Here is a 57,671-nt window from a genome sequence, read left to right on the forward strand (position 1 = left end):
CGCATCTTTACCCGGATCGGCTCCTCCGACGATTTGGCCTCCGGCCGCTCCACCTTCATGGTGGAGATGACCGAGACCGCCAACATCCTGCACAACGCCACCCCCCGCAGCCTGGTGCTGATGGACGAGGTGGGCCGTGGCACCAGCACCTTCGACGGCCTCAGCCTGGCCTGGGCGGCGGCGGTGGCGCTGGCGCGGCAGGTGCAGGCCTTCACCCTGTTCGCCACCCACTACTTCGAGATGACCGCCCTGCCCGAGCAGTGTGAGACCATGGCCAACGTGCACCTGGACGCCACCGAGCACCAGGACCACGTGGTATTCCTGCACCATATCCAGGAGGGGCCGGCCAACCGCAGCTACGGCCTGCAGGTGGCCAAGCTGGCGGGCATTCCCGCCCCGGTGCTGCGGGCCGCCCAGGACAAGCTGGAAGAACTGGAGAGCGCCCGCCCGGTCAACGGCGCGGAGCCCGGCGCGCCGATGCCCGCCGCGACCACCTCGCCGTCGCCGGCCCAGGCGGAGTTGTTCGCCAGCCCCGCGCCGCACCCGGCGGTGACCGCGCTGGAAGCCCTGGAGGTGGACGATCTCAGCCCGCGACAGGCCCTCGAGAAGCTGTATCAACTGCGGGCGCTACTGGATTGAAAAGGCTTCATTTTCACGCACTATGCGGGTAAACTAGCCGCCCTTTTCAGCACAGCCCGGACCAAGAGGCAGTTTTGGCATGACCTTTGTTGTTGGTGAACAGTGTATCAAGTGCAAGCACACTGACTGCGTGGAAGTGTGTCCCGTGGATTGCTTCTACGAGGGCCCCAACTTTCTGGTGATTCACCCCGACGAGTGCATCGACTGCGCGCTGTGCGAGCCGGAGTGCCCGGTGGACGCCATTTACTCCGAGGACGAACTACCACAGGACCAGCAGGTGTTCATGGAGCTGAACGCGGAGCTGGCGGAAATCTGGCCCAACATCACCGAGATGAAGGACGCGCCGGCGGACGCCGAGGAGTGGGCCGGCAAGCCGAACAAGCTGGAGCTGCTGGAGCGGTAGACGCCCCCACACGCAGCCACAAAAAAACCCGCCATCGAGCGGGTTTTTTTGTGGGAAAACGGCGGCGGAAGGCGTGTAGGGCCGAACTCATTCGGCCGTGGCGCAATGAATTGCGCCCTACAGGGGGGAAGGGCCGCACCGTGTAGGGTCGAATTCATTCGACCGAAAAGCGGCGCAATGAATTGCGCCCTACAGGGCCAGGCCCACACCGTGTAGGGTCGAATTCATTCGACCGAAAAGCGGCGCAATGAATTGCGCCCTACAGGGCCAGGGCCGCGCCGTGTAGGGTCGAATTCATTCGACCGAAAAGCGGCGCAATGAATTGCGCCCTACAGGGCCAGGCCCACACCGTGTAGGGTCGAATTCATTCGACCGAAAAGCGGCGCAATAAATCGCGCCTTACAGGAACGGCTCGTCAGTTGAACAGCGAATCGCCCGACAACCCCTCGGTTTCCATGATCGCGCGCAGGCGCCGCAGGGCCTCCACCTGGATCTGCCGTACCCGCTCCCGGGTCAGACCGATCTCGCGCCCCACTTCCTCCAGGGTACTGCTCTCGTAGCCGCGCAGGCCGAAGCGCCGGGACACCACTTCCCGCTGCTTCTCGGTCAACTCCTCCAGCCACACCCCGATGCTGTCGCGGATATCGTTCTCCTGCAGCAGCTGGGAGGGGTCGGAAACCTGGGTGTCGGCGATGGTGTCGACCACGGACTTTTCCGAGTCCGGTCCCACCGGCAAATCCACCGAGGTGACGCGCTCGTTGAGCCCCAGCAGGCGCTTCACGTCCGCCGCGGGCTTGTCCAGCATGTCGGCGATTTCCTCCGCGCTGGGTTCGTGATCCAGCTTCTGGGTCAACTCCCGGGCCGCGCGCAGGTAGACGTTGAGCTCTTTCACCACGTGGATCGGCAGGCGGATGGTGCGGGTCTGGTTCATAATCGCCCGCTCGATGGTCTGGCGAATCCACCAGGTGGCATAGGTGGAAAAGCGGAAGCCCCGCTCCGGATCGAACTTTTCCACCGCGCGTATCAGGCCCAGGTTGCCCTCCTCGATAAGGTCGAGGAGGGTCAGGCCGCGATTGATATAGCGCCGCGAAATTTTTACCACCAGGCGCAGGTTGCTTTCGATCATTCGACGACGGCCATTCTCGTCGCCCTTGCGCGCCAGGCGGGCGAAATACTTCTCCTCCTCCGCGGTTAGCAGGGGGGAGTAGCCGATTTCATTGAGGTACAGCTGGGTTGCGTCGAGCGATTTTTCGATACTGCGGGCCGACTTGGCGCGATCGAATTCGGCCTCCTCGTCAAAGGCCTCGTCACTGCCGTTGCCTGGCGCCGAATTAGGCTTGCATTTGTTGGTAGTATTGGCTATCTTTTCTGGGTGGGTTCGCGACCTGAGTGGTGCGGATGTCGGAGCGCCCCTGTTTGTATTGCTCTTTGTAGAATTCCGTTTCGAGCTCTTCTTTGGCGTATCCACTTCCATGGCTATACCTCATTGTATTGTTTCGTTGCTGAGAGTATTCCCGCCGGTCGTTCAGGTTACCCCAGAGCCGACACCGGTTTCAAGATGCGTGACGCAGTTCTCATTTTGATCGCGAATCACTTCCCCGCCCTTTTCCCCAAACGACTTTCCCCAAGCGAAACACCTAGCCACACCGCGCCATCCGCTCCCCCATGCCAGGTGGTCCGAACGGCATAAAGAATAGTAAATGCTAGCGTTTAGGCAGTAATCGCAGCGGGTCCACGGGCTTGCCTTCCTTGCGAATCTCGAAATGCAGTTTCACGGTATCGGTTCCAGAACTCCCCTTAACGGCGATTTTTTCCCCCGCCCGGACGGCGGCGCCTTCGCGCACCAGCAGTCGGTCGTTGTGGCCATAGGCGCTGAGATAGGTGTCGTTGTGCTTGACGATCAACAGCTCACCCAGGCCGACGATGCCGGTACCCGCGTAGACCACCACGCCGTCGGCAACGGCCCTGACGGCCTCCCCGCGGTTGCCGCCGATGTCGATACCCTTGTGTACGGTCGCGGAAAAGCCGCGGATTACACGTCCATCGCTGGGCCACCGCCACCGGCTCACCGCCCCCTGTGGCGCCGGGGGTTTCGCCGCCGGAGCCGGCTGCTTGCGTGCCGGGGCGGGACTCCCAGTTTTACCGGAGCCGGATGACCCTTTCGTGACAGCGGAGGGCTTGCCGCCGGCGGCCGCCGACGCGGTTTTGGCGACGCCTGTAGAGGGTGCGGGGGAAGATGCCCGGACGGGCTTCGCCGGCGGAGCGGCCTCCCGCAACTTCAGGGTCTGGCCCGGGTAGATCGTATACGGGGCGGCGATCCGGTTGGCGGCGGCCAGGGCCCGGAAATCAAAGCCGTAGCGAAAGGCAATCGAGTATAGAGTATCGCCGCGCACCACCCGGTACTCGCCGGGAGCCGGCCCGCGCTGGGACTGGAGCACCGGTGGCCGCGCGCTGGAGGCGGGCCGGTTGCGGTCCTCCACCGGCGCCCGCGGATTGCCGCCGCAGCCGGCGAGACCGGCCACCAGCACAGGCACCAGCATCACGCAGAGTACCGTTCCCGGCAGTGACCGCCGCGCCTTCCCGGGCATGCGATAGCCGGCCACGGGCACTCAGGAGGGGCGCGCCCCGCCCCATCGCCAATGCACCAGCCACACCGCGAGCGCTCCAAACACGGCCAGTCCCAGGCACAACCAGGTCTGGGGGCTGTCGCCGGTCAGCTGCAGGTACTCGGCGGGCAGGATCGGAACCTGCTGCACCGGGCGCGGTTCACCCTGGCTGTCCACCACCCAATCCAGCGCGCGCTTCCAGGGCCACACCACGGCCAGGGAGCCGAACAGGAAGCCGGTGAGCAGGGCCATGGTGGCGGCGTGGAAGCGGTGCAGCAGCCAGTACAGCAGACGCGAAAAAACCATCAGGCCACAGGCCGCGCCGAGGGCGAACACCGCGATAAACAGCAGGTCCAGGGACTTGATGGCGGCGAGCACGGTGGCGTACATGCCCAGCAGCACCAGGATGAAACTGCCGGAGATCCCCGGCAGGATCATCGCGCAGATGGCCACGAAACCGGCCAGGAAAACGCCGGCCAGGCCGCCGCCGAGCCCCATCGCCGGCGACAGGGCCACCAGCAGCGCGGCGCCGGCGCCCAGTGCCAGGCAGGCCACGCGCCCGGGCGTCCAGCGCCCCACCTGCTGTAGCAACACCAGCGCCGAGGCCAGTATGAGGCCGAAGAAAAAAGCCCACAGCGGCACCGGGTGGTGCTCCAGGACCCAGGAAATCAGCCGCGCCAGGGACAGTATGCTGGTCGCGATGCCCGCCAGCAGCGCCAACAGGAAAGCGCCGTCGACGTGCCGCCAGAGCTCCCGCACGCGCCCCGCCAACAGCAAGCGCAAGGCCGCCAGGTCAAAGGACCGGATGCTGCCGAGCAGGCGGTCGTAGATGCCGGTGATGAAGGCCATCGTGCCCCCGGAAACCCCCGGCACGATATCCGCGGCGCCCATCAGCAGGCCGCGCAGGAATATCCCGACCGGACTCACTAACGCACCGTGCCGGAACGCAGTGGCACGAAACGGACCGCTTCGATGATCTCGGTGCTGAAACCGTCGACATCGCGGGTCACCACCTGCAATTGCTGGGACTCGCCGCCCACCGGGATAACCAGTCGGCCGCCGGGGGCCAGCTGCTCGAGTAAATCCGCGGGAATCTGTTCCGGGGCGGCGGCGCTGAGAATGCCGTCGAAGGGGCCCTTGTCGGCCCAGCCCAGGGCGCCGTCGCTGTGACGCAGCTGGGTATTGCGCAACTTTAACTGGCGCATGCGCGCGCGCGCCTTGTCCAACAGGGGTTTGATGCGCTCGACGCTGTACACCTGGTCCACCAGTTGCGCCAGAACCGCGGTCTGGTAGCCCGAGCCAGTGCCGATCTCCAGCACCTGCTGCCGCGGCCCCGCCGCCAACAGCAGCTCGGTCATCCGCGCCACGATATAGGGCTGGGAGAGGGTTTGCTGATAGCCGATGGGCAGCGCCGTGTCCTCGTAGGCACGGTGGGCCATGGCCTCGTCCAGGAACAGGTGGCGCGGCGTGGTGCGCATCACCTCGAGCACCCGCTGATCGCGTATGCCCTGCTCCACCAACCGCTGCACCAGGCGCTCCCGCGTGCGCAGCGACGTCATACCAATGCCCTTGAGGTCGACGCTAGTCACCGCCGTCACCACCCGCTGTATCCCCTTGTGTATATTGTGTTATTTGCGCCAGCACGGCAGTGGCGTAACTCCCGGCCCCGAGACTGAACTCCAGCCGCAGGCAGTCATCATCACAAAACCGCCAGCAAAAGTCATCCGCCAGGACCCGCGCCGGACGGTAGTCCAAGTCCAGGCCCGCGGCCTCCAGGAAGTCGCAGAGCCCCACCTCCGCGGCCAGCAACCGCGCCTGTTCCGCCAGCCGCTCGGCCCCCTGCTGGGGCTGGCCCCGCCCCCACAGCGGCAGCGCCGGATGCAGGTCGCCGTCGGCTGCGCGGCGTGCGATATCGGCATCGAGTTGCTCGCAGGCAAAGCGGCTGCGGGTCCCCTGGAGCACGCACACGTCCCCCGGCAATACCTGCCCCCAGGTCCCCGCCCGCACCCGCTCGGCCAGCAGGGTATTGAACAGATGGGCCCGCAGGGCGGAAAGGTAGAGGCCGCGCTTGTGCCGCGACAGCCGGCGCCCGCCGCGCCGCTCCGCCCACTGCCGGGCCTGGGCCAGGGTGGCGCCGTCACGGCCGAAGCGCTGTTCGCCAAAATAATTGGGTACGCCGCTCGCGCGCACCGCCTCCAGACGCGCGGTCAGCGCATCGCGATCGCCCCGCAGTTCGCGCAGGGTCAGACGGAAGCGGTTGCCCCGGTGCACCCCCCGGCGTAACTTGCGGGCGTGGCGGCCCGCCGCCAGCACGGAGACCTCGCCGGAGGCCTCCAGGCGCCGCCAGTCCGGCTCCGGTCGCCCCGCCAGGCCCACGCTGAACCATTGACTGGTGAGGGCGTTGCGGTCCTTCATGCCACTGTAGCCGATGTCCCGCAGGGGCACCCCGGACAGTTCCGACAGGCGCTGGGCGAGGTCGGCGGTGTTCAGGCCGCGTTTCTCCAGGTGCAGGAAGGCGTGCTCTCCCGTGCCGTCCGGATCGAAACCGAGCACCTCGCGCACCTCGAAGTCCTCCGCGCACTGGCGGATCAACGCGTCGCTGTCGGGGGCCGCGCCTGCGGTGGGCCTGTTGGGATTCATTGTCCGGCGGCCACCAACAGCACCACGGCGTGGGCGGCAATGCCCTCCTCCCGGCCGGTAAAGCCCAGCTTCTCGGTGGTGGTCGCCTTGACATTGACCTGCCCCGCGGCGGCATTTAAATCCGCGGCGAGATGGTTTTGCATCGCGGGAATATACGCGGCGAGCCGGGGGGCCTGGGCGATCACCGTGCAATCGAGATTGCCCAGCTGCCAGCCGGCCCCGTCCACCTGGGCCATTACCGCCCGCAACAACTCGCGGCTGTCGGCCCCGGCGAAAGCGGGGTCGGTATCGGGAAAGTGGCGGCCGATATCACCGCGGCCGATGGCGCCGAGCAGGGCATCGCACACCGCGTGCAACAGCACGTCGCCGTCGGAATGAGCCACCAGGCCCCGGCCGTGGGCGATGCGCACACCGCCGATGATCACGTGATCCCCCGGGCCGAAGCGGTGAACGTCGTAGCCGTGGCCTATTCGCATCGCTTTTGCCCCTGGAGTCGCGCGTCGAGGTAGAAAGCGGCCAGGGGCAGATCCCCCGGCACCGTCACCTTGAGGTTGGCGGCACTGCCCTCCACCAGCTGCACCGGGAAGCCGGCGCGCTCCATGGCCGAGGCCTCGTCGGTAACCGGCTCGCCCGCCGCCAGGGCCGCCTCCAATGCGCCGCGCAATTCACCCAGGCGGAACATTTGCGGGGTCTGGGCGCGCCAGTACTGCCGCCGGTCAACCGTCGCCAGCACGCGTCCGGCGCCGTCGGACTGCTTCAGGGTATCGACCACTGGCTGGGCCAGGATCGCGCCCTCCCCGCGCTCGAGCACCCGCGCCACCAAGCGCTCGAGATCGGCCTGGGGCAGGCAGGGCCGGGCGGCGTCGTGCACCAATACCCAGTCCTCATCCTGTGCAAATTCTTGCAGGGCATGCAAGCCGCTCAGCACCGAATCGGCGCGCTCGGCGCCCCCGCTCACCCGCAGCACCCGGGGGTCCTCCAGGATCGGCAGTTCCCCGGCCCGCTCGTCCGCCAGGTGCAGGGCGACCGCGACGCGCTCGATGCGCGGCGGGGTGAAGCTGAGCAGGGCCAACACGGCGTGGTGCAACAACGGCGCCCCCGCCAGGGACAGGTACTGCTTGGGGCACTCGCCGCCCATGCGCCGGCCGACGCCGGCGGCGGGAATCACCGCGAACAGGCGCGGGTGGCTCACGGCGTGCGCTCCGGTTTGGCGCTTGCGCCGGCACCGCTGCCCTTGCCGTCCTCGACAAACTGATAGAACACCTCGCCCTCGCGAATCAGGCCCAGCTGTTCCCGGGCGCGCTGCTCGACGCTTTCGTTACCGCTTTGCAATTCCAGCACCTCCCGCTCCAGCACCGCGTTGCGCTCGCGCAGGCTGGCGTTGACCTCGCCCTGCTCGCGCACCTGTTGTTCCAGGCGGTGTTTTTCCGCCAGGCTGCCCTCGGCGATCCACAGCCGGTACTGCAGCACCAGCAGCAGCGCGACCAATCCGGCGAGCAGCCAGCGCAATCCGGCGGCCTCCTAGCGCTTGAATTCGGCCATGCCGCGGTAGGGCGCCGCCGCGCCCAGCTCCGCCTCGATGCGCAGCAGGCGGTTGTACTTGGCGACCCGGTCGGAACGGCACAGGGAGCCGGTCTTGATCTGGCCGGCGGCGGTGGCCACCGCCAGGTCGGCGATGGTGGTGTCCTCGGTCTCGCCGGAGCGGTGGGAGATCACTGCGGTATAGCCCGCCTCCTTGGCCATCGCGATGGCGTCCAGGGTCTCGCTCAGGCTGCCGATCTGGTTGAACTTGATCAGGATCGAGTTGCCCACGCCGCGCTCAATGCCCTGCTTGAGGATGGCGGTGTTGGTGACAAACAGATCGTCGCCCACCAGCTGTACCTTGTCGCCGATCTTGTCGGTGAGCAGCTTCCAGCCGTCCCAGTCGGACTCGTCCAGCCCGTCCTCGATAGAGATGATCGGGTGGCTGTTCGCCAGGTCCGCCAGGTAGTCGGTGAACTCGGCGCTGGAGAAGCGCTTGCCCTCGCCGGCCAGGTCGTAAACGCCGTCGCGGTAGAATTCGGAAGCCGCGCAGTCCAGGGCCAGGGTGATGTCGCTGCCGAGGGTGTAGCCGGCCTTGCCCACCGCCTCGGCGATGGCTTCCAGGGCCGCCTCGTTGGAGGGCAGGTTGGGGGCGAAGCCGCCCTCGTCACCCACCGCGGTGCTCAGGCCGCGACCGGCGAGGACTTTCTTGAGCTGGTGGAAGATCTCGGCACCGGCGCGCAGGGCCTCGGCGAAGCTGGGTGCCGCCACCGGCTGCACCATGAACTCCTGGATGTCGACGTTGTTGTCGGCGTGCTCGCCGCCGTTGAGGATGTTCATCATCGGCACCGGCATGCTGAACGCACTGCTGCCGTTGATGTCGGCGATGTGCCGGTACAGGGGCACACCCTTGGCCTGGGCCGCCGCCTTGGCCGCCGCCAGGGACACCGCCAGGATGGCGTTGGCGCCAAAATTGGCCTTGTTGTCGGTACCGTCGGCCTCGATCATCGCCGCGTCCAGCTCGCGCTGGGCGGTGGCGTCGCGGCCCAGCAGCAGGTCGCGAATGGGGCCGTTGACGTTGGCCACCGCCTTGAGCACGCCCTTGCCGAGATAGCGCGCCGGGTCGCCATCGCGCAGCTCCAGGGCCTCGCGGGAGCCGGTGGAGGCGCCGGAGGGCGCGCAGGCGGTGCCGACCACGCCGGACTCCAGGCTCACCTCGGCCATCACCGTGGGGTTGCCGCGGGAATCCATGACCTCGAAGGCCTGAATGTTGGCGATTTTACTCATGTGGGTACTCCCTGTGTTCGGAAACTCTTGTGCGGAAATGCTTGTGTGAAAACACTAGTCGATTGTCAGTTCGGGCAGGCTCTTGACCAGATCGTCCACCGCCTTGACCTGGGCCAGGAAGGGCTCGAGCTTGTCCAGCGGCAGCGCGCTGGGGCCGTCGCAAAGGGCCTTGTCGGGGTCCGGGTGAGCCTCCAGGAACAGCCCCGCGAGGCCGGTGGCCATACCCGCCCGAGCCAGCTCCAGCACCTGGCCGCGGCGCCCGCCCGAGGCGGCGCCCATGGGGTCGCGGCACTGCAGGGCGTGGGTCACGTCGAACACCAGGGGCACGTTGCCGCAGGCCTGCTTCATGACACCGAAGCCCAGCATGTCCACCACCAGGTTGTCGTAGCCGAAGTTGCTGCCGCGCTCGCAGAGCATGAGCTGGTTATTGCCGCACTCGCGGAATTTTTCCGCCACGTTGGCCATCTGCGAGGGGGACAGGAACTGGGGTTTCTTGATGTTGACCGGCGCGCCGGTGACGGCCATCGCCTCCACCAGGTCGGTCTGGCGGGCCAGGAAGGCCGGCAACTGGATGATGTCGCAGACCTCGGCGGCGGGGGCCGCCTGCTCGGGGGTGTGCACATCGGTAATGACCGGCACCCCGAAGGTGGTTTTCACCGCCTCCATGATACGCAGCCCGTCCTCCAGGCCGGGGCCGCGGAAGGAGTGAATCGAGGAGCGGTTGGCCTTGTCGAAGGAGGCCTTGAACACGTAGGGGATGCCCAGGCGCCGGCAAACCTCCACATAGTGTTCCGCCGCGGTGAGAGCCAGATCGCGACTCTCCAGCACGTTGATGCCCCCCAACAGGACAAAGGGGGCATGATTGGCGATGGTGATATTCCCCACCGCAAGGGTCTGCATGGTCACGGCCGTGCTCCTCCCGTATCTGTGGCGACAGTCGCGCTTCAGGCGCCGTTGTCGGTGTGTGCCGCGGCGTGCTCGAGGGCCGCCTCGACAAAACTGGTAAACAGCGGGTGGCCGCCACGGGGTCGCGAGGTGAATTCCGGGTGGAACTGGCAGGCCACGAACCAGGGGTGGTCCGGCAGCTCGATCATCTCCACCAGGGAGCGGTCGGCGGACCAGCCGGCGATGCGCACGCCGGCCTGGACCAGCTGGTCGACGTAGTTGTTGTTGATCTCGTAGCGGTGGCGGTGGCGCTCCTTCACCGAGTCCTTGCCGTAGATGTCGCGCACCTTCGAGCCCGGCTCCAGGTGGCACTCCTGGGCGCCCAGGCGCATGGTGCCACCGAGATCGGAGTTTTCATCCCGGGTCTCCAGGGTGCCGTCCACGTTCTGCCACTCGGTAATCAGGCCGACGATGGGGTGCGGCGTGGTCGGCTCCATCTCGGTGGAGTGGGCGCCTTCGAGGTGGCACACGTTGCGCGCGTACTCGATCAGGGCCACGTGCATGCCCAGGCAGATGCCCAGGAAAGGCACCTTGTGCTCCCGGGCGTAGCGCACCGCGGTAATCTTGCCCTCCACCCCGCGATCGCCAAAGCCGCCCGGCACCAGGATGGCGTCCGCCGCCTCCAGCACGCCGGTGCCGTCGCGCTCGATGTCCTCGGCGTCGATGTAGTCCACTTCCACTTCCGCCAGGGTCTGCAAGCCGGCGTGCTGGAGGGCCTCGTTGAGCGACTTGTAGGCGTCCAGCAGGTCCATGTACTTGCCGACCATGGCGACGCGCACCTTGCCCCGGGTATCGGAAAACTCCCGGCGCAGCACCTCGTCCCACTCGGACAGGTCGGCGGGCTCGCACTTCAGGTTGAAGCGCTCCACCACGATATTGTCGAGCCCGGCCTGGTGCAGAATACCGGGAATACGGTAAATGGAATCGGCGTCGGGCAGGGAGATGACCGCCCGCTCCTCGACATTGGTGAACAGGGCGATTTTCTTGCGCGCGCTGTCGTCGATATCCACCGAGCTGCGGCACAGCAGGATGTCCGGTTGCAGGCCGATGGAGCGCAGCTCCTTCACCGAGTGCTGGGTGGGCTTGGTCTTCGTCTCGCCGGCGGTGGCGATGTAGGGCACCAGGGTGAGGTGCATCAGCAGGGCGCGGCTGGCGCCGACCTCGATGCGCAACTGGCGGATGGCTTCCAGGAAGGGCTGGCTCTCGATATCGCCCACGGTGCCGCCGATTTCCACCACCGCCACGTCGGCGTCGCCCGCCCCCAGGATCACCCGGCGCTTGATCTCGTCGGTGATGTGGGGAATCACCTGTACCGTACCGCCGAGGTAATCGCCGCGGCGCTCCTTGCGCAGCACCGCGTTGTACACCCGGCCGGTGGTGAAGTTGTTGCTGCGGCGCATGGTGGCGTGGGTGAAGCGCTCGTAGTGACCCAGGTCCAGGTCGGTCTCGGCGCCGTCCTCGGTGACGAACACCTCGCCGTGCTGGAAGGGACTCATGGTGCCGGGATCGACATTGATGTAGGGGTCGAGTTTGAGCAGGGTCACTTTCAGGCCGCGAGCCTCCAGTACCGCTGCCAGGGACGCGGCGGCGATCCCCTTGCCAAGAGACGAAACCACACCACCGGTGACGAAGACATATCGCGTCATGAAAAGCCTATCTGTACGCTGTAAATTCGGACACACAAAACCCGCGCTGGACGCTGCCAGGGGGCCGGCAAACGAAGCGCGAGTACTGCAAAAAGATGGGAAGCCAGATTAGCAGAAGACGCCCCCGCGCTCAATCGCGGGAGCCGGGAGTATTTCGCTGCCAGCGCACTTGCCAGGCGCCACCGCCGCGAACCAGGCGAGAAGACTCGCAGAGCCACAGGTCGCCCACCGCCAGCAATTCCCCGCCGAGGTAGAGCAGCGGCACGCGGTCGCGCCACCAGGGGGGCACCCCGGCCTCCTGCAACAGCTTCTTGAGGCCGCGGCTGCCGGTGCGGCCCAGCGGTCGACAGCGCTCGCCCCCGGCGCGCCAGCGCACGCTCAACGCCTCGCCCGGCCCCAGGTCGAGCCCGACGCCGGAGGACGGCACCAGGCCGAGGGCGCCCGCGCCGGCCACCGCCAGGGTCTCGCCGGGAACCAGGACCAGGCCCGCGGGCGGCGCCCGGTCCGCGAACTCCGGCAGCACATAGACCCCGTCGCGGTAGCGCTGCAGGGACAGCCCGCCGGCATCGAAACGGGGGCATCCGCCCTCCCCCGCCTGCGCCAGCTGGCGCAGGAACTCCATCAACGCCGCCTGGTCCGGCGCCATCGCCGCCCCCAGCTCCGCCAGCCAATCCCTGAGTACCCGGCCCGCCAGCGCCGGCGGCAGCGCCAGCAGTGTCGCGAGATCGAGGCCGCGATCGCCCATCGCGTTGCGACGGGCGGGCACCTCGGGAGTCAGCGCCCGCAGTTGCGCCGACGCTTCCCGCAGGTGCGCGGCGGCGCGGCTCACGGTATCGCGATAGCCGGGCCAGCGCCCGGCCAGCAGTGGCAGCACCTGGCTGCGAAGGAAGTTGCGATCGAGGTCGGTATCGGCGTTGGAGGGGTCCTCCACATGGCGCAGGCCGTGGCGGCGGGCGTAGTCTTCCAGGGCGTCCCGGGGCCACTCCAACAGGGGCCGGTACAGGCTTCCCGCCCCCAGGGGGCGGGTCGCGGCCATCGCGCCCAGGCCGTCCACGCCGGCACCGCGCAACAGGCGCAGGAAAAACGTTTCCACCTGGTCGTCGCGGTGATGGGCGGTGAACAGCACCTCGCCGGCGCCCAGCGCTCGCTCGAACGCCGCGTGGCGCGCGTCGCGCGCGGCCGCCTCCAGGCCCTTGCCGCCCGGTTCGACGGCCACCGTTTCGCAGTGCAGGGGGACCCCCAGCTCGCGGCACAACTGCCGGCAGTGTTGCTGCCAGTCGTCGGCCGCGTCCTGCAGCTGGTGGTTGATATGCAACGCCGCGAGGGGCGGCAGGCCGGGGTCAATCCCCCGCGCCGCGACCAGCAGGTGCAACAGTACTGTGGAGTCGAGGCCGCCGCTGAGGGCCACCCACCAGCGCGGCGCGGCGGCCAGCCCGGCCAGCGGCGGCAGCAGGGCACCGGCGGTGAGCAAGGAGCTGTTCATGGGCCGGGGCGCCCCGGGGAAGCTAGTTCCCGTAGGACATCAAGCGCTGGTAGCGCTTCTCGAGCATGTCCTCCAGGGGCAGCCCGTCGAGGCGGGCCAGTTCGGTGACCAGGTGCTGCCTGATGCGCTCGGCCATCTGGTCGACATCGCGGTGGGCGCCGCCGAGCGGCTCCTCGATGGTGGCGTCGACGATGCCCAGCTCCTGCAACACGCTGGAGGTAACCCCCATGGCCTGGGCGGCGTCCGGGGCGTGATCGGTGCTCTTCCAGATAATATTGGCGCAGCCCTCGGGCGAAATCACGAAGTAGGTGGCGTACTGGAGCATCGCCAGGTTGTCGCCGACGCCGATCCCCAACGCCCCGCCGGAGCTGCCCTCGCCGATCACCACGCACAGCACCGGCGTGGCGAGGCGGGACATCACCGCCAGGTTCTGGGCGATGGCCTCGCTGATGCCCCGCTCCTCCGAGTCGATCCCCGGGTAGGCCCCCGGGGTGTCAATCAGGGTAACAACGGGCATCTTGAAGCGCTCGGCCATCTCCATCAGGCGCAGCGCCTTGCGGTAGCCCTCGGGCTTGGGCATGCCGAAATTGCGCATGACCTTGTCCTTGACCGCGCGGCCCTTCTCCTGGCCGATCACCATCACCGGCCGCCCTTCCAGGCGCGCCACGCCACCGACGATGGCGCTGTCGTCGCCGAAGCGGCGGTCGCCGTGCAGCTCGTCGAACTCGGTGAAAATACGCGGGATGTAGTCGAGGGAATACGGCCGCAGGGGGTGGCGGGCCACCTTGACGATATCCCAGGCGCTGAGGTTGCTGTAGATTTTCTCGGTGAGCTTGGTGCTTTTCTCCCGCAGGCGCTCGATTTCCTCGCCGATGTTGATGTCGGCGTCGGAGCCTACATGCTGGAGCTCTTCGATCTTGACCTCAAGCTCGGCGATAGGCTGTTCAAAATCAAGGTAATTGGGGTTCATTCGCTACTGGGCCCGGCAGACTGGAAATGGGCGCACAGTGTACAAAATTAATTTTGCCGGCACCAATTCGCGTAGGCGGTAACGATGGGGTGAGGTGGGAATTGGTCGAATGAATTCGACCCTACAGGGGGGAGCCCCTCACCTGTAGGGCCGAATTCATTCGGCCACGCGAGCCACCCCCCCCTGTAGGGCCGAATTCATTCGGCCACGCGAGCCGCCCTCCCCTTTAGGACCGAATTCATTCGGCCACACGAGCCGCCCTCCCCTTTAGGACCGAATTCATTCGGCCACGCGGAACAGACTACCCCCCCACCAGGCTGATCATGACCCCGGCGGCCACCGCCGAGCCGATGACCCCGGCCACGTTAGGCCCCATGGCATGCATCAACAGGAAGTTGTGGGGGTTGGCTTCCAGGCCGACGCGGTTGGAGACCCGCGCCGCCATCGGCACCGCGGACACCCCGGCGGAGCCGATCAGCGGGTTCAGGGGCACGCTGCCCAGCTTGTTCATCAGTTTCGCCATCAGCACGCCGCAGGCGGTGCCAATGGCGAAGGCGACGATACCCAGGGCGAGGATACCCAGGGTGCTGGTGTCCAGGAACTTGTCGGCCACCAGCTTGGAGCCCACCGACAGGCCGAGGAAAATGGTGGTGATATTGATCAGCGAGTTCTGCACGGTGTCGGACAGTCGATCGACCACGCCGCACTCCTTCATCAGGTTGCCGAAGCAGAACATGCCCAGCAGCGGCGCGGCATCCGGTAGCAGCAGCGCCACCAGGATCAGCAGCACCAGGGGGAAGGTGATCTTTTCCCGGCGCGATACGTGGCGCAGCTGGGTCATCTCGATGGCCCGCTCGGCCTTGGTGGTCAGCGCGCGCATGATCGGCGGCTGGATCATCGGCACCAGCGCCATGTAGGAGTAGGCCGCCACCGCGATCGCCCCCAGCAAATCCGGCGCCAGCACACTGGATACATAGATGGCGGTGGGGCCGTCGGCGCCGCCGATGATGCCGATGGCGGCGGCGTCGGCGATACTGAAGTCCATCAATCCCACGGCGGTGAGCCCCACCGCCCCGAGGACGGTGGCGAAGATGCCGAACTGGGCGGCGGCCCCCAGGAACAGGGTCTTGGGGTTGGCCAGTAGCGGGCCGAAGTCGGTCATCGCCCCCACCCCCATGAAAATCACCAGTGGCGCCACGCCGCTGGCGATGGCCACGGTGTAGAAGTTGTACAGCATGCCGTCGCTGTAGCCCGCGCCGGCGGCCAGCCTGTCCACCACCAGCTGGGTGGTCGGGCCGGCCGATTCATAGGCCGCCATCAGCGCCTTGACGCCGCCGTCGGCGCCGACACCGAGCTGGGCGGCGATCTCGCCGAGCAGGGCCGGACCGCCCTGCAACAGGGCGTTTTCCACCGCCGGATAAGCCAGGCCGGCGCCGGGAATATTGGCCAGGATACCGCCGAAGCCGATGGGCACCAGCAGCAGCGGCTCGAACCCCTTGCGCACCGCCAGGAACAACAACAGCAATCCGACCAGAATCATGACGCCCTGCCCGGGCGCCATCTGCACCAGCCCGGAGGCGTGCCAGAGTGTTAGCAAGTTGTCCATGCGGGCCTATCCCAGTTTCACCAGGGTGTCGCCCGTCTTCACCGCGTCGCCCGTCTTCACCGACACCTCGGTCACCGCGCCGTCGCGCGGCGCACGCACCTCGGTCTCCATTTTCATCGCCTCGAGCACCAGCACCACGTCGCCCGCGGATACCCGGTCGCCCACGGCGACATTGACGCGCACGATATTGCCCGCCAGGGGCGACGACAAGGGCTCGCCGCCGCCGGTGGGCGCCGGCGCACTGGCCACGGGAGCCGGCGCCGCGGCCGCGCCCTGCACCGACGAGACCTCGCCACCCTCGGCCACCTCGACCACATAGCTCTGGCCATTGACGGTGACGGTGTAGACTTCCGGCCCGCCAGCACTTGCGGCGGCGGGCGCGGGAGCCGCCGGGGTTTCGGGCTCGGTGCCGGGGACCGGCTCGAAGGCCTCGGGGTTGCCGCGGTTTTCCAGGAACTTCAGCCCCACCTGGGGGAACAGGGCGTAGGTGAGCACATCGTCCACCTCGCCCTCGCCGTCGGTGAGGGCGACACTCTTCTCACGCGCCAGGCTGCGCAATTCCTCGGTCAGCTTGTCGAGTTCCGGGTCGAGCAGGTCCGCCGGGCGGCAGGTAATTGGCTCGGCCCCCTCCAGCACGCGCTGCTGGAGGGCGACATTCACCGCCGCGGGAGTGGCGCCGTATTCGCCCTTGAGGACACCCGCGGTCTCCCGGGAAATGGATTTGTAGCGCTCCCCGGTGAGTACATTGAGCACCGCCTGGGTGCCCACGATCTGGGAGGTGGGCGTAACCAGTGGAATGTAGCCCAGGTCCTCGCGCACCCGGGGAATCTCCTCCAGCACCTCGTCCAGGCGGTCCGCCGCGCCCTGTTCGCGCAGCTGGTTTTCCATGTTGGTGAGCATGCCCCCGGGCACCTGGGCCACCAGGATGCGCGAGTCCACGCCGCGCAGGGAGCCCTCGAATTTCGCGTACTTTTTGCGCACCTGGCGGAAATAGGCGGCGATGGATTCCAGCTTTTCGATGTCCAGGCCGGTGTCGCGCCCGGTGCCCTGCAACATGGCCACCACGCTCTCGGTGGGCGAGTGACCGTAGGTCATCGACATCGAGGAGATGGAAGTGTCGACATTGTCGATACCCGCCTCCACGCACTTGAGGATGGTGGCCGTGGACAGGCCGGTGGTGGCGTGGCACTGCATGTGAATGGGGATGTCGCAGCTCTGCTTGAGCCGCTTGACCAGCTCGTAGCCGGTGTAGGGCCGCAGCAGGCCCGCCATGTCCTTGATCGCAATGGAATCGGCGCCCATGTCCTCGATGCGCTTGCCCTGCTCCACCCAGCCGTCGATGTCGTGCACCGGGCTCAGGGTGTAGGAGATGGTGCCCTGGGCGTGCTTGCCCACCTGCCGGACCGCCTTCAGCGCCACCTCGATATTGCGCATGTCGTTCATGGCGTCGAACACGCGGAACACGTCGACGCCGTTGTGGGCCGCACGCTCCACGAATTTTTCCACCACGTCGTCGGCATAGTGGCGGTAGCCGAGGATATTCTGCCCCCGAAACAGCATCTGCTGGGGGGTGTTGGGCATGGCCTTCTTGAGCTCGCGGATGCGCTCCCAGGGGTCCTCCCCCAGGTAGCGGATACAGGCGTCGAAGGTGGCCCCGCCCCAGGACTCCAGGGACCAGAAGCCCACGGCGTCGAGCTCCGCGGCGATTGGCAGCATGTCGTCCAGGCGCATGCGGGTGGCGAACAGCGACTGGTGGGCGTCGCGCAGCACCACATCGGTAATACCCAGTGGACGGTTGGATTGTTCCATGGAGGTAGCCTCTATATTGGAGTCGCTGTACAGTCCCGGCGGCAGCCGGCCATCAGCGCCGGGAGCGATAGCGGTGGATTGCGGCGCCGATCACCGCCAACAACTGCGGATCGTCCGCACGCGCGGCGGGGGGCGGTGGCGCGGCCCGGGACGGCTCGGGCTCAGCCTCGGGGAAATAGCGGCCGACAAAGCGCGACATGAGCGTGGTAGCCAGCACCAGCAGGCCCAGGAATACCACCACCGTGCCCATGCCGTACAGCATGAGCTCGACGCCCTGATCAATGATTCCTGCCTGCATTGCGCCTCCCGGCGGTATAAATTCGAGTCGCGTATCTTAAACCGGGAAGCGCCCCCTGTGCCAATGAAGACACCGATGGGTACGCCCCGTGAAACGGTTCCCGGCCACAGCCGGGGCAACGTATAATCCCCGCCCCGATCCCATCACGGTCCCGAAACACGCCATGCGACTGATGCTCGCCCCCATGGAGGGGGTCGTCGACCACACCATGCGAGCGCTGCTCACCTCACTGGGCGGCCTGGACCGCTGCGTGACCGAATTCCTGCGGATCAATGACCGCCTGCTGCCACCGCGGGTCTTCCGCCGCCTGTGCCCGGAGCTGGACAACGGCGGGCGCACCGCCCACGGCGTACCCGTCTACCTCCAGCTACTGGGAGGCCAGCCAGCACCGATGGCGGACAACGCCGCCCGCGCGGCGGAGCTGGGCGCCCCCGGCATCGACCTCAACTTCGGCTGCCCGGCGAAGACCGTGAACCGCTCCGACGGCGGCTCGATCATCCTGCGCGAGCCGCAACGGGTCCACGGCATCGTCGCAGCGGTGCGCTCGGCGGTACCCGGCGCGATACCGGTGACGGTAAAAATCCGCCTGGGCTACGAGGACGCCTCCCTCTTTGAAGACAACGTGCAGGCCATCGCCGCGGCCGGCGCCAGCGAGCTGACCATCCACGCCCGCACCAAGCGCCAGGGCTATCGACCGCCGGCCTACTGGGAGGAGATCGCCAGGGCCCGGCAGAGCCTGTCCATTCCGGTGATCGCCAACGGTGAAATCTGGAGCCTGGAGGACGCCGCGCGCTGCCGCGCGATCAGCGGTTGCAGCGACCTGATGCTGGGGCGCGGCGCCCTGTGCCGGCCGGACCTGCCGCGCCTGGTGGCCGGCGGCGACGCGGCGCCGCAGCCCCTGGCCTGGACCGACATCGTGCCGCTACTGCTGGAATTTTTCGATCTCACCCTCGCGCACTACGACACTCACTGCGTCGGCAACCCCCTGAAACAGTGGCTGGTCTACCTGCGCTGCTACTATCCCCAGGGGGCGCTGCTGTTCGAGCGTATCAAGCGCCAGCGGGAGCCGGGCGCCCTGCGCGAAAGCCTGCTGGCGGAATTGTCGGCCGGGGCGGCGGCGGCCTGAGCGCGCGCCGCTGGCCGGCTCGACGGTTCAGATGGCGGTCTGGCCGCCGTCGATCACCAGCGCGGTGCCGGTGACGAAACGCGCGTCGCCAGAGGCGAGGTAGGCCACCGCGGTGGCGATTTCCTCCGGCTCCGCCATCGCTGGTGTCAACGGGAACATACGCTGGAACAACGCCATGTCGGCGCCCTCCGGCGCCTGCGCGTCCTGTACCAGCGGCGTGTTCACGCCGCCGGGACACACCGCGTTCACCCGCACCCCGCGGGCGGCGTATTCGGCGGCCATGGCCTTGGACAGTTGCAACACCGCCGCCTTGCTGGCGCAGTAGGCGGCGTTGTAGGGCAGGCCGGCAATGGCCGCGGTGGAGGCGATATTGACGATGTTGCCGCCGCTTTCCAGCAGGTGGGGAATGGCCGCGAGGCTGAGCACAAACACCGCGTTGGCATTGACATCCATTACCCGCCGCCAGCGCTCGGGCGTCAGCTCCGCGAAATGGGTGGTGCACACCATGCCGGCGACGTTGCACAGGATATCGAGCTGCCCGAAACGGGCCGCGCAGTCGGCGATGGCGGCCGCGCAGCCCTCGTCGTCGGTCACGTCCAGCACCCGGGTCGCGATGGTCGCCCCGCCAGCGGCCAGCGCGGCGGCCTCGCGCTCCAGGGCCTGCGCATTGATATCACAGGCGTAGATCCGGGCGCCCTCCTCGCTCAGGCGGCGGACGGTGGCCAGGCCGATGCCCGAGGCGGCGCCGGTCACGAAGGCCACCCTGTCTGTAAAGCGCTGCATAGCGTGCTCCTCTCTCGTGTCAGTGACGCCGGGCAGTCTAGCCCCGCCGCCGCCCTGCCGACACACCCGCGCCCGGGAAAAACCGCCACGGCGCTATTAGTTGTACCGGCTAGTTGTACCGGCCGTTGTCACCGCAAAGACCGCCGCGGGTGCTATGCTGGTCACCTTCGGCAAGGTCCGCGAACGGGTGGTACGACAGCAATGACAGATCTCAGGGACACCCTCGTCAGCATCGCGGCACTGGCGGTGATAATCGTGGGGGCGCGCTACGCCTCGCCCCTGTTGGTGCCTTTCCTGCTGTCGCTGTTCCTGGCCATCGTCTGCGGATCGTCCGTCAACCACCTATACGAACGCGGCTGGCCCCACTGGCTGGCGGTGTCGGGCGTGATCGCCCTGGTGGTGGCTCTGCTCGCCGCCCCCTTCCTGATGGTGGGCAGCTCCCTGGCGGAGTTTCGCGAGGCCCTGCCCCAGTATCAGCAGCAGTTCCTGTCGCTGCTCGACAGCGTCACCCAGTGGCTCGCCGCCCACGGCGTCGAGGTCAATGAAAACGCCCTGCAAACCGCGTTCAATCCCGGCCGGGCGGTGGCCTTCTTTGGCGGCTTCGTCGGCGGCGTCGGCGACACCTTCAGCAATGTTTTTATCATTCTGCTGACCGTCGCTTTCCTGCTGGTGGACGCCGGCAGTTTCCCGCGCAAACTCCAGCTCAGCCGACCGGGCCGGCACCAGGAGATTCTCGCCACCCTGCAGGAGCTGGTGCGACAAATGAACGAGTACTTCGTCGCCAAGGCCCTGGTGAGCCTGCTGACCGCGATGCTGATCGGCGCGGGCCTCTATCTGCTCGACGTGCGCTTCATCAGCTTGTGGACACTGCTCGCCTTTTTGCTGAACTTTATTCCGGTGATCGGCTCCATCATCGCGGCAATTCCGGTGGTCGCGCTGTCACTGCTGGAGCTCGACCCCACGCTCACCCTGTTACTGGTGCTGCTGTACGTCTCGGTCAACACCGTGGTCGGCAACATCATCGAGCCCGCCTGGATGGGGCACCGCATGGGGCTGTCCACGCTGGCGGTATTTCTGTCGCTGATTTTCTGGGGCTGGATGTTTGGCCCTGTCGGCACGCTGCTGTCGGTGCCCCTGACCATGGTGCTCCGGTTCATCGCCGAACGCAGCCCCGGCGCGACCTGGGTGGCCGTGCTGCTATCGGCGCCGCCACCCGCGAACACGGGCCAAGAAAGCCCCACCAAACCGGACACAAGCGGCGCCCCCCCCGAATAGGGGTCGGATACCTAAATTGGGGGAGGCACCAAACCAACACCCATAAATAGGTATCCGTCCCTGTTTGTTAAAAGCGATAGAGCGCTTGTAGAGCCAGGGTTCGCGGCCGGTCCAGGAAGCTGTAGTAGGCCATGCCGGTGCCGCCGGTCAGGGCGCCCGCCAGCGGCGCCTCGCCGCCGTAGGTCACCACGTCCTCGTCGCTCAGGTTCTTGCCCAGGAAGGCCACTTCCCAGTCGCCCGCGACGTTGCCCAGCGACACCCGCAGGTTCCACTCCGTGTAGGCGTCCTGCTCACTGCGCGGATCGAGGGTGGGGTTGAACAGGTAATCGTCGCTGAACACCAGATCCACGGTGGTGCGCAGCTCCAGGCTGTCGCCCAGGGGGAACACATAGTCGGCGGTCAGGCTGCCACTGTACTCCGGCGTATACTCCTTGCGCTTGCCGGTGGCGTCGCAGGTCACCCCGTTGGGCTGCACCGCACCCGGATCCAGCACCTGCTGGCCGAAATAGCACTGGTTATTGGGGAAGTCGGTGTACTCGAAATCCAGCCAGGCCACCGAACCCGAGAGGGTCAGGCCCTCCGCCGCGAGCCAGCGTCCATCGAGTTCGACCCCCTTGATCTCGGCCTCCCCCGCGTTGGTCACATTGAAGCCCAGAATGCCGTCGAACTGGCTGGTCTGCAGGTTGGTATACTCGGTGTAGAAGGCCGCCACGTTGAGTTCCGCCGCCGCGCTCAGGCCCATCTTGGCGCCGATCTCGATACTCTCGGCCTCCTCCTCGTCGAATTCGAAGACCCCGACAATATCCCGGGCGCAACTGGGCGGCGTGGCGCTGGTATCGAGGGTACAGGCGTTGACCAGCGCGGGATCCGGGTGGCCGTTGGAGCGGATATCGAAGCCCCCCGCCTTGAAGCCCTCGGTATAGGTGGCGTACACCATGGCCCAGTCGGTGGCGTCCCACTGCACCGTAAACAACGGGGTAAAGGCCTCCTCCTGCCGATCACCCTGGATCTCGTCGTAGGGCTCGATCGCAAAAGCACCGAACAGCGGGTTGAGGCCATAGAACACATTGGGCAGCGCGCCGCCGGGGTCCGTCGCCGGGAAGGCGGTGCCGCCGGCAAAGTGCACCTGCTGCTTGCTGGCTTCCTTGTCCTCCTCGGTGTAGCGGGCGCCGAACACCAGGCGCAACTGGTCGCTGACGTTCCACGTGGCCTGGGCGAACACCGCCCACATGTCGCTTTCCTGGTTGGCGAAGCGCCGGGTGCTGATGCCGCTGAAATTGGGATTCAACAGGCGCAACAGACTGTTGGTGGGCACATTGATGGAGTCCTCGAACTCCAGTTCACTGCTCTGGTAGAACACGCCGGCGATATAGTCCACGGTCTCTCCGCCCGGAGAGGTGATGCGCAGTTCCTGGCTGAACTGCTCGAAGGACTCGTCCTGCAAGGCGTTGAACACCGAGGCGCCGGTGAAATCACAGTCGCAGTCCTGGTCGAATTCATATTCGAGGTAACCGGTGGTGGAGGTCAGGGTATAGTCGCCCAGGGCGTAGTTGATGCCGAGCACGCCGACGTCGACCGTATTGTTGTGGAAGTCACCATTGCCACCACGCCTGCGATTCAAGCGCCCGTCCTCGCCCGCGTAATCCACCGGCGGATCGAGCATCAGCACGTTGTTGGCCAGGCCGACAAAGTTGTCCAGCGCGGTGACATAGTCGATACCGGCGCCGGTGCCGACCAGATCGTCGCGCACGATACTCTGGGTCAACTCCACATTGCGCCCCACATCGTCGAATTCGGCGTGTTCGTACTTGAGATCGATTTCCAGCAGGTCGGTGGGTGTCCAGCGCAACGCGCCGCGGAACACGGTCTCTTCCTCCTGTTTCTCGTCGTCGCCGGTATTGACGTTGGTGAAGGAACCGTCCTGGTCACGGTACATGATGGCAACCCGCCCGGAGAGCGTATCGGTCAGCGGCCCGGAGAGCACCACGCGGTAATCCTGCTGCTTTTCCTCGAACTCGTACAGCGCCGTGACCTGCCCCTCGAACTCATCGCTGGGCTTGGCGGTGATCATGCTCACCGCGCCGGCGATACTGTTCTTGCCAAACAGGATCGGCTGTGGGCCACGCAACACCTCGATACGCTCCATGTCGAACAGCGGCAGGCGCGAAAGCTGGCCCCTGCCGTAGTAGATACCGTCGACATACATGCCCGTGGATTGCTCGAAACCCGGGTTGATACCCGAACTCACCCCGCGAATGGTGATGTTGTTGGAGATGCCGCTCTGGTTCATGGAAAAGTTGGGCACGAAGGTGGTGAGACCCTCCAGGTTGGTGATCTGGGCGTCCTGCATTTTCTCGCCGCTGACGGCGCTCACCGAGATCGGTACGTCCTGTAGGCTTTCCACACGCTTTTGCGCGGTAACAATTACCTCCTCCAGCTGGAGTTGCTGGGCCTGGGCGGTAACGGCAAGCGATGCCACGGCCAGGGCCAATGCGGTCTTCATGGGACGATATGACATGAGATGGACTCCCTCATTTCGCGCTGGTCGCGCATTTTATTATCGGGCGCGGCACCGCAAACAACCCGCGCCCCTCGCATAACAACTGCTTTAGCGCCCCGCTCCGGCCGCGCCGGCATTCGCGGCGCTCTCCAACTTCGCCCGGTGGGCGCGTTCGATCACGTACTGCTGGATGGCATCCGACTGCCGCTTGTCCAGCTCATCGCCAAAGCCGACCATGCCGTTCTGCCAGTGCAGGCCGCCGAGCACGATCGCGTTCCACTGCTCGTGCCGCCGCGGCGTCAAGGCGCGCAGGTCCGGCGTGGCGCCGCCGCTCACCGCGGCATCCCCGTGGCAGTACACGCAATAGGTCAGGTACAGCTGTTTGCCGCGGGCCACCTGGGCCTCGTCGCCGGCAAGGGGCGGCGGATCGAACACCAGCGGCTTGTCGTCCACCGGCGGCAGCTGTTGCTCGCCATCGAGGCTGAACACCAGCAAGCGGCTGCGATTGGGGATGGGGCCCGCGGTGAGGGCGTCGCCGCCCACCAGGGCCAGGGCGCCGCCCCAGCCGGCCACCACCGCCACGTACTGCTTGCCATCCAGGCGATAGGTGACAGGTGGCGCGACGATCCCGGTCTGAGCGTCGAAGGACCACAACTGCCGCCCCGTATCCGCCCGGTAGGCCGCGAAACGGCCCTCCGCGTTGCCCTGGAACAGCAGGTTGCCGGCGGTGGATAGCATGCCGCCGTTCCAGGGGCCGGCGTGTTCGACCTGCCAGCGCGGCTCGGCGGCCACCGGGTCCCAGGCGACGATGGTCCCCTTGATCGTGCCCAATACCGCCGCAAAAACATTGGGGTCGTCCGGTTTGCTGGCGGGCATGTTATCGGTGCCGGTATTCCAGTAACCCTCGCGATAGACGAAGGCCTCGTCGCTGGCGTAGACCCAGGGCACATCCTGCTTGGGGATATAGACCAAGCCGGTTTGCGGGCTATAGCTCATCGGGTGCCAGTTGTGGCCGCCAATGGGTCCCGGCAGCTGCAGGCCGGAGAGGCCCTGCGTATAGCGCGCATCGGGGTTTTCCACTGGCCTGCCGGTGTCCATGTCGATATGGCTGGCCCAGGTTACCGCCGCGTAGGGCTCGGCCGACAGCAACTCGCCGGTGGCCCGGTCGAGTACATAGAAGAAACCGTTCTTGGGGGCCTGCATGATCACCCGGCGCCGCTCGCCATCGATATCGAGATCGGTGAGTATCATGTGCTGGGTGGCGGTGTAATCCCAGGTCTCCCCCGGGGTGGTCTGGTAGTGCCAGACGTAACTGCCGTCGTCGGGGTTCAGCGCCACGATAGAAGACAGATAGAGGTTGTCGCCGCCGTCCGGCGAACGGATCTGCCGGTTCCAGGGCGCGCCGTTGCCCACGCCGACGTACAGCAGGTTGAGCTCCGGGTCGTAGGCCATGGAATCCCACACGGTGCCCCCGCCACCGATCTTCCACCACTCGCCGCCGCCCCAGGTGTCGGCGGCGCGCTCCATCGCCGGTGATTCAAAGCCCTCGGCGGGATCGCCGGGAACCGTGTGAAAACGCCACACCAGCTCGCCACTGCCGGCGGCGTAGGCCGAGACATAGCCGCGCACCCCCAGCTCGCTGCCGCCATTGCCGATGATCACCTTGTCGTCGACGATACGCGGTGCGCCGGTAATGGAATAGGGGCGGTCGCGGTCGGTGGTTTGCACCTCCCAGACCTTTTTCCCGTCGGCGGCATCCAGGGCCAGCAGGCGCCCGTCGAGGGTGCCGAAGTACAGCCGGCCCTCGCGGTAGGCAACGCCCCGATTGACCACGTCGCAGCACAGGTGCACCGCCCAGTCCCGGGGTACCTCGGGGTCGTGGAACCACAGTAATTCACCCGTTTTGGCGTCGTGGGCGAACACCATGCTCCAGGAACCGGTGGTGTAGATCACCCCGTCGATGACCAGGGGCGTGGCTTCCAGGCCGCGACTGGTGGGGTAATCGAAATACCAGTCGAGCCCCAGGCCGGCGACGTTATCCGCGTCGATATCGGCCAGGCTGCTGAAACGACGTTCGGCGGCATCCTCGCCGTGGCGCCGCCATTCGACGTCGGGCGCGGTGGCGGCAACGGCCGCCGTTTCCGGCGACGCGTGCTCCTGCGCGGGGCCTCCGCGTTCGCAGGCAACCAGCAACAGTGAGCCAGCCAGCAAGGCGCCCAACAAAACCCGGTTGTGCATAAGTGAATCCTCGTTTTCTTATCGTTTGTCACGTGCCCGCCGGGTGCGGTCACGCCAGTCTAGCAGCTTAGCGCCACTGCATGTATTTCTCGACCACCTGATCGATGGTAAAACTGGCCGGCCGCTGCCGGGGAGGAAACTCCTCGAAGGTTTCCAGGAAGCGGGTCACGTCCACCACTCCCAGCTTGAGATAGGGCGAGGCCTTGCGCGCCCACCACTCGTTGTAGGTGTTGGAGTGACGGTCGGCCCGCTCGAAGGGGTCCCGGCGCAGGTTGAACAGTTTGGGAATGCGCAGGGGGACGAAGGGCTCCCGCCACACGCCCATCTCCCGGGCGCGCTGTTCGGCGAACACCAGTTTCCAGTCGCCGTGGCGCAGGGATACCAGCTCGCCATCGTCGCTGAAGTAGAAAAATTCATTGCGGGGACTTTGCTCGCTCTCGCCGAGTAAATAGGGCAGGAAATTGTAGCCATCCAGATGGACCTTGAATTCCTTGTCCGCGACCCGATGACCCTTCAGCAGTTTCTGCTTGATCTGTGGTTCTCCCGTGGCCGCCATCAATGTCGGCACCCAATCCAGGTGCGACATCACCGCGTTGGAAATCCGCCCGGCGGGAACCCGGCCCGGCCAGCGCACCATGGCGGGAACCCGGAAGCCGCCTTCCCAGTTGGTGTTCTTCTCGCTGCGGAAGGGAGTGATGCCGGCATCGGGCCAGGTGTTGAAGTGAACGCCGTTATCCGTGGAATAGATAACGATGGTGTTGTCGGCGATACCCAGCTGGTCCAGCCGGTCCAGCAACCGCCCCACCAGCTGGTCGTGGGCGACCATGGCGTCGTTGTAAAAACCCTGCCCCGACAGACCGTCCTCCTCGTCGGTGATATGCGTGTAAAAATGCATGCGCGTGGCGTTGAACCAGACAAAGAAGGGCCTGTCGTCGCCGTGCGCCTGATCCATGAACTTCAGGGCGGCGCCGGCGAACTCCTCGTCGATGGTTTCCATGCGTTTGCGGGTCAGCGGCCCGCTGTCCTCCACCCGGCCATCGGCGTAGCTGCGAATCACCCCCCGGGGGCCGAAACGCTCGTGAAAGCCGGGGCTGTCGGGGTAGTCCGGGTCCTCGGGCTCTTCCTCGGCATTGAGGTGGTAGAGATTGCCGAAGAATTCATCGAAACCGTGGTTGGTGGGCAGGAACTCGTCCTTGTCGCCGAGGTGATTCTTGCCGAACTGGCCAGTGGCGTAGCCCAGTGGCTTGAGCAGTTCCGCCAGGGTTGGGTCTTCCGCCTGCAGGCCGATATCGGCGCCGGGCATACCCACTTTGGTCAGGCCGGTGCGCACCGGATGCTGGCCGGTAATGAAGGCCGAGCGCCCCGCGGTACAGCTTTGCTCGCCGTAGTAGTCGGTGAACATGGTGCCCTCGGCCGCGATGCGATCGATATTGGGCGTGTGATAACCCATCATCCCGTGACTGTAGCGGCTGATGTTGGTGATGCCGATATCGTCGCCCCAGATCACCAGGATATTGGGACGGTCAGTGGCGCGGGCAAGGCCAGGCAGCGCCAGTAATGGCGCAAGCAGCAAGGCTGTCAGTAGGTTGCAAACTCTCATTCCACGTCTCCTTATTGTAATCAAGCCCCCAGGCTGCGGGACCACCACCACCGGGCCCGCCCGACAAGAACCGGCCCGCATCACCCGGCGGCCGCGGCGGGTGGCGAAGATCCCGCCGCCCCGGTATCGATCCTTATGGCGATTGCCATCGGGTCAGCGACGAGAATAGGCAAAACCACCGGCGCTGGAAAATGGTTTAATATCATCCAGCGATAACCAAAAGTAATCGGCAGCCATGAGTACAAGACAAACGATAGAAACGCGGCAATTGCAGCACGTCGCCACGCTGGCGCGCTGCGGCAACTTTCACCGCGCCGCGGAGGCCCTGTTCATCACCCAGCCCGCGCTCACCAAAAGCATCCGCAAGCTGGAGCAGCAACTGGGGGTCGCCCTGTTTGACCGCGACCCGGACCTGGTCAGGCCCACCGAGCACTGCCTGGTGCTGCTGGAACACGGGCGGCGGATCTTCGACGAGCTGGACCAGGTGGGCAACCGCCTGGCGGAATTGTCCGCGCAACCGCTGAGCCGGGTGATGGTGGGTTGCGGCCCGATCATCGGCGGCTGGGGCCTGCAGGAAGCGATTACCCAGATGCACGCCGCCTATCCCGCCGTGCGTTTCTCTATTCAATTTGGCAACGCAGCGGACCTGGCGCAACAATTACGGGCCCGACAGCTGCACGTCATGGTCGCCGATACCGAGGCGCTCGAAGGCGACCTGGACGTGGACATCGCGCCGCTGCCCACCGAGGAATTCGTGTTTACCTGCCGCACCGGACACCCCCTGGCGCGGGCTGGGGTCGTCGAGAGCCCGGACCTGCTGCACTACAAGATGGCCCTGCCCGGCCTGGTCCCCCGCGCCAAGCCCTGGCTGGGCCAGTTCATGCCGGAGGGCTGGCACATTGACGCCTTCGTCGATCAAATCGTGGGGGTGACCAGCGACAACTATCACCTGCTATTGGACTTGCTGGTGACAACGGACTACCTGTCCATCGGACCCCGGTCGGTGTTCCAGCGGCTATTCGACCAGGGGCGCCTGATGCCGCTGGCCAGCGAGGCGGCAGATGCAATCGCCTCGCGCCCGGGCATTGTGCGCCTGCGCGGACGCACCCTGCCGGAGGCGATCACCACCTTCTGTGATGCCCTGCAGGACACTGCCGAGCGACTGGTCACCGGCTCCTGAGCGCCGGCGCCGCGCCCGCGGTCAGACCGGCCCGGCAGACAACCGGCGCCGGTCTTGCAATCGCCAGCAAGCGAGACTTCCCCACAGCCCCACGAAAACACCGAAGACATTGATCGCAATGGCCACTGACCACGCCCACGAGGATAAATAGATACCCATATCACCCCGGAAGCAATTGAGCACGTGATAGGCAATGCCGGTATAGGCGATCAGTAACATGACCGGGGTGTTCAAGAGCAGGTATGCCCGGTGTTTTCCCCGGGCGCCCAGGGCAAGTACCGGCAGCAACAGGCAAAGGCTGGCGATACTGTATTGCGGAGGGCGCCCCTGGATCAGCCCCTCTCCCCCCGCGACGATCAACCAGAGACTGAACAGGTTGTAGCCCACGGCAAGCAGGAGGTAGAACCCCTGTAGCCACAATACCCGCGCCAATTTTGCCATATCCACATGCTCCTATTCGCTGGGCGGGAAGCGCTCTTGCCCTGCCCGGCCGCTTTCAAAAGCCTTGCGTTCGGATACCATGGTTTTGATTTGCGCCCGCAGGACGTCGGCGTCATAGACGATACCGTCCTTGATGGTATAGAGAACACCCCGGCTTGTTTCCCTCTCGCCCGTCTCCAGGTTCAGGCTTTCGTGGCCGCTCGCGTAAAGCACCTTCAGGTTGCTCAAGGGATTTTCATTGACGATAATCAGGTCCGCCTTCTTGCCAATCTGTATGGACCCGGTGTCGTCGGCCATGTCCAACAGTTCCGCACCGTTGAGCGTGGCGGCCTGAATCACCTCCAGCGGGTGAAAACCGGCTTCCTGCAGCAATTCCAGCTCGCGAACATAGCCGAAACCATACAGGCCGTGGATAAAGCCCGAATCGGAACCCGCGGTGACCCGGCCACCGGCGTTTTTGTAGTCATTGACAAAGCTCATCCACAGTTTGTAATTCTCCTTCCAGGCCACTTCGTCCGCCGTGGTCCAGTCGAAGTGAAACGAACCGTGCACATGCGGGTTGGGCAAAAACGCGCGATTGATATAGGGCATGGCGTAGTCATCGAGCCATACCGCCCTGCGGGCCCGCATCAGATCCCGGTTGCTCTCGTAGATCGTAAAGGTCGGGTCGAGGGTGAAATCCAGACCAAGCAATTCATCGATGACGGCCTTCCAGACCTCGGAACCCGGCTTTGCCGCCTGCTTCCACAGCCGTCCCGCCTGGGCGAAGCGGTCCTGTTCGTTGTTGTAGTTGTAGTCGTCGGGATAATCCTGCACCTGCCTGTCGGTGAACATCGCCTCTGGCAGGCCGTACCAGTGCTCCATGCTGTCCAGCCCCATGCGCGCGGAGTCCAGGACATTCATGCGGTTCACGGTGATCTGCGAATGATGGTACATGGTGTGCATTTTCAATTTACGGGATTCAGCGATGGCGGCCTCGATCGCCTCGGGGGCCGCGCCAATGAACTTGATTCCATCCGCGCCTTTTTTCCGCACCGCCCTGACCCACTGCCGCGCCTGCGCGGGTGAACTCATGGTTTCGGGAAACAGGGCATGCACCTTCATGCGCGGCGCGGAGATGACTCCCGCATCGCTGAGTTCCCTGTGTTTCAGCGTCCAATCCAGCCCCATCAGGGCACCCGGCTCGCGGATCGTGGTGATACCGTGGGCCAACCACAGTTTAGTGACATAGTCCGGGGCGGTTAGAGCCCCGTTTTTCACCAGCGCGTGACTCGGCGATCCCAGGTGTGCATGGGCATCGACAAACCCCGGCAATACATATTGGCCGGTGGCGTCGATGACCCGCGTGTCACCGTCATACTGCCCGTCTCCGGGATGAAACGAGCCGGTGCCGCCGCCACGCAGCTCCACGATGCGATCATTTTCGACCACTATAGTGACCGGCCCCTGGACGGGCGCCCCCGTGCCGTCGATCATATTGGCGTTTTTTATCACCAGGCGCCGGTAGGGGCCCGACCGCTCCGCGCCGCTGGGAGGCGCCACTTCCGGCGCCGGAATGCCAAGTTGCGCGACTTGATCAATTACCTCTTCGCCGGGTTCGGGCTGACCGGCTAACACCAGGTGCGGCAGCATCAGGGCGGCAAGAAACCCCTGTCTCAACGTTTTCATATTCATAGTAGACCTCGAAGTAAAAAATCCACGCACGGCGAAGGCGCGAAGCCCCTGCAATCAGCATTGATACCCTCCCGCTCACCGACCGCCATGCGGCGGCCGGAGGTTCCAAGGTGAATGGAGGAAAAAGCGCTACTGTCAGAGCTGGTAGACCAGTTCCGCGCCGTAGGTTCTGGGCTCGTTGCGATTGGCGCTGGTAAAGCCGAAGCCGGCGACCTGCTCCACATAATTGGAGAGATAGCTTTCGTCGGTCAGGTTATTGCCAAACAGGGCCAGCTCCCAGGCGCCATTCGAACTGTAGAGGGAGAAACGGGCATTGAGCATGCTGTAGCTCCCTTCCTCGTAGGTTTCGCTCAGCAGGTGATCGCCCTTGTAGGCGTAATTGACGAAGGTGCGCAGCTCCCCAATATCCGGCAGCTGGATGGAGTAATCCACGCCCAGGCTACCGGTCCACTTGGGCGAGAATCGAAGGGGGGTGCCCGCATAATCGACACCGCCCCGGAAAAACTCATCGTACTCGGTATCCATCCAGGCCGCGTTGAGCATCACTTTGAGGCCCGGCGCCAGCTGATAGTTTGCCTCGGCTTCCACCCCGCGCGATGTCGCCTTGCCGGCATTGGCCAGCTGCACCGTTTGCCCGGTAATCACTTCCACCTGTAATTCGTCATATTCCATGGCGTAGACAGAGGCGTTCAGCACCAGCCGCTCATCCAGCCAGCTCGATTTGACACCCAGTTCCAGGTTGAGAGTGGTTTCCGGGTCCACCGGCACCGTGGTTTCGGCAACCACCTTGAGGAAATCCGGGCTGGTGGCGTCCTGAACGACAGAGGGGTAGGTATTGAAACCGCCGGATTTATAGCCGCGCGCCAGGCTGGCGAACAGCATGATGTCGTTATTGACGAAGTAGTCGACCACCAGGCGCGGAGAAAAATCGGTCCAGCTTTCACTCAGCTCGGTGGCGTAGGGATTGCCATCGGCGTCCAGGAACTGCACGGGAATGGGCATAATGAAACCCAGGCCACCGAGGCCGGCCGCCCCGTCGACTTGCGGCGGGTTGCCGTAGTCGATCGACTTGTCGTCGTAGGAATACCGGCCACCGACGGTAACGTTCAAGTTGCTGCCCACATGCCAGGTATAGTCGCCGTACAGCGCATAGCTGTCGGTATCGGCCTGGACAAAACTGTCCTCGTAGAAAGGCTGGCCGCCATTGGCGCCGAGGATATCGGCGAGCCCGATCATAAAGCGCATATCCGCCGCCTCGCGGCTGGCGCTTGCGCCCACGAACCAGTCAGCGGTGTCGCTACCGCCATTGACGCGGAATTCCTGGCTGAAGGTGTCGTTGCCTTCGGTGCTGATTTCATTGTTGCCGATCAGATACTCCGTGCCGTCGTACTCGCGGGCCGCGGACGTCTCGTAGGTGCGGTACGCGGTCAGGGAGGTCAGCGTCAGCGCCTCGTTGATATCCCATGAGACCTCCAGCGCGTGCGCGCGCATGCTGCGTTCGAAAATCGGCACCAGGGGCCCCCGGTCGGAGGGCAGTCCCCAGGGATTCCGATTGCCGTTGAGAGCCTTTTCGTCGTCGTCGACTTGCGCCAGCTCACCCACGGGCAGGCCCCCGATCAGGCCGGGATCGGCAATCACGCCCTCGGCATAGGTAGCGACTTCATCGGTACGGTTCCAGCTGCTGGAAAATGCCACATCGACGCTGTCGCTGGGCAGCCAGGCGAGTTTCACTCGCGCATTGGCGCGATCCCGGCTGTCGCCGTCGGGCCCGCCGAGCACATTGTCCTGCCATCCGTCGCGTTTGCGGGCGCTGCCCGATGCGCGCAACAGGAGCGTGCCGTCGACGAGGGGCACATTGACCACCCCACTGATGGCCCGGCTGTTGTAGCTGCCCACTTCCACACCCACGCGACCGGCCAGCGCGTTTTCCGGTTTGGCGGTAATGATGTTGATCGCGCCGCCGATGGCATTGCGCCCAAACAGGGTACCCTGCGGCCCCTTCAGGACTTCCACCCGTTGAATATCCATCAGGTCTGACAGCGCGCCGCCCTTGCGGGAGGCATAGACACCATCGATATAGACGCCAACGCTGGGATCGGAGCCGACACTGGTCACATTGGACCCGATGCCACGAATATAGGGCGAGGGAAAGGCGGCCGAGGCCCCGGACACGCTGAAACCCGGCGTGACCGAGGTCAGGCCCGTGAAATCCGTGGCCCCCAGCTGTTTTATGGCATCACCGCCGAATGCGGACAGGGCGATGGGCACCTCCTGCAGGCTTTGCTCCCGTTTCTGGGCGGTGACAACCAGCTCCTCCAGGACGAAACCCGAACCACCAGGCTGCTCCTGGCCGTGGACGACCGCGGCCGCGGTGAGTGACAACAGGCCGGGTAGCATTTTTAAAAGGCGCTTATCATGTTGCATGGGACAGTCTCCGTTATTAGTGCCGCCATGCTAGCAATCGCCCTTGCCCGGAACGTATCATTTAACGACAATCGACATACCATTTTACGACACTTGAGCCGCCCCGATGCCAACGCCCTATCAAGCCAACAACCCGCTGCTGGTGAATGCGGAAATCCTGCTGGGCAGCCTCGAAGCGGCCGCTGAACTGGGCCTGGATCTCACCCCGTCCCTGGACAAATGCGGCATCCATCGGGAACAGCTGAAATCGCCCAAAGGCCAAATGGCCTTTCACAAAGTGGTGACGTTTCTCGAAGACGTGGCCTCGCGCTGCAATTGTCCCGCGTTCGGCTTTTTCGTGGGCAAGCATCAACCGCCGCTGCGCTTTGGCCCTCCCTCGCAACTGAGCAAACTGTCCCCCGACCTCGGTTCCGCCATCGAAAACGGCCGCCGCTACAGCCTGATGAACAGCCAGGAGTCGCTCTGGGAACTCCACTGCAATGATGGCTATGCCTTTCTCAAACGCCACAACCGCGTTGCCTACGAGGGGGCTCTAGTGCAATTGCACACCCTGGCCATCACCCTCGTGCGCAATGCCATGGTGAGTCTTACCGCGGGGCAGCTGCACCTTTCATACGTCACCTTTTCCCACCAAAGGCCCGACGTCGGCGGACTCTACGAGCGCTACTTCAACGCGCCAATCTACTTTGATCACGATTTCGACGGCCTGGTCTTTCCCGACAGCTATCTACGGCAGCCGCTGCCAACCGCCGACGCGGAGCTGTACGCCCTGGTCAAGGGCTACCTGGACTCCGTCCAGGAGGACTATTCCATACACGCGGACATGCCGACCCGGGTAAGCCAGCATATCCGCAGGTGCCTGGGGACCAGCGTATGCAACCTGGAGGGTGTCGCCCAACTGCTCGACCAGCACCCGCGCGCGATTCAACGGGAACTCGGCGCGGCGGGCACCACCTTCCGGCAGCAGTTGCTGGATGTACGCCAGGAGGTGGCCGAGCGCTACCTGCGCAGTTCCGGCATTGCGCTGGCCGACCTGGCGGACATGCTGGGTTACCGGAACGTCAGCGCCTTTTCCCGCGCGTTCAAGAACTACCGCGGAGTGTCGCCGGCGACCTGGCGGGGGGCAATTTGACCAATAGCCCGCATACCCGGTACGGCAAGGCGGCGCCACCGGCCTTGGACGTCGCGATCAATGGCGACAATACGCGCCGAGGCCTTACCCCCGGCCACGCGAAAAACGGCAAAATTCTCCGAATGGTCTATGTTTGATGGGGGCCCATGGGCACCCAAAAACCGACTGTGTATTCAAGGAGAGACCATGTACAGAGGAAGAGACAAGCGCGCCGGGTCCGGGCTTCGGAGCCCCGGCCTGGCGCAGTCAGTATGGGCGCTGCTGTTGTTGGCACTGGCGCCGCTGGCCAGCTGGGGCGCCGACAAGCCCAATATCCTGGTGATCTGGGGCGACGATGTCGGCCGCTCCAACATCAGCGCCTACACCATGGGCATGATGGGCTACCAGACACCCAACATCGACCGCATCGCCCGCGAGGGCATGATCTTCACCGATTACTACGGCGAACAGAGCTGCACCGCGGGCCGCTCCTCCTTCATCATGGGCCAGTCGGTGTTCCGCACCGGCCTGAGCAAGGTCGGCCTGCCTGGCGCGGCCCTGGGCATGCGCGAGGAAGACCCGAGCATCGCCGGCCTGCTGAAGAACCACGGCTACGTTACCGGCCAGTTTGGCAAGAATCACCTGGGCGATCGCGACGAGCACCTGCCCACCAATCACGGCTTCGACGAGTTCTTCGGCAACCTCTACCACCTCAACGCGGAGGAAGAGCCCGAGAACGCGGATTATCCCCAGGACCCCGCCTTCCGTGAAAAATACGGCCCCCGCGGGGTCATCCGCTCCAGCGCCGACGGCAGGATCGAGGACACCGGCCCGTTGACCAAAAAACGCATGGAAACCGTGGATGACGAGACGGTGGCGGCGGCGAAGAAATTCATCGAACAGGCCGCCAGGGACGACAAGCCCTTCTTCGTCTGGTGGAGCGGCACGCGGATGCACTTCCGCACCCACGTATCCGACCAGAAAATGGCGCGCTGCAAGGACCAGTACCCCCGCGCCGACGAGTACACCTGCGGCATGATCGAACACGACTGGCACATCGGAGAGTTTCTCGACCAGCTCGACGAACTGGGCATTGCCGACAACACCATCGTGTTCTATTCCACCGACAACGGCCCCCACATGAACACCTGGCCCGACGCGGCGATGACCCCCTTCCGCGGCGAGAAAAACACCAACTGGGAGGGCGGCTGGCGGGTGCCCGCCATGGTGCGCTGGCCGGGCAATATCGAGGCCGGCTCGGTCTCCAACGACATCATGCACCACATGGACTGGCTGCCGACCTTCCTGGCGGCCGCCGGCGAGCCCGATGTCAAACAGAAGCTGCTCAAGGGGCATCGCGCCATCGGCCGTCGCTACAAGGTCCACCTGGACGGCTATAATTTCCTGCCCTATCTTACCGGCGACAGCGATCGGGCGCCGCGCAAGGAGATTTTCTACTTTTCCGACGATGGCGACCTGACGGCGCTGCGCTACAACGACTGGAAGCTGATTTTCATGGAGCAGCGCGCCGAGGCCACGCTACAGGCCTGGATCGAGCCTTTCGTGCCCCTGCGCCTGCCCTATATCGTGAACCTGCGTCGCGACCCCTACGAGCGCGCACTGATCACGTCCAATACCTACTTTGACTGGATGCTGGACCGGGCCTACCTGCTGGTGCCCGCCCAGGATTACGTGGCTGAATTCCTCGCGACCTTCAAGGAATACCCGCCGCGCCAGAAAGCGGCCAGCTTCTCGCTGGACCAGGTGATGGAAACCCTCCAGCAACCCGGCGCGCACTAGCGGGCCACGCAATGGCCGGTGACCGGGGGCGTGACAGCCCCCGTCCCCGCGGTTTGACTCGATAGCAAGCCCACCGCGCGCCGATGCGCGCGGTGGGCGAGCGCGATCAGCCGTTATCGCTGGGCAGGAAGGAGTAGTGCTCGGCGTAGTACAGCATCTGCTCCTCGAAGGTCGCCGGGTAGCTGATGGTCACATCGACGATCTTGCCGTCCTTCACCACCGGCTCCAGGTAGGGGTTCACGAAGCCCTTGTAGGGGGCCACGTCCAGGGCGGCGAAGCGCTCCAGGACCTCGGCGTGCAGGCCGGGTTCGACCTGGGTGCCGTAGGTCTCCACCAGGTGCTGAATGGCCTCGAAATCGCCCTCGGACTTGATCCGCTGCAGCTCCCGCAACAACTCCCCGAACAGCCCGCGCAGGGCCTGGTAGTCGTTGATCACGAAATAGGTCTTGCCATCGCGCACGCGGCGCTCGATCACCTTGTCGGCCTCGCCCTGTTCATAGGCCCAGCGCGCCACCAGGGCGCGGTTGCGCATGTGAGCCTCCTCGATCAGCTCGCCGGGCTTGAGGCGATACAGCTGCACCATCATGCCGTTGCGGATGTAACCGTCGTATTCGGCCTTGCCCGCCTCCAGGTTGGGCATGACCCCCATCTCCACCAGCTTGGGATCGAGCATGTAGTACAGGGCCACCAGGTCGGCGCGCCCCTCCTCCAGCGTGGAGGAATACTGCTTGAGAGTCTCCTTGGGCGTGCCCACCCCCGGGTTGATCTTGCCGGAAGCGTGACCGATCACCTCGTGCATGTCGGTGTGCAGGGCGCCGGTGACCTCCTTGTACTGCTCGCCGCGCGCGATTTCCGCCTCGTCCCAGGCGAACTCGTGCAGGGCCTTGCTGGGCACCGCGTTGTAGGCGGCCACGACATTGGACAGGTTCACCGACTTGGAACCGTGATTGGCGCGGATCCAGTTGGCGTTGGGCAGGTTGATGCCAATCGGCGTGCTGGGTGAGGCGTCGCCGCTCTCGGCCACCACGGTGATGGCCTTGCCGAGGATGCCCTTGACGCTCTCGCGCTTGTGCTGGTCCATGATCGGCGAGTTGTCCTCGAACCACTGGGCCTCGGCGCCAATGGCGGCGATGCGCTTGGAGGTGATTTCATCGCGGAAGGAAACCACCGATTCGAAGGAACCGCGGTAGGCGATGGGGTCATTGTAGACCTCGATGAAACCATTGACCACGTCGATGCGCGAGTCGGCGTCCTCCACCCAGGCGATACTGTAGTCGTCGAAGGTCTTGAGGTCGCCGGTCTTGTAGTAGTCCACCAACAACTCCAGGGCGCGGCGCTGCTTGGCGTTTTCGGCCACGCCGATCGCCTTCTCCAGCCACACCACGACCTGTTCCAGGGCCGCGGAATACATGCCGCCCACTTTCCACACCCGCTCCTCGAGCTCGCCGTCGCCGTTCTTGACCAGCTGGGAATTCAGGCCGTGGGACACCGGCTCGTCGCCGTCGTCCTTCGATTGCTCGGCGTAGAAGTCGCGCACCTCCTGCTCGGTGAGGCCCTCGCCGTAAAAATTCACCGCCGAGGCGGCGACCTTGTCGACGTCGGCGGCGGTGTTGACTTTCTTCGGCGCCACGGCCGGGTCGAAGATCACCGGGGTGAGCTCGGCAATCAGGCCGGCGGCGTCCTGCTGCTCGCGCAGGGGCAGCTCCCCGGTTTCCGCCACGGCGTTCACGAAACCGGCGAAATCCGCCTCGCTGAACGCGGGCTGGAACTTCAGGGTCGAGTAGTGGTGGTGGATGCCGTTGGCGAACCACACCTGCTTGGCATAGACCATGAACTGGCGGAAGGCCTCGGTATCGCGGTCGCCGCCGTAGTTGCGCACCACGGCCTCGAGAGTGCGACGAATGCGCAGGTTGTGGCGGTAATTCTGGTCCCACATGATGTCCCGGCCGGCGTAGGCGGCCTGGTACAGATAGTAGAGCAACTCCTTCTGCTTGAGGTCGAGGTCCTCGAAGCCAGGCACCTGGTAGGCCAGCACCTGGATATCGGCGAAGCGGTCGATTACGTATTGGAACCCGTCCTGCTCGGCGGCCTGACTGGCCGCCGAGACCGCCGCCGGGAGGGGTGCCTTGGCGGTGGGGGCGCTGGATGTTGAATCGGTGGTGCCGGGGTCGTTACAGGCCACCAACAGGGCGGCCAGGGGAGCCAGAAGGAGTTTTTTCATGGAATCCTGCTTGTCTTCGCTATGACGCGGGGGGTGGTGCGCCGGGAAGGGCGCCGGCCGCGGGTAAACGGCGGGCACCCGGTTCTCGCCATCGCGGCGCTACTGCCGCCGGATCTGGCTCGCCGGTATCTTATCGGCTATCAAGGTGGGACGCACGGCGGGCGCAACCCCTCAATTGCGGCCCAAAAGTTGAGGGAAGCGGTCATTTTTTCGTCATACGGCGAATAATCCCTATAATGGGCCCATTGGTCGCCAGACCACCCCGAATCAGTATAAGGATCGCCATCGCATGAGTACCGCCTCCGCCAGCGCCGTGACCTCGCACACGGACACCGGCTTTTTCGGACACCCCAAGGGCCTGTCCACCCTGTTTTTCACTGAAATGTGGGAGCGCATGAGCTATTACGGCATGCGCGCCCTGCTGGTCCTGTTCATGACCGCCAGCCTGCAGCAGGAAGGGCTGGCTTTCACGGTGGCCACGGCCACCGCCATCTACGGCCTCTACACCGGCTCGGTCTACTTCCTGGGCCTGCCCGGCGGCTGGATCGCCGACCGCCTGCTCGGCGGCCAGCGCACGGTGTTCTGGGGCGGCGTGATCATCATGTGCGGCCACATCGTGCTCGCCATCCCCAATGACGGCACATTTTTTGTCGGCCTGATCCTGGTGGCCTCGGGCACCGGCCTGCTCAAGCCCAACATCAGTGCCCTCGTCGGCCAGCTCTACTCCGAGGACGACGTGCGCCGCGACGGCGGCTACGCCCTCTACTACATGGGCATCAACATGGGCTCGGTGCTGGGCTACACCATCTGCGGCTACTTCGGCGAGAACATCGGCTGGCACTGGGGCTTTGGCGCCGCCGCCGTCGGCATGGCCATCGGCCTCATCCAGTACCGCCGCACCATCGGCAACCTGGGCGACGCCAGTATCGCCCCGGAGAGCCCCATGACACCCGCCGGCGCGCGCCGGGCCTGGATCGCGATCGCGGCGGTCGTGGGCGTGGTGGCCCTGGTTACCGGCCTGGCCCTCAGCGGCGCCATCGCCATCAACGCCGTGGCCGTGGCGCAGTACACCGCCGCCGCCTTCACCCTGATCTTTGTCCTCTACTACGGCTACATCTACTTCCTGGGCGAACTCACCGACGCCGAAAAGAAACGTCTCTGGGCCCTGTTGCTGGTGTGCATCGCCTCCGCCTGTTTCTGGTCCGGCTTCGAACAGGCCGGCTCCTCCCTGAACCTGTTCGGCCGCGACTACACCGACCGCATGGTCGGTTCCTTCGAGCTGCCGGCCTCCTGGTTCCAGAACGTCAACCCGATGTTCATCGTCATCCTCTCGCCCTTTTTCGCCGCCCTGTGGATCAACCTGGGCAAGCGCATGATCTCGCCCTCCTACGGCATGAAATGCGCGGTGGGCCTGTTGATCATGGCCAGCGGCTTTATCGTCATGTTCTTCGCCGCGCAATATGCCGCCCAGGGCCTGAAGGTCGCCCCCTACTGGCTGGTCACCACCTACTTCCTGCACACCGTGGGCGAGCTGTGCCTGAGCCCGGTGGCGCTGTCGGCGGTGAGCAAACTTTCACCGAAGCGTTTCGCCGGCCAGATGATGGGCGTGTTCGTGCTGACCTACTCCATCGGCAACATCATCTCCGGCCTGCTGGCGGGCAACTTCGACCCCAACCGGGTCGAGGAGCTGCCGAACCTCTACCTGCAAATAAGCCTGTTCAGCATCGGCGTCGGCATTATCATTGCCCTGATCAGCCTCAAGGCCAAGCGCTGGGAGGGCCTGCACACTCCAAGCGCCCAGGCCGTGGCCACCGATACGCCCTGACCCGCCCCATGGAATCACCGGCGCGCTGCCCCCGTGACAGCGCGCCGGCCGCCCCCCTTCATCACACGAGGTGAACACCCAATGAAGCCGAGCCGCCTACTCAGCCGCGCGCTGCTGTCGCTTTGCTGTATTGCCCTGCTCCAGGCCTGCGGCCGGGAGCCGTCTCCCGCGTCGCAAGCCGAACCCGGCCGCGCCGCCGCGCCGCTGGCCGATGCCGCGCCCTACCCCGCAAAGCCGCCGTCGGCGCGGCTTCCCGAGGGCGTCACGCCACGGCACTACGCGCTGGAACTGAGCATCGATCCACGCCGGGAGCGCTTCCAGGGCACCGTTCGAATCGATGTCTCGCTCGGCGAGGTGGATTACCTGTGGATGCACGGCAACGGGCTCGAGGTCACCGCCGCCCGCGCGCTGCTGGCCGACGGCGAAAGCCTGGAGCTGCGCTGGGAGCAGGCGCTGCCGACCGGCACCGCCAGGGTATCCGGCCTGGAGTCCGCGGGCGCCACCGAGGCGACTCTCGAGTTCGAGTACAGCGCCCCCTTCAACACCAACCTGGAGGGCCTGTACAAGGTGGCAAGCGGCGGCGAGAGCTACGCCTTCACCCAGTTTGAGGCCACCTCCGCGCGCCTGGCCTTCCCCTCCTTCGACGAGCCCGCGTTCAAGGTGCCCTTCGATATCCAGCTCACGGTACCCGCCGGGCACAGCGCCATCACCAACACCCCCGAGACATCGGTAACGGACAACGGCGACGGCACCAAGACCATCACCTACGCCACCACCAAGCCCCTGCCCACCTACCTGATCGCCTTCGCGGTGGGGCCCTTTGACGTGGTGGAGTGGGACGCCATACCGGCGGGTGACTACCGCGACGCGCCGCTGCCGCTGCGCGGGATCACCACGCGCGGCAAGGGCGAGCAGATTCATTTCGCGCTGGACAACACCGCCGCCATCGTCGAGGAGATGGAGCGCTACTTCGACACCGCCTACCCCTACGCCAAGCTGGACATTATCGCGGTGCCGGACTTCTCCGCCGGCGCGATGGAAAACGCCGGCGCCATCACCTACCGCGAACAGCTCATCCTGCTGGACGAGAGCGCCCCGGTGAGCCAGAAGCGCGGCTTTTTCGTCACCCACGCCCACGAACTGGCACACCACTGGTTCGGCAACCTGGTCACCCCGGTGTGGTGGGACGACATCTGGCTGAACGAATCCTTCGCCACCTGGAATGCGTATATCATCCTCGACCGCCTGTACCCGAACGAGCACTACCGCGAGTCGCTGCTCAGCAGCGCCTCGAACGTGATGACCAATGACAGCCTGGCCAGCGCCCGGCAAATCCGCGAACCCATCACCCGCCACGAGGACATCGGCTCGGCCTTCAACGGCATCACCTACCAAAAGGGTGGCGGCGTGCTGTCCATGTTCGAGGCCTTCCTCGGCCAGGACAACTTCCGCGATGGCATTCGCCACTACATGAAGGCTTTCGCCTTCGGCAATACCACCGCCCACGACTTCATTGGCGCCATCGCCGCCGCCAATCCCCAGGTCGACAGCCAGGACCTGCAAGCCGCCTTTCGCAGCTTTATCGAGCAGCCGGGCCTGCCGGTACTCAAAACCGCGCTGTCCTGTACCGACCAGGGCCCGCAACTGGACATCAGCCAGCAGCGCTATCTGCCGGCGGGCTCCGCCGGTTCCACCGCCCAGCAGTGGATCGTGCCCGCCTGCGTCAGCGCAATGACGGACGGGGAAACCCAGAGCCAGTGCTTCCTGCTCAAGGAAGCCAGTGAAAAAGTGGCGCTGGTCGGCGAGCGCTGCCCCGACGCGGTGCTGCCCAACACCGGCGGCGCCAGCTACTACCGCTGGTCGCTGCCGCCGGAGCAATGGCAAGCCCTGCTGGAACGCTTCGACGAGCTGGATACCAACGAGCAGATCTCGGTGGCCAACAGCCTCAGCGCCGCCCTCAACGACGGCAGCCTGTCACTGGCCGACTACCTCGACGCGGTGGCGCCCGTCACCCGCTCCAGCTCCTGGCGCGTGGCCATCGCCCCCCGGGCCGACCTCTACAAACTCAAGAATCACGTCCTCGACGGCGCGGACCGCGAGGCCCTGCAGGCGCGTATGCGCGACTGGTACCGCCCGGTGCTGGCTGAGCTGGAGGCCTTGCCGGAGCCGAGTCCGGACCAGCGCCAGTTCCGCATGCTGATGATGTCCACGCTGGCCCTGGGGGCAGCGGACGAGGAGGTTCACGCGCGGCTGGCGGCCGATGGCGCGGCCCTCACCGGCTTCGGCGACGACGGCGAGTTGCACCTGGACGCGATCGACCCCAACCTGCGCTACATCGCCCTGCTGGCGGGCATCGAGGCCCACGGCAAACCTTTCGCCGACCTGTTGTGGCGGCACTTCCTCGCCTCCGACAACGCCCTGCTGCGCGAATACCTGCTGGGCGCCATGGCCTGGAGCACCGACCCCGAGGTCGCCGCCGCGATGCGCGGGCGTATCCTGTCGCCGGAATTGCGCGACAACGAAATCTTCGACATCTTCTCCAGCCAGATGGCCCACGCCGAGACCCGCGACGCGGTGTTCGCCTGGACCGCCGATAACCTGGAGGCGGTGCTGGGACGGGTCGACAGCTGGCGCAAGGGCCAGTTGCCCTCGAATTTCGACGATTTCTGCTCGGAGGAAGACGCGGCGAAAGTGGAGGCGACCTTCGCCCCGATCATCGACAGCCTGGAATCCGGCCCCCGCTACCTGGCCAACACCCTGGAGACCATACGCCTGTGCGCCGCCTTCGCGACGCTGCACGGGCGGTAATGCCGGTGAATTGTCCGGCGCGCTCTGGCAAAGGACACTGAAACCCCGTACATTTTCGCTACATCGATAACAACCGGGGCCCGACCACCCGAAGCGGGGGGCCCCGCCAGCGACCAGGGGTGATTGACGCGAGGTGCACAGGTTTAACCTCACGTTCAAGGGGAAGATTCAACCGGGCTACAGCCCGGACAAGGTCAAGCAGCGCTTCGCGGCGCTGCTGGGGATCGACAACCCGGCATTTCTCGCGCGCTGCTTCAGCGGCGAACCCCTGGTGCTGCGCAGTGACCTCGACCGCAAGACCGCCGCCGACCTTTTCCACCAGTTGAGCAAGCTGGGGGTGGTGGCCGAACTGGTGCGCGACGACACTGTCGCGCAACCCGCGCCCAACGCCGACGGCAGCGGCGCGCGCGCCGGCGCTGTACCCGAGCGCGAAAGCGATCACATCGACCAGAAATGGGCCGTGAGCAGCGCCAACCTCGAGCGCGACGCCGCCGAACGCGCCCGGGAAAGGGTCCGCGCCGAGCGCGAGGCGCTGGAGGAAAGCCGGCGACAAGCCGAGGCCGCGCGCCAGCGCGCCGCCGAAGACGCCGCGCGGCGGACCCGGGCCGAGGCGGAAGCCAGGGCGGAGGCCAGGCGCCAGGAAAAGGCGCAAGCCGCCCGGCGCAAGGCGCGGGCCAAGGCCGAGGCACGGCGCGCCCGCGCCGAGGCCAGGGCCCGGGCGGCGGTCCCGCCGCCGCCCCCCAACCCCTACGCACTTAGCCCTTTCCGCGCCACCTCGGCCCTGCGCGAACGCCCCCGCCGTGCCCGCGCGCAAAAGCGCCGCTACCTGCTGTTAACAACCTGCGCCCTGCTGGCCCTGGTGGCGGCACTGGCGGCCCGGGTACTGTTGCCGCAAGCGGAGCCGATCACCGGCGCGCGGGCCGTCGCCGCCCTGCACGGCGGCGGCCTGCTGCTACTCACCCCCGACGCGCTGTTGCTGCACGATCGGGCCGGCGTGGGCAGCGAATCACTGCCCCTCTCCACCCTGGGCCTGTCCACGGCCAGCGCTGTACTGGCGCTGCCGGAAAGTACCGATTACCTGCTCGTCGGCCGCCTCGAGAGCGCGGATGACGGCGAACCGCCAGGGGCCGAAAGCGTGTGGCGCTGCGCGCTGGCGCCCCCCGATTGCGCGCCCTTCGGGCCCCGCGGCGCGGCGCCGGCGGCACAGGTGGCGCATCCCTTTACCGGCATGGTGCTGCAGGCCTTCGGCGAACCGGGCCGTTTGCGCAAGCTCGGCGCCGGCGGCGAAGAGGTCGCGGTAGCGGACCGCGCCTTTGCGAGCCCGCCGAGCCTGTTGCCGCGCGACGGTCTGCTGTACAGCAACAGTCCCGACGGCCCCGCGCTGAGCGTACTGCGCTACGAGGACGAGGCCCTGGGCCAGCAACTGGACGAAATCCTGTTGCTGGCCCCACCGGCGCTGGCACTGGGGCGCGAGCGGGTCGGCGATTTCGGCTACCTCGGGGAGAAGTGGTGGGCCATCCTCTACCACCCTCAGACCGGCGATCGCGGCCTGTACCTGTTCGACGACCAGTGGGCCTTTCTGCGGCAACTGCCCCTGCCCGCCGGCTTCCGCCCGCAGCAAGTGCTCGCCTGGGGGCAAAAGCTGTTGGTGCTGGACCCGGAGCAGCCCGCCCTGCAACGCTTCAACGGCGACGGCCAGGCCGAGGCTCCCCTGCGCTCCGACCTGCTCGAGGCGCTGATCAGCGAGGGGGAACGGGCGCGTTGGCTGTGGGGATTGCTATGGCAGGCGCTGGTTACCGCGCTGTGCCTGCTGGCGGCCGGGGCCGCGGCGCTGTCCTACCTGCAGCACCTGCGGGGCATCGCCTTCAACCCCGGCCAGCTGCGCGGCGCGGAACCCATTGAGGGGGGCGGCGATCGCATTGTCTGGCTGGACCGGTCCCCGGCCCGCGACCCGCGATTGCGCCGCCTGACCCGTCTCTACCTGGCCTGCGCCTGCCTGGCGCTGGTGGCGGCCATTATCGCCCGGGTGGACGTCCACCACATGGCGGCGCTGCTGGTGCTGCTGGCCGGCCCGGCCGGCGCCCTGGGTCTGTACCTGCGCAGCCCCGCGGGACATATCGGCGTGCTCGGCGACAGCTTGCTGCTGGTGGATCACCGCAACACCTACCACCTGGGTGGCGGCGCCCGCATTCTCTACCACGGCTGGTTCCTGATGATCGACGACGTCCTGGTCCACGCCGGCCCGGCCTGGGCCCCGGCCTTTCCGGAGAGCCAGCTGGAGCAGTGGATCGTGCCCATGGCCCAGCGGGGGGTGCGGGTCGATCGCCGCGCGGTACTGGCGCGGCTGGTGGAGGGCCGGCACCCACTGGTGCTGGGTGCCGGGATGGTGCTGGCGGCGGCGGTGGCCGCCGCGTCTATCGCGCTGCTGGGCTAAGAAGCGCCCTGCCAGCCGCACTGGCGGCCGCGGTTCTGCTCGTCCAGCCAGGCCTTGAGCGGAGCGAAGTACTCCAGCATGGCCGAGGGGTCGACATCGCGTTGGCCGGTGAAGTCTTCCAGGGTATCCTGCCAGGGCTGGCTCTTGCCGGCGCCGAGCATGGCGTGCAGCGCCTCGCCGGCGCGCTCGCTGCCGTAGGCCGAGCAGGCGTGCAGGGGGCCGTCGAAACCGGCCTGCTCGCAGAGCTCGCGGTGGAACTGGAACTGCAGCAGGTGGGCCAGGAAGTAGCGGCTGTAGGAGACATTGGCGGGAATATGGAACTTGGCCCCGGGGTCGAAGTCCCCGGCCGCCCCCGGCGCGGGGCTGGACACGCCCTGGTACTCCCGGCGCAGGCGCCACCAGGCGTCGTTGTACTGATCCGCCCCGACCTCACCGGCGAACACCTGCCAGCGCCACTTGTCCATGATGTAGCCGAAGGGCAGGAAGGCCACCTTGTCCAGCGCCAGCTTCATCAGCTGGGCGATGGTGTTGTCGTCACTGGTTGCCGGACGCTCGTCCAGCAGGCCGATCCGCACCAGGTAGTCCGGCGTCACCGACAGCGCGATGGCGTCGCCCACCGCCTCGTGAAAACCCGGATTGGCGGAGCCGCGGTAGTAGAATGGCTGGTCGTTGTAGGCGCGCTGGTAGTAGTTGTGCCCCAGTTCATGGTGCACCACGCGCACTTCCTCGCCGGTGCGCTGGATGCACATCTTGATGCGCAGGTCGTCCACGGCGTCGACATTCCAGGCGCTGGCGTGGCACACCACTTCGCGGTCCTGGGGCCGGGTGAACAGGGAGCGCTCCCAGAAGGTGTCCGGCAGCGGCTCCAGGCCCAGGGAGGTGAAGAAGCCCTCCGCCATCTCCACCATGTCCAGGGCATCCATGTCGCGCTCGGCGAGAATCTGGGTGAGGTTGTAGGGCGCGCGGTACTCGCCCCCCATCACCACGTCCTCGATATTGGACCAGCCCTGGGCCCACATATTGCCGAGCAGATGCGCCGGAATGGTCCCGTCGCCGGGCATGACCTCCTCGCCGTAGAAGGCCTCGAGCCGGTCGCGCACATGGCATTGGAGGGCGTCGTACAGGGGTTTGGCCTCCTGCCAGTAGCGCTCCATGTCGGCGGCAAAGGCGTCGCCGCTCATATCGTAGCGGCTGCGCCAGTAGTCGCCGAGGTCGCGGTAGCCCAGCTCCCGGGCGCCGCGGTTGGCCAGGGTCACCTGGCGGGCGTAGAGGTCGCGCATGGGCGGGGACACCTGGCGCCAGCCCCGCCACAACTCGAGCAGCTCATCCGGGTCGCGGCTGTTGGCCAGGCGCAGCTCCATGTCGCGCAGGGTCGCGCACTCGCCGGTGTCGTCGCAGTACTTGCCGGTGGAGTACAGGCTTTTCAGCTCGGCGCCGATCTCCACCAGCTCCGTGGTGCTGTCCGCGTCCGCCGGCGAGGGTACCGACACCTCGTGCCGGATCAGCTCCAGGTCGCGCAGGGTGCGATCCGACAGCCCGGGGAAGGCCATGTACTCCCGCGCCCGGCGGGCGTTGTCACCGCCCTCGATGGTCAGGGCCTTGCGCGTCGCCACCGACATCAACTGGGTGTCGTGGGTGATGAAATTCTGGAACACCCACTGGGCGCGGGAATTGCGCACCGACAATTCTCCGGCGCGCTCCCCCGCGGCATCGATAAATTCCCTGACCTGCGCTTCGTCGGGCTGCTGCGCGGCCGCGGCAGTCGCCGCCGCCAGCGCCAGGGGAATCAGTCCCCTCAGAGTCCAGGCTCTGGACATACACGTTCTCCTTTTCGCTATCGTTGTTGGCTCGGCATTCGCCAGGCAGTTTCGCCAGGCACGCGCAAACCGCGCACGGCGACGCCATACACTCCTATAACGAACGGGGAACCGGAAGCTTCATGCAGGCCGCGCGCGGCGCCAGATGAAACGGCACGTCGCGGGGAGACGACGTGCCCGTGGATTTACCACGGCCCGCGCAACTGGCGGGCCGCGGGTTTTAGAGCGGCGTGTAGCTGAACTTCTGCCCGCCCAGGGTGGCCTCGTACATCAGCCCGCCCTTGGCGATGGTGAAAATCGCCATGCCCTTGCGATAGCCGCCGTGGGCGGTCTTGGCGTCGTTGCGGCCGCCGCTGGCGCCCGCCGAGGTACCGCCACCGGTGTTGGCCTCCGCGGAGACCCCGGCGGTGATCGCCACCGCGGTCGCCTGGGCGCTGAATTCAAAATTGCCGCTGGTGAATTCCTCGAAGGCCCGCTGGTCTTCAAAGAAAATCACCTGGCTGAAAGCCTGGCCGCCCAGCTGGAAGCCCACCGTGACCTGGGTCATGGTGGAGTTTCCGACGTGTTGGCCCTGTGCGTAGACACGCCCCTTGCCGTGGGCGCCGCCGATACCGATACCGCCCTTGCCGACGGTGGGAAACAGCGCGTAACCGTAGGCGGTGTCGAAGAACTTGCCGCTCTCCCCCGCATTTTTAAAGGATTCCAGCGCCTCGCTGTAACTGTCGGCGCGCGCGCCCTGGACGAGCAGGGAAAACGCAGTTACTACCATCAGGATTCGGATCAGGTGCCTCATAGGGTCGGCCTCGCAGGTCGGGTAATTGCGGCCACTGACTGCCGGATCGGCGACAGCGGCCGGGATCGGGTCCCCTGGTGGGGATAGCGGGGAAACATTGTGTGCAGCTTCCCCGCGGGGGTCAAGTGAAGTCGCCGCCCCCCATGGGGGCAGCGGCGGTGTTCCGGCGGTCCACTAGCCGGTATTGCGCATGCCGGCGGCGATGCCGGCGAAGGTCACCATGACCGCCTGGTCCAGCTGCGCCTCCGGCTCCTTGCGCTGGCGCTGCAGCAGTTCCGCCTGCAGCACGTTGAGCGGGTCGGTGTAGATATTGCGCAGGTGAATGGACTGGCGTATCCAGGGCGAGTCCTCGAGCGGCGCCGCGACGCCGTTGAGGGCCAGCACGGTGGCGCAGTCGTGGGCCAGTTGCGCGCGCAGCTCGTCGCCGATCGGTCGCAGCTCCCGCGGCACCAGGCAGTCGTCGTAGTGTGCCGACAACCCCGCGTCCGCCTTGGCGAAGACCATCTCCAACATCGACAGCCGGGTGGCGAAGAAAGGCCAGGACGCGGCCATCTCCTGCAACAGATCCTGCTGGCCGCGATCGATGGCCAACTGCAGGGCCTTGCCCGCCCCCAGCCAGGCCGGCAGCATCAAGCGGTTCTGGGACCAGGCGAATATCCACGGAATCGCGCGCAGGCTCTCGATGCCGCCGCCCTTCGCCCGCCGCGCCGGCCGCGAGCCCAGGGGCAGGCCCGCCAGCTCCTGTTCCGGGGTGGCGTAGCGGAAGTAGGGAACGAATTCCGGCTCGCCGCGGATAACCGCCCGGTAGGCCTCGCAGGAGTCCGCCGACAGCGACTCCATGACCTCCCGCCACTCCGGTTTCGGCGCCGGCGGCGTGGACAGGTTGGCGCGGCAGATCGCGGTGGTGTACAGGGCCAGGGTTTTCACCGCCAGGGAGGTCCAGCCGAGCTTGGCGCGGATCATCTCACCCTGTTCGGTAACCCGCAGGCCGTTCTTCAGCGAACCCGGCGGCTGCGACAGCAGCGCGGCGTGGGCCGGCGCGCCGCCGCGGCCGATGGTGCCGCCGCGGCCGTGGAACAGGGTCAGCGCCACATCGTGTTCCGCGCAGGCGGCCAGCAACTCCTCCTGGGCGCGGTACTGGGCCCAGGAGGCGGCGAGCACACCGGCGTCCTTGGCCGAGTCGGAGTAGCCGATCATCACCATCAACTGGCCGCCGATATGGCCGCGGTACCAGGGGTTGTCCAGCAGGCTGCGAATGACCTCATTGGCGCGGGACAGGTCGTCGAGGGTCTCGAACAGCGGCGCCACCGGCATGTTGAAGGGGCAGCCGGTCTCGCGCAGCAGCAGGTGCACCGCCAGCACATCCGAGGCCTGGCGCGCCATGGAGATCACATAGGCGCCAAGCGCCCCTTGCGGTTGCCGGGCGATCACCTCGCAGGTGGCCAGCACTTCCGCTGCGTCCTCCGATGGCTGCCAGCGTGGCGGGATCAGCGGCCGCCGGCTGCTCAACTCCTGCAACAGGAAGGCGCAACGGGCCTGCTCGTCCCACTCGGCGTAGTCGCCCAGGCCGAGGTAGCTGGTGAGCTCGGACAAGACCTGGGTGTGGCGGGCGCTGTCCTGGCGAATATCGTGGCGCACCAGGTTGACCCCGAAACAGCGTACCCGGCGCAGCAAATCGAGCAGGCCGCCATTGGCGATGGTCGTCATGCCGCAGTCGATCATGGACTGGTAGCAGGCCTCCAGCGGTTGCCACAGCACGTCCTCGCCCAGGGGCTGCAACGCGCGGGCCCCCTCCCCCTCGAGCACGGCCTCGATATCCGCCAGGTGTCGGCGCAGGGTGCCGCGCAGGCCCCGCAGTACCTCGCGGTAGGGCTCGTGGGCATCCCCCGATAGCTCGCGCAGGCGCTCGTTGCAGCGGGTCATGGAGAGCTCTTCGACCAGCTCGTCGACATCCTTGAGGTAGAGGTCGGTGGCCTGCCAGCGGCTGAGCCACATCACCTCGTCGGTCACCGCGTGGGTGACATTGGGGTTGCCGTCGCGATCGCCACCGATCCACGAGGTAAAGGTGACCGGCGCCGCCTCCAGGGGCAGGCCGTGCCCGCAGCAATCGCGCAGGGCGGTGTCCAGGCGGCGCAGGAACTCCGGCACCGCCCGCCACAGGGAGTCCTCCACCACCGCGAAGCCCCACTTGGCCTCGTCCACCGGCGTCGGCCGCTGCAGGCGGAAGTCGTCGCCGTACCAGATCTGGGCGATCAGCTCCCGCAAGCGGCCGTGCAGGCGCTGCTGCTCGCGCTCGGTGAGACCGCTCAGTTCGAGCTGGGACAGGCAGCGGCCAATCTCGGTATGCTTGTGAATCAGCGTGCGCCGCATGATCTCGGTGGGATGCGCGGTGAGCACCAGTTCGATCCGCAGCTGGTCGATGGCGCCGCGGATGTCGTCCTCCGACACCCCCTCGGCCCGCAGCTCGGCGAGACCGTCGGCCAGGTGCTGGGAAGCGGAAAACAGCGGGTCCATATGCCGCGACACGGTGTGGTGCTGGTCGGCGATATTGGCCAGGTTGAGGAACTGGCTGAAGGCCCGGGCCACCGGCACCAGCTTCTCATTGTCCAGGTTGCGCAGCTCCGCGAGCAGTTCCTCCCGGGCCACGCTATCGTCCTCGCCGGAGGCCAGGCGGGCGGTCTTGGACAGGCCGCGGATGCGTTCGATCAGTTCCAGGAAGTCCTCGCCCTCGGCCGCGGCGATGGTCTCTCCCAGCAGGCGCCCGAGAAAGCTGACGTTGCTGCGCAGCAGGCTGTAGTCGGCCTGTTCCTCTTCCATGTTCTCCCTCTTCGGGCCCTACCAGCCGCCCACACGCGAGAGCAAATCGCACACCCGGCTGGAATAGCCCCATTCGTTGTCGTACCAATTGAGTACCCGCAGATAGCGCCCCCCGGTGACGGCAGTGAAACCGGAGTCGTAGATCGACGAGTGCGAGTTGCCGATGATATCAGAGGACACGATCGGCCGGTCGCTGAACTGCAGGATACCCCGCAGGCGCTCGGATTGGGCCGCCTCGCGCACCGCCGCGTGCACGTCCTCAACTGCGATGTCCTTCACGAGCTTGACGAACAGGTCCACCACCGAACCGTCGGGCACCGGCACCCGCGCGGCGATACCGTGCAGCCTGCCCCGCAATTGCGGCAGCACCTCGCCCACCGCCTTGGCGGCGCCGGTGGAGGTGGGGATAATGTTTTCCGCCGCGGCGCGACTGCGCCGCCAGTCGGAGTGCGGCACGTCGGCCAGGCGCTGGTCGTTGGTGTAGGCGTGCACGGTGTTGATCACACCCTCCTCGATGCCGAAGGCGTCATCGAGCACGCGCGCCATCGGCGCCAGGCAGTTGGTGGTACAGCTGGCATTGGAAATAATACGGTGGTCGGGCCGCAGGCCGTCCTCGTTGACCCCCAGCACCACGGTGTAGTCCACCGGATCGGCGGCCGGCACGGTCAACACCACGCGTCCGGCCCCGGCCTGCAGGTGCTGCTCCAGCTGCGCGCGCTTGCGGAACACGCCGGTGGACTCCACCACCACGTCCACGCCCATCTCCGCCCAGGGCAGCGCCGCCGGGTCGCGCTCGCTGAGCAGCTTGGCGCGGCTCCTGGGGGTCACGAAGTGGTCGCCCTCGAGTTTCAGCTCGCGGCCGAAGGGGCCCATCACCGTGTCGTAGTTGAGCAGGTAGCGCAGCGCCTCGGGGTCGAACAGGTCGTTGACGGCGACCACGTCCACCCCCTCCACCTGCTCCAGGATGCGAAATACCGAGCGGCCGATGCGGCCGAATCCATTGATGGCGACTTTCATCAGGCAGCCTCCTCCTTGCTATCCAGTCCGGCGTACAGGCGCACCACGTCCAGCAGGCGCGCGGCGTGGCCCAGGTTCTCGTACCAGCCCAGGCACTTGATGGTGTGATCGCCGGCCTTGATCGTGCCGCGGGCGTCGAACAGCAGCGAATAGGCGCTGCCGATCACGTCCGAGGACACGATCGGGTCCTCGGCCACGCCGACCACCCCGGGGAAATCCGCGGCGCGCTCGCGCACCGCGTCGTTTACCGCCTCCGGCGTCACCCCGGCGTCCGCCATCACCAGGTTCAAATCCAGCAGGCAACCCTCGTGGATGGGCACATTGAGCGCGGAGGTGAGGATCTTGCCGTCGAGGGCGGGCAGCACGCGCCCCAGCCACAAACCCGCCTCGTGGCTGTTGGGAATGATGTTCTCGGCGGCCGAGCGGCTGCGGCGGTAGTCGGAGCCGGCATAGTCCTGCAGCGCCTGGTCCGAGGTATAGGCGTGCACCGTGGTCATGCTGCCGCACTCGATCCCGAAACGCGCCGAGAGGATATGCAACAACAGGCATAGGGCGGTGGTGGTGGCCGAGCCGGCGGATATCATCCGGTCCGCCGCGCTGGCCTCGCCGCCATTGATGCCGGGAATCACGATGCGGTCGATGGTGTCCACCGGCAGGGTCCGCAACAGCACCCGGGGGGCGCCGTTGTCCAGGTGGTCGCGCATCGCGGCGCCATCGCGGAACTTGCCGGTGGAGTCGATCACCATGTCCACCCCGAACATGTCCCAGGGCATTTCCGCCGGCGTGTCGATACGCATCAGCCGCGAGCGGAAACGCGGGTTGACCAGGAAGTTGCCCTGCAGGCTGTGCCGCCCGGGATCACTCACTTCCGAGCACAGCAGGTAGTGCAGGATGTCGGCCTTGCCGATATCGGCGATCGCCACCACCTCCACGTCGTCGCTGCGCGAGGCGAGGTCGTAAATCTGCCGGCCGGTCTGGCCGAAACCCATGATCCCGACCCGGATCGGTTGATGTTGCGCCATGGTGCTTACTCCCTGTGGTTGTGTTCGGCCATGGCGTCCGCCGCCAGGGCCGCAATACGATCCCAGTCGCCGGCCTCGACCAGCGCCGGGGCGACCATCCAAGACCCGCCGCAACATACAACGTTGGGCAGCGCCAGGTAGTCGCGGAAGTTGTCCGCGGTGAGCCCGCCGGTGGGACAGAATTGAACACCGGGAAAGGGGCCCGCCAGGGACTTGAGCAGGCCAATGCCGCCCGCCGCGGCGGCGGGGAACAACTTGAAGGTGTCGATGCCGTGATCCAGACCCTGCATGACCTCGGAGGCCGTGGCGACCCCGGGCACGAAGTGCGCCCGGCGCTCCGCGGCGGCGCGCAACAGCGACGCCGTCGCCCCCGGACTGACCAGGATGTCCGCCCCCGCCTCCAGCGCCGCGTCGAGCTCGCGGGGGTTGGTCACGGTGCCCGCCGCGACCAGCAACTGCGGCAGTTCGGCCTTGACCGCGCGCAGGCTGTCGAGGGCCGCGGGGGTGCGCAGGGTGATTTCCACCGCGCGCATGCCCGCTGCCGCCAGCGCGCGGCACAGCCGTACCGTCCCGGCCTCGTCACCAGCGGTAATTACCGGTAGCACGCGACAGGGCGCGAGCAGCTCGCCAATCATCTTCACAACTCCAATTAAGTAGTTTTATTACATTTTTGACTCTAGCGCATCCCTATCGATGTCGCAAGGGCGCATTGCCGAGACCCGCCCTTCACGGCGGATAAAAGGCCGAGACTGGATCGTCGCACGACCAGAAACTCGTCGACTCGAATACGCCCCGCCTCGAGCCAGCCCCGCGGCGCGAAAAAGCCCACGCAAGCCTTGCCACGATAACGTTGTTTTATTACATTTTTACCACACCACGACAGAGACATGCCCATGAGCCTGATGGCGGAACTGCGCAACACCGAAGCGCGTCGCAGCAAATCGGAACGCAAACTGATCGATTACGTACTGGCCAATCCGGAAGCGGTATTGAACACGCCCATCGCCCGCCTCGCGGCGGCCGTGGGAGTGAGCGAGCCCACGGTGAACCGCTTCTGCCGCGCCATGGGCGCCCAGGGCTTTCCCGACTTCAAGCTGCGGCTGGCCGGGGAGCTGGCGCGATCGCGACCCAGCATGACCCGGGATATCGAGGTCGGCGACGCCGCCAGCCATGTGGCGGCAAAGATCTTCGAGGCCACCCACGCCAGTCTCGACAGCGCCCACAACAACCTCGACTACAAGGCCCTGGAGAAGGCCGTCGACGCCCTGCACGACGCTCGCGCCATTGTGCTGTGCGGCCTCGGCGCATCGGCCTCGGTGGCCCAGGACGCCCAGCACAAACTGCTGCGCTTCGACACCCCGGTGACGACGCACAGCGACATCATCAACCAGCGCGTGGCCGCCGCCGGCCTGGCAGAGCAGGACTGCCTGGTCTGCATCTCCTACACCGGCCGCACCCGGGCCATTGTCGATATCGCGCGCATGGGCCGCGACTGCGGCGCCACCGTGATCGGCCTCACCGCCCCGGGGTCCGCGCTGGCGCGGGCCTGCGAACTGGTGCTCGCGGTGGAAGGTGGCGAGGATACCGAGCTCTACACCCCGATGACCTCGCGCATTGCCCAGCTGGTGATCATCGACGTGCTGGTCACCACCCTGGCCCTGCGCAAGGGGTCCGCGTTTGCCGACCGGCTGCGGGCGGCAAAGCACAGCCTGGCGGGCACCCGGGTTCGCTAGCGCGCAGGTGCCTGATTTCGGCACAAGTACCACGATTAACGCGCGCGGGGAATTGTCCCGTGGCGCGAAACCTGTACCCTTGCGACCTGAACTTCCCGACCCCATTTACCCGCTATCATGAGAGCACTCTTCACAGTCACCTCGCTGCTGGTCTCCACCTCGCTGCTGCTGATCGGGCACGGCATGCAGCTCACCCTGCTGCCCCTGCGCGGCTCGATCAACGGGCTGTCGGAGTTCCAGATCGGCATGAGCGCGTCGAGCTACTTCCTGGGCTTTGTGGCGGGCGCCCTGTTTATTCCGCGGATTATCGCCAAGGTGGGCCACATCCGCAGTTTCGCCGTGCTCACCGCGATCATGACCTGCGCGCTGCTGGGCCTGGAGATGCTGGACGGCTGGGCGCCGTGGCTGGTGCTGCGCTTTTTCACCGGCGCGGTGATCTGCGGCCTGTACACGGTGATCGAGAGCTGGCTCAACGACCAGGCCTCCCCGCAATCCCGCGGCCAGGTGCTGGCGATCTACACCTTCATCGTGCTGATGTCGATGGCCGCCGGGCAGGGACTGATCAACGTGGGTCCGGCCAGTTCCTCGACCCCCTTCACCCTGGCCGCCGTGTTCCTGGCCCTGGCCATCGTGCCGGTGGGCCTGACCAGCCGGCTGGCCCCGGCGCCGCTGGAGTCCACCCGCACCCGTTTCAGCCTGCTGTATCGCCGCAGCAAACCCGCCTTCGCCGGCACCATGGTCTCCGGCCTAGTGGTCGGGGGCTTCTGGTCCCTGGGGGCGGTGTTCGCCCAGCGCTACAGCCAGTCGCTCAACGATGTCACCCTGTTCATCACCGCGGCCATCGCCGGCGGCGCCCTGTTCCAGTATCCCATCGGCTGGTTGTCGGACCGGGTGGACCGGCGCCAGGTGATGCTGGCGCTGTGCGTTCTCGGCGCCCTGGCGTCGGCGGCAGTGGCGTTCAGCGTGGGCCGGCCCTGGCACCTGGCGGCGGTGTTCGGCTTCGGCGCCTGCGTCATGCCCATGTACGCCATTTCGCTGGCGATGGCGGCGGACAATTCCAGCAGCAAGGAGTTCGTGGAGATCGGCACCTCGGTGTTGATGCTCAATGCCCTGTGCTCGGCGGTCGCCCCGCTGCTGCTGGGCCAGGCCATGACCGCCTTCAATCCGGCGGCCCTGTTCTGGGGCTCGGCGATCCTGTGCGGCCTGTTTGCGCTCTACATCGGCATCCAGTGTGTACGCACCGCACGCCTGCCGGCGGCGCAGCAGACTCCCTTCGAGGCCGCCGTACTGGAAGCCGCGCCCACGGCCTTCGACCTGGACCCCCGCGGCCTGGACGACGAGAGCGGCGACCTGATACCGCAGGGCCTCGAAGAAGAGGAAGAAGAGGAGGAGCTGGAGGAAAGGGGCGAGGACGCGCCGCCGGCCGCCGACTCAGGCGCGGGCCAACAGCGTATCCAGGCGACTGGCGAATAGCTGCCGGTCGGCCTGGCTGAGGGGCGCCGCGCCGCCGGTATCGACCCCGCTATCGCGCAGCGTGGCCATGAAGTCACGCATATTGAGCCGGGCGCGGACGTTCTGTTCGGTATACAGCTCCCCCCGCGGGCCCAGCGCCCGGCAGCCCTTGGCCACCACCTCCGCGGCCAGCGGAATATCCCCGGTGATCACCAGGTCGCCCTCCTCGACCCGCGCGGCGATGGCGTTGTCCGCCACGTCGAAGCCACGCTCCACGTGCAGGAAGCGTATATGCGGCGAGGCCGGCACCTGCATGGCGTGATTGGCCACCAGGGTCAGCGCGGTGCCGGTACGCTGGGCGGCGCGAAATAGGATCTGCTTGATCGCGCCGGGACAGGCGTCGGCATCCACCCAGATATTCATAAACCTCCTCTCACGCGCCGCGCGCGCCGCTAGTCAAACCAGTGCACCAGCAGCGCCTTTTGCTCGGCGGCCTCGCGGGCGAGGCGCTCGGCGGTCTCCCCAAAGCGCTCCTCCACCTGGTCGCGGCGAATTTTCATGGTCGGCGTCAGCACCCCGCTCTCGATGCTCCAGGGCTCGCGGGACAGGATCACCGCGCCGATACGGGCGTGCTTCTCCAAGGTGTCGTTGATACTCTCCAGCGTTTCACGCACCGACTGTTCCACTGTCGAGCTGTCCAGCGCCTGGGCGTCCCCGGTCAGCACCGCGACCATGACCGTCTTGGAATAGCCGCGGCCCAACAGGCACTGCTGCTCGGTATGCGGGTTCTTGGCAAAGCTGCCCTCGATGGGGGGTGGCGCCACGAACTTGCCCTGGATGGTCTTGAAATAATCCTTCACCCGGCCGGTGATGTAGATAAAACCGTCCTCGTCCACCCGGGCCTTGTCGCCGGTGTGCAGCCAGCCGTCCCGCAACAGCTCCGCGGTTTTCTCCGGGTCCTTGTAATACCCGGGGGTATTGCCGTCCGAACGCACCACCAGTTCGCCCTCCTCGGAGATCCGGTACTCCACCCCGGGCAGGGGCTTGCCCACCGAGCCGATGCGGCGCTCCTCGAAACTGCTGACGATCAGGCCCATGGCCTCGGTCTGGCCGAAACCCTCCATCAAGGTCAGCCCGATCTCGCCGAACCAGTGAATCAACGGCGGCGGGGTTGGCGCGGCGGCGGTAAGGCAGTAATTCACCTGGTCGAGACCGATGGTCTGGAGAATCAATTGCCTGGCGCCCTCGCGGTCCGCGGCCAGCATCCCGTCCAGGGCCTCCTGGCCGCCCAGCTTGGCCAGGATGGCCTGCTGGAACTGCTCCCAGATACGCGGCGGCCCGAAGAACATCTGCGGGCGGGTGCGCTGCAAGTCCGGCAGTACCGTGTCCAGGCCGCGATTGAAACTCACCTCGCCGCACACCACCAGGGAGGCGAACTCGACGATCTGGCGCTCCGCAATATGCGACAGCGGCAGGTAGGAAAAATAACGGCTGCCCTCTTCAGAGCCAAACGCGGCGGTGAAGCGGCGGATCGGGACCAGGTTGCTCTCGTGGGTCTGCATCACACCCTTGGGCTTGCCGGTGGTGCCCGAGGTAAACACCAGCGACACCAGCTCGTCGGGCGTGGCGGCGTGCGCGGGACGGCGGCCGGCGCCGCGCTCGACCAGGTCGTCCCACTTGAGGTGCGGCCGATCCAGCGCCACCCCCGGCAGCGCCACCAGGGTGAT

Annotated in this window: 44 protein-coding genes (2 of these 44 cut by a window edge); 12 read left to right on the forward strand and 32 right to left on the reverse strand. The window is 66.2% G+C overall.

Annotation, left to right across the window (positions count from 1 at the left end):
- Positions 1–639, forward strand: the 3' portion of a protein-coding gene (gene mutS, locus JYP50_RS09145; protein ID WP_206560422.1) for a DNA mismatch repair protein MutS. It extends 1,920 nt beyond the left edge of the window; only the last 639 of its 2,559 coding nucleotides appear in the window; its start codon lies beyond the left edge, outside the window; the stop codon is at positions 637–639.
- Between the two features lie 79 nt (positions 640–718).
- Positions 719–1,042, forward strand: coding sequence for a ferredoxin FdxA (gene fdxA, locus JYP50_RS09150; RefSeq protein WP_206560207.1), 324 nt, complete (start codon positions 719–721; stop codon positions 1,040–1,042).
- Positions 1,043–1,457: 415 nt separating this feature from the next.
- Here the strand turns inward: fdxA and rpoS are convergent, their stop codons facing one another.
- The 16 genes from rpoS to JYP50_RS09230 form a co-directional block, all read right to left on the reverse strand.
- Positions 1,458–2,405: an RNA polymerase sigma factor RpoS gene (rpoS, locus tag JYP50_RS09155; protein ID WP_206560423.1), complete on the reverse strand. Its 948-nt coding sequence runs from the start codon at positions 2,403–2,405 to the stop codon at positions 1,458–1,460.
- A 340-nt stretch (positions 2,406–2,745) separates the two neighbouring features.
- Positions 2,746–3,645, reverse strand: coding sequence for a peptidoglycan DD-metalloendopeptidase family protein (locus tag JYP50_RS09160; protein WP_347136753.1), 900 nt, complete (start codon positions 3,643–3,645; stop codon positions 2,746–2,748).
- Between the two features lie 6 nt (positions 3,646–3,651).
- On the reverse strand, positions 3,652–4,575 hold the full coding sequence (locus JYP50_RS09165; protein ID WP_347136754.1) for a DUF368 domain-containing protein: 924 nt from the start codon (positions 4,573–4,575) through the stop codon (positions 3,652–3,654).
- Positions 4,575–5,207 (reverse strand): protein-L-isoaspartate(D-aspartate) O-methyltransferase, encoded by a 633-nt coding sequence (locus JYP50_RS09170; protein WP_206560426.1) that lies wholly within the window; start codon positions 5,205–5,207, stop codon positions 4,575–4,577. Before JYP50_RS09170 ends, JYP50_RS09165 begins: the two co-directional genes overlap by 1 nt.
- 22 nt (positions 5,208–5,229) lie before the next feature.
- Entirely contained in the window at positions 5,230–6,288 is a 1,059-nt protein-coding gene (gene truD, locus JYP50_RS09175; RefSeq protein ID WP_206560208.1) for a tRNA pseudouridine(13) synthase TruD, read from the reverse strand.
- Positions 6,285–6,764, reverse strand: coding sequence for a 2-C-methyl-D-erythritol 2,4-cyclodiphosphate synthase (ispF, locus tag JYP50_RS09180; protein WP_206560209.1), 480 nt, complete (start codon positions 6,762–6,764; stop codon positions 6,285–6,287). The genes truD and ispF overlap by 4 nt, the downstream gene beginning before the upstream one ends.
- Positions 6,755–7,480, reverse strand: a complete 726-nt coding sequence (gene ispD / locus JYP50_RS09185) for a 2-C-methyl-D-erythritol 4-phosphate cytidylyltransferase (RefSeq protein WP_206560210.1) — start codon at positions 7,478–7,480, stop codon at positions 6,755–6,757. The genes ispF and ispD overlap by 10 nt, the downstream gene beginning before the upstream one ends.
- Positions 7,477–7,797, reverse strand: coding sequence for a cell division protein FtsB (ftsB, locus tag JYP50_RS09190; protein ID WP_206560211.1), 321 nt, complete (start codon positions 7,795–7,797; stop codon positions 7,477–7,479). Before ftsB ends, ispD begins: the two co-directional genes overlap by 4 nt.
- A gap of 12 nt (positions 7,798–7,809) precedes the next feature.
- Positions 7,810–9,096 carry a phosphopyruvate hydratase gene (gene eno, locus JYP50_RS09195; RefSeq protein ID WP_206560212.1) on the reverse strand — a complete coding sequence of 429 codons (1,287 nt, stop codon included), beginning with the start codon at positions 9,094–9,096 and terminating at the stop codon, positions 7,810–7,812.
- 54 nt (positions 9,097–9,150) lie between these two features.
- On the reverse strand, positions 9,151–9,996 hold the full coding sequence (gene kdsA / locus JYP50_RS09200) for a 3-deoxy-8-phosphooctulonate synthase (protein ID WP_241263018.1): 846 nt from the start codon (positions 9,994–9,996) through the stop codon (positions 9,151–9,153).
- Between the two features lie 44 nt (positions 9,997–10,040).
- Entirely contained in the window at positions 10,041–11,687 is a 1,647-nt protein-coding gene (locus tag JYP50_RS09205; protein ID WP_206560214.1) for a CTP synthase, read from the reverse strand.
- A 130-nt stretch (positions 11,688–11,817) separates the two neighbouring features.
- On the reverse strand, positions 11,818–13,170 hold the full coding sequence (gene tilS, locus JYP50_RS09210; RefSeq protein ID WP_206560215.1) for a tRNA lysidine(34) synthetase TilS: 1,353 nt from the start codon (positions 13,168–13,170) through the stop codon (positions 11,818–11,820).
- Between the two features lie 22 nt (positions 13,171–13,192).
- Positions 13,193–14,140 (reverse strand): acetyl-CoA carboxylase carboxyl transferase subunit alpha, encoded by a 948-nt coding sequence (gene accA, locus JYP50_RS09215; protein WP_206560216.1) that lies wholly within the window; start codon positions 14,138–14,140, stop codon positions 13,193–13,195.
- A gap of 301 nt (positions 14,141–14,441) precedes the next feature.
- Positions 14,442–15,746, reverse strand: coding sequence for a sodium ion-translocating decarboxylase subunit beta (locus tag JYP50_RS09220; RefSeq protein ID WP_206560217.1), 1,305 nt, complete (start codon positions 15,744–15,746; stop codon positions 14,442–14,444).
- Positions 15,747–15,752: 6 nt separating this feature from the next.
- Positions 15,753–17,555, reverse strand: a complete 1,803-nt coding sequence (gene oadA, locus JYP50_RS09225) for a sodium-extruding oxaloacetate decarboxylase subunit alpha (RefSeq protein WP_206560218.1) — start codon at positions 17,553–17,555, stop codon at positions 15,753–15,755.
- Positions 17,556–17,607: 52 nt separating this feature from the next.
- On the reverse strand, positions 17,608–17,853 hold the full coding sequence (locus JYP50_RS09230; RefSeq protein WP_206560219.1) for an OadG family protein: 246 nt from the start codon (positions 17,851–17,853) through the stop codon (positions 17,608–17,610).
- 163 nt (positions 17,854–18,016) lie between these two features.
- On the opposite strand from JYP50_RS09230, the gene JYP50_RS09235 reads away from it, so the two are divergent.
- On the forward strand, positions 18,017–18,979 hold the full coding sequence (locus JYP50_RS09235) for a tRNA dihydrouridine synthase (protein WP_206560220.1): 963 nt from the start codon (positions 18,017–18,019) through the stop codon (positions 18,977–18,979).
- A gap of 27 nt (positions 18,980–19,006) precedes the next feature.
- Here the strand turns inward: JYP50_RS09235 and JYP50_RS09240 are convergent, their stop codons facing one another.
- The gene (locus JYP50_RS09240; RefSeq protein ID WP_206560221.1) at positions 19,007–19,762 is read right to left on the reverse strand and encodes an SDR family NAD(P)-dependent oxidoreductase; all 756 of its coding nucleotides are present in this window, start codon (positions 19,760–19,762) and stop codon (positions 19,007–19,009) included.
- 201 nt (positions 19,763–19,963) lie between these two features.
- On the opposite strand from JYP50_RS09240, the gene JYP50_RS09245 reads away from it, so the two are divergent.
- Complete coding sequence (locus tag JYP50_RS09245) at positions 19,964–21,037, forward strand: AI-2E family transporter (protein ID WP_206560222.1); 1,074 nt, start codon at positions 19,964–19,966, stop codon at positions 21,035–21,037.
- A gap of 67 nt (positions 21,038–21,104) precedes the next feature.
- Here the strand turns inward: JYP50_RS09245 and JYP50_RS09250 are convergent, their stop codons facing one another.
- The 3 genes from JYP50_RS09250 to JYP50_RS09260 form a co-directional block, all read right to left on the reverse strand.
- Positions 21,105–23,555 (reverse strand): TonB-dependent receptor, encoded by a 2,451-nt coding sequence (locus JYP50_RS09250; protein WP_206560223.1) that lies wholly within the window; start codon positions 23,553–23,555, stop codon positions 21,105–21,107.
- A gap of 90 nt (positions 23,556–23,645) precedes the next feature.
- A complete protein-coding gene (locus tag JYP50_RS09255; protein ID WP_206560224.1) occupies positions 23,646–25,775 on the reverse strand; it encodes a PQQ-dependent dehydrogenase, methanol/ethanol family in 2,130 nt (709 codons plus the stop codon).
- 67 nt (positions 25,776–25,842) lie between these two features.
- Positions 25,843–27,375 (reverse strand): arylsulfatase, encoded by a 1,533-nt coding sequence (locus JYP50_RS09260; RefSeq protein ID WP_206560225.1) that lies wholly within the window; start codon positions 27,373–27,375, stop codon positions 25,843–25,845.
- A 235-nt stretch (positions 27,376–27,610) separates the two neighbouring features.
- Between JYP50_RS09260 and JYP50_RS09265 the strand changes: the two genes are divergently transcribed.
- Positions 27,611–28,555, forward strand: a complete 945-nt coding sequence (locus tag JYP50_RS09265; protein WP_206560226.1) for a LysR family transcriptional regulator — start codon at positions 27,611–27,613, stop codon at positions 28,553–28,555.
- A 21-nt stretch (positions 28,556–28,576) separates the two neighbouring features.
- On the opposite strand, the gene JYP50_RS09270 is transcribed toward JYP50_RS09265, so the two are convergent.
- The 3 genes from JYP50_RS09270 to JYP50_RS09280 form a co-directional block, all read right to left on the reverse strand.
- Positions 28,577–28,996, reverse strand: coding sequence for a hypothetical protein (locus JYP50_RS09270; protein WP_206560227.1), 420 nt, complete (start codon positions 28,994–28,996; stop codon positions 28,577–28,579).
- Positions 28,997–29,008: 12 nt separating this feature from the next.
- The gene (locus JYP50_RS09275; protein ID WP_241262997.1) at positions 29,009–30,664 is read right to left on the reverse strand and encodes an amidohydrolase family protein; all 1,656 of its coding nucleotides are present in this window, start codon (positions 30,662–30,664) and stop codon (positions 29,009–29,011) included.
- A gap of 141 nt (positions 30,665–30,805) precedes the next feature.
- Complete coding sequence (locus JYP50_RS09280) at positions 30,806–33,094, reverse strand: TonB-dependent receptor (protein WP_206560229.1); 2,289 nt, start codon at positions 33,092–33,094, stop codon at positions 30,806–30,808.
- Positions 33,095–33,200: 106 nt separating this feature from the next.
- Between JYP50_RS09280 and JYP50_RS09285 the strand changes: the two genes are divergently transcribed.
- Together JYP50_RS09285 and JYP50_RS09290 are read left to right on the forward strand one after the other, a co-directional pair.
- On the forward strand, positions 33,201–34,226 hold the full coding sequence (locus JYP50_RS09285; RefSeq protein WP_206560230.1) for an AraC family transcriptional regulator: 1,026 nt from the start codon (positions 33,201–33,203) through the stop codon (positions 34,224–34,226).
- A gap of 186 nt (positions 34,227–34,412) precedes the next feature.
- Positions 34,413–36,005 carry an arylsulfatase gene (locus JYP50_RS09290; RefSeq protein ID WP_206560231.1) on the forward strand — a complete coding sequence of 531 codons (1,593 nt, stop codon included), beginning with the start codon at positions 34,413–34,415 and terminating at the stop codon, positions 36,003–36,005.
- A 106-nt stretch (positions 36,006–36,111) separates the two neighbouring features.
- Here the strand turns inward: JYP50_RS09290 and JYP50_RS09295 are convergent, their stop codons facing one another.
- Complete coding sequence (locus JYP50_RS09295) at positions 36,112–38,226, reverse strand: dipeptidyl-peptidase 3 family protein (protein ID WP_206560232.1); 2,115 nt, start codon at positions 38,224–38,226, stop codon at positions 36,112–36,114.
- 289 nt (positions 38,227–38,515) lie between these two features.
- Here JYP50_RS09295 and JYP50_RS09300 point away from each other — a divergent pair, with 289 nt between their 5' ends.
- From JYP50_RS09300 to JYP50_RS09310, 3 genes are all read left to right on the forward strand, one after another.
- Positions 38,516–40,051 carry a peptide MFS transporter gene (locus JYP50_RS09300; RefSeq protein ID WP_206560233.1) on the forward strand — a complete coding sequence of 512 codons (1,536 nt, stop codon included), beginning with the start codon at positions 38,516–38,518 and terminating at the stop codon, positions 40,049–40,051.
- A gap of 81 nt (positions 40,052–40,132) precedes the next feature.
- Positions 40,133–42,859: a M1 family metallopeptidase gene (locus JYP50_RS09305; protein WP_206560234.1), complete on the forward strand. Its 2,727-nt coding sequence runs from the start codon at positions 40,133–40,135 to the stop codon at positions 42,857–42,859.
- Positions 42,860–42,992: 133 nt separating this feature from the next.
- Positions 42,993–45,293: a hypothetical protein gene (locus tag JYP50_RS09310; RefSeq protein WP_206560235.1), complete on the forward strand. Its 2,301-nt coding sequence runs from the start codon at positions 42,993–42,995 to the stop codon at positions 45,291–45,293.
- On the opposite strand, the gene JYP50_RS09315 is transcribed toward JYP50_RS09310, so the two are convergent.
- The 6 genes from JYP50_RS09315 to eda form a co-directional block, all read right to left on the reverse strand.
- Positions 45,290–47,110 (reverse strand): M2 family metallopeptidase, encoded by a 1,821-nt coding sequence (locus JYP50_RS09315; protein ID WP_206560236.1) that lies wholly within the window; start codon positions 47,108–47,110, stop codon positions 45,290–45,292. The genes JYP50_RS09310 and JYP50_RS09315 overlap by 4 nt on opposite strands.
- A 220-nt stretch (positions 47,111–47,330) precedes the next feature.
- Positions 47,331–47,903 (reverse strand): YSC84-related protein, encoded by a 573-nt coding sequence (locus JYP50_RS09320; protein WP_206560237.1) that lies wholly within the window; start codon positions 47,901–47,903, stop codon positions 47,331–47,333.
- Positions 47,904–48,077: 174 nt separating this feature from the next.
- Complete coding sequence (gene ppc / locus JYP50_RS09325) at positions 48,078–50,720, reverse strand: phosphoenolpyruvate carboxylase (RefSeq protein ID WP_206560238.1); 2,643 nt, start codon at positions 50,718–50,720, stop codon at positions 48,078–48,080.
- Positions 50,721–50,738: 18 nt separating this feature from the next.
- A complete protein-coding gene (gene gap, locus JYP50_RS09330; protein ID WP_206560239.1) occupies positions 50,739–51,737 on the reverse strand; it encodes a type I glyceraldehyde-3-phosphate dehydrogenase in 999 nt (332 codons plus the stop codon).
- The gene (locus tag JYP50_RS09335; RefSeq protein ID WP_206560240.1) at positions 51,737–52,759 is read right to left on the reverse strand and encodes a type I glyceraldehyde-3-phosphate dehydrogenase; all 1,023 of its coding nucleotides are present in this window, start codon (positions 52,757–52,759) and stop codon (positions 51,737–51,739) included. Before JYP50_RS09335 ends, gap begins: the two co-directional genes overlap by 1 nt.
- 5 nt (positions 52,760–52,764) lie before the next feature.
- Complete coding sequence (eda, locus tag JYP50_RS09340; RefSeq protein WP_206560241.1) at positions 52,765–53,394, reverse strand: bifunctional 4-hydroxy-2-oxoglutarate aldolase/2-dehydro-3-deoxy-phosphogluconate aldolase; 630 nt, start codon at positions 53,392–53,394, stop codon at positions 52,765–52,767.
- A gap of 258 nt (positions 53,395–53,652) precedes the next feature.
- Here eda and hexR point away from each other — a divergent pair, with 258 nt between their 5' ends.
- Both hexR and JYP50_RS09350 read left to right on the forward strand, forming a co-directional pair.
- Entirely contained in the window at positions 53,653–54,492 is an 840-nt protein-coding gene (gene hexR / locus JYP50_RS09345) for a transcriptional regulator HexR (protein ID WP_206560242.1), read from the forward strand.
- A gap of 117 nt (positions 54,493–54,609) precedes the next feature.
- Positions 54,610–55,965 (forward strand): MFS transporter, encoded by a 1,356-nt coding sequence (locus tag JYP50_RS09350; RefSeq protein ID WP_206560243.1) that lies wholly within the window; start codon positions 54,610–54,612, stop codon positions 55,963–55,965.
- Here JYP50_RS09350 and JYP50_RS09355 read toward each other — a convergent pair.
- Positions 55,924–56,367 carry a YaiI/YqxD family protein gene (locus tag JYP50_RS09355; protein WP_206560244.1) on the reverse strand — a complete coding sequence of 148 codons (444 nt, stop codon included), beginning with the start codon at positions 56,365–56,367 and terminating at the stop codon, positions 55,924–55,926. The genes JYP50_RS09350 and JYP50_RS09355 overlap by 42 nt on opposite strands.
- A gap of 29 nt (positions 56,368–56,396) precedes the next feature.
- On the reverse strand, positions 56,397–57,671 hold the 3' portion of the coding sequence (locus tag JYP50_RS09360) for an AMP-binding protein (RefSeq protein WP_206560245.1). It continues 378 nt past the right edge of the window; only the last 1,275 of its 1,653 coding nucleotides appear in the window; its start codon lies off the right edge, out of view; the stop codon is at positions 56,397–56,399.

The sequence above is a fragment of the Parahaliea mediterranea genome, assembly GCF_017255185.1.
Classification (GTDB): Bacteria; Pseudomonadota; Gammaproteobacteria; order Pseudomonadales; family Halieaceae; genus JAFKCZ01.

Bases quoted from the DNA above. Each gene is read 5' to 3' on its own strand.
- JYP50_RS09280 (WP_206560229.1), bottom strand. From the start codon at position 33,094: ATGCAACATGATAAGCGCCTTTTAAAAATGCTACCCGGCCTGTTGTCA.
- ispF (WP_206560209.1), bottom strand. From the start codon at position 6,764: ATGCGAATAGGCCACGGCTACGACGTTCACCGCTTCGGCCCGGGGGAT.
- eda (WP_206560241.1), bottom strand. From the start codon at position 53,394: ATGATTGGCGAGCTGCTCGCGCCCTGTCGCGTGCTACCGGTAATTACC.
- JYP50_RS09300 (WP_206560233.1), top strand. From the start codon at position 38,516: ATGAGTACCGCCTCCGCCAGCGCCGTGACCTCGCACACGGACACCGGC.
- tilS (WP_206560215.1), bottom strand. From the start codon at position 13,170: ATGAACAGCTCCTTGCTCACCGCCGGTGCCCTGCTGCCGCCGCTGGCC.
- JYP50_RS09170 (WP_206560426.1), bottom strand. From the start codon at position 5,207: ATGACGTCGCTGCGCACGCGGGAGCGCCTGGTGCAGCGGTTGGTGGAG.
- JYP50_RS09255 (WP_206560224.1), bottom strand. From the start codon at position 25,775: ATGCACAACCGGGTTTTGTTGGGCGCCTTGCTGGCTGGCTCACTGTTG.
- oadA (WP_206560218.1), bottom strand. From the start codon at position 17,555: ATGGAACAATCCAACCGTCCACTGGGTATTACCGATGTGGTGCTGCGC.
- kdsA (WP_241263018.1), bottom strand. From the start codon at position 9,996: ATGCAGACCCTTGCGGTGGGGAATATCACCATCGCCAATCATGCCCCC.
- JYP50_RS09295 (WP_206560232.1), bottom strand. From the start codon at position 38,226: ATGAAAAAACTCCTTCTGGCTCCCCTGGCCGCCCTGTTGGTGGCCTGT.
- JYP50_RS09265 (WP_206560226.1), top strand. From the start codon at position 27,611: ATGAGTACAAGACAAACGATAGAAACGCGGCAATTGCAGCACGTCGCC.
- JYP50_RS09285 (WP_206560230.1), top strand. From the start codon at position 33,201: ATGCCAACGCCCTATCAAGCCAACAACCCGCTGCTGGTGAATGCGGAA.
- JYP50_RS09270 (WP_206560227.1), bottom strand. From the start codon at position 28,996: ATGGCAAAATTGGCGCGGGTATTGTGGCTACAGGGGTTCTACCTCCTG.
- JYP50_RS09245 (WP_206560222.1), top strand. From the start codon at position 19,964: ATGACAGATCTCAGGGACACCCTCGTCAGCATCGCGGCACTGGCGGTG.
- JYP50_RS09350 (WP_206560243.1), top strand. From the start codon at position 54,610: ATGAGAGCACTCTTCACAGTCACCTCGCTGCTGGTCTCCACCTCGCTG.
- eno (WP_206560212.1), bottom strand. From the start codon at position 9,096: ATGAGTAAAATCGCCAACATTCAGGCCTTCGAGGTCATGGATTCCCGC.
- hexR (WP_206560242.1), top strand. From the start codon at position 53,653: ATGAGCCTGATGGCGGAACTGCGCAACACCGAAGCGCGTCGCAGCAAA.
- JYP50_RS09260 (WP_206560225.1), bottom strand. From the start codon at position 27,375: ATGAGAGTTTGCAACCTACTGACAGCCTTGCTGCTTGCGCCATTACTG.
- gap (WP_206560239.1), bottom strand. From the start codon at position 51,737: ATGAAAGTCGCCATCAATGGATTCGGCCGCATCGGCCGCTCGGTATTT.
- fdxA (WP_206560207.1), top strand. From the start codon at position 719: ATGACCTTTGTTGTTGGTGAACAGTGTATCAAGTGCAAGCACACTGAC.
- JYP50_RS09315 (WP_206560236.1), bottom strand. From the start codon at position 47,110: ATGTCCAGAGCCTGGACTCTGAGGGGACTGATTCCCCTGGCGCTGGCG.
- JYP50_RS09205 (WP_206560214.1), bottom strand. From the start codon at position 11,687: ATGACGCGATATGTCTTCGTCACCGGTGGTGTGGTTTCGTCTCTTGGC.
- JYP50_RS09320 (WP_206560237.1), bottom strand. From the start codon at position 47,903: ATGAGGCACCTGATCCGAATCCTGATGGTAGTAACTGCGTTTTCCCTG.
- truD (WP_206560208.1), bottom strand. From the start codon at position 6,288: ATGAATCCCAACAGGCCCACCGCAGGCGCGGCCCCCGACAGCGACGCG.
- JYP50_RS09355 (WP_206560244.1), bottom strand. From the start codon at position 56,367: ATGAATATCTGGGTGGATGCCGACGCCTGTCCCGGCGCGATCAAGCAG.
- JYP50_RS09235 (WP_206560220.1), top strand. From the start codon at position 18,017: ATGCGACTGATGCTCGCCCCCATGGAGGGGGTCGTCGACCACACCATG.
- ppc (WP_206560238.1), bottom strand. From the start codon at position 50,720: ATGGAAGAGGAACAGGCCGACTACAGCCTGCTGCGCAGCAACGTCAGC.
- JYP50_RS09250 (WP_206560223.1), bottom strand. From the start codon at position 23,555: ATGTCATATCGTCCCATGAAGACCGCATTGGCCCTGGCCGTGGCATCG.
- JYP50_RS09230 (WP_206560219.1), bottom strand. From the start codon at position 17,853: ATGCAGGCAGGAATCATTGATCAGGGCGTCGAGCTCATGCTGTACGGC.
- JYP50_RS09305 (WP_206560234.1), top strand. From the start codon at position 40,133: ATGAAGCCGAGCCGCCTACTCAGCCGCGCGCTGCTGTCGCTTTGCTGT.
- JYP50_RS09240 (WP_206560221.1), bottom strand. From the start codon at position 19,762: ATGCAGCGCTTTACAGACAGGGTGGCCTTCGTGACCGGCGCCGCCTCG.
- JYP50_RS09220 (WP_206560217.1), bottom strand. From the start codon at position 15,746: ATGGACAACTTGCTAACACTCTGGCACGCCTCCGGGCTGGTGCAGATG.
- JYP50_RS09290 (WP_206560231.1), top strand. From the start codon at position 34,413: ATGTACAGAGGAAGAGACAAGCGCGCCGGGTCCGGGCTTCGGAGCCCC.
- JYP50_RS09335 (WP_206560240.1), bottom strand. From the start codon at position 52,759: ATGGCGCAACATCAACCGATCCGGGTCGGGATCATGGGTTTCGGCCAG.
- JYP50_RS09275 (WP_241262997.1), bottom strand. From the start codon at position 30,664: ATGAAAACGTTGAGACAGGGGTTTCTTGCCGCCCTGATGCTGCCGCAC.
- accA (WP_206560216.1), bottom strand. From the start codon at position 14,140: ATGAACCCCAATTACCTTGATTTTGAACAGCCTATCGCCGAGCTTGAG.